The sequence below is a fragment of the Lysinibacillus alkalisoli genome (assembly GCF_014643595.1).
GTDB lineage: Bacteria > Bacillota > Bacilli > Bacillales_A > Planococcaceae > Metalysinibacillus > Metalysinibacillus alkalisoli.
The window spans coordinates 1-56,695 of the sequence record NZ_BMJT01000013.1 but is presented as its reverse complement, the minus strand read 5'-3'; the positions used below and the strand labels follow the sequence as shown (position 1 = coordinate 56,695).

68 protein-coding genes and 1 riboswitch (1 of these 69 cut by a window edge) are annotated in these 56,695 nt (G+C 38.5%); of the genes, 7 read left to right on the top strand and 61 right to left on the bottom strand.

What is annotated here, in order from left to right:
* The 18 genes from IEW44_RS14790 to IEW44_RS16050 all read right to left on the bottom strand — a co-directional run.
* Positions 1-427: the 5' portion of a phage major tail tube protein gene (locus IEW44_RS14790; protein ID WP_188615840.1), read on the bottom strand. It extends 80 nt beyond the left edge of the window; 427 of the gene's 507 nt are visible here — the first part of the coding sequence; its start codon is at positions 425-427; the stop codon falls past the left edge of the window.
* 14 nt (positions 428-441) lie between these two features.
* Positions 442-1,872 (bottom strand): phage tail sheath family protein, encoded by a 1,431-nt coding sequence (locus IEW44_RS14785; protein ID WP_188615839.1) that lies wholly within the window; start codon positions 1,870-1,872, stop codon positions 442-444.
* Positions 1,872-2,204: a hypothetical protein gene (locus tag IEW44_RS14780; protein WP_188615838.1), complete on the bottom strand. Its 333-nt coding sequence runs from the start codon at positions 2,202-2,204 to the stop codon at positions 1,872-1,874. The genes IEW44_RS14785 and IEW44_RS14780 overlap by 1 nt, the downstream gene beginning before the upstream one ends.
* Complete coding sequence (locus tag IEW44_RS14775; RefSeq protein ID WP_188615837.1) at positions 2,185-2,715, bottom strand: hypothetical protein; 531 nt, start codon at positions 2,713-2,715, stop codon at positions 2,185-2,187. Before IEW44_RS14775 ends, IEW44_RS14780 begins: the two co-directional genes overlap by 20 nt.
* Positions 2,715-3,311, bottom strand: a complete 597-nt coding sequence (locus tag IEW44_RS14770; protein WP_188615836.1) for a phage tail protein — start codon at positions 3,309-3,311, stop codon at positions 2,715-2,717. The genes IEW44_RS14775 and IEW44_RS14770 overlap by 1 nt, the downstream gene beginning before the upstream one ends.
* The gene (locus IEW44_RS14765; protein ID WP_188615835.1) at positions 3,312-3,656 is read right to left on the bottom strand and encodes a hypothetical protein; all 345 of its coding nucleotides are present in this window, start codon (positions 3,654-3,656) and stop codon (positions 3,312-3,314) included.
* Positions 3,628-4,008, bottom strand: a complete 381-nt coding sequence (locus tag IEW44_RS14760; protein ID WP_188615834.1) for a hypothetical protein — start codon at positions 4,006-4,008, stop codon at positions 3,628-3,630. Before IEW44_RS14760 ends, IEW44_RS14765 begins: the two co-directional genes overlap by 29 nt.
* 2 nt (positions 4,009-4,010) lie before the next feature.
* A complete protein-coding gene (locus IEW44_RS14755) occupies positions 4,011-5,087 on the bottom strand; it encodes a major capsid protein (protein WP_188615833.1) in 1,077 nt (358 codons plus the stop codon).
* A 2-nt stretch (positions 5,088-5,089) separates the two neighbouring features.
* The gene (locus IEW44_RS14750) at positions 5,090-5,458 is read right to left on the bottom strand and encodes a hypothetical protein (RefSeq protein ID WP_188615832.1); all 369 of its coding nucleotides are present in this window, start codon (positions 5,456-5,458) and stop codon (positions 5,090-5,092) included.
* Positions 5,458-6,603 carry a head maturation protease, ClpP-related gene (locus tag IEW44_RS14745; protein WP_188615831.1) on the bottom strand — a complete coding sequence of 382 codons (1,146 nt, stop codon included), beginning with the start codon at positions 6,601-6,603 and terminating at the stop codon, positions 5,458-5,460. The genes IEW44_RS14750 and IEW44_RS14745 overlap by 1 nt, the downstream gene beginning before the upstream one ends.
* A complete protein-coding gene (locus IEW44_RS14740) occupies positions 6,600-8,195 on the bottom strand; it encodes a phage portal protein (RefSeq protein WP_188615830.1) in 1,596 nt (531 codons plus the stop codon). The genes IEW44_RS14745 and IEW44_RS14740 overlap by 4 nt, the downstream gene beginning before the upstream one ends.
* Before the next feature lie 12 nt (positions 8,196-8,207).
* Positions 8,208-8,441, bottom strand: coding sequence for a DUF6148 family protein (locus IEW44_RS14735; RefSeq protein ID WP_188615829.1), 234 nt, complete (start codon positions 8,439-8,441; stop codon positions 8,208-8,210).
* Positions 8,442-8,444: 3 nt separating this feature from the next.
* Positions 8,445-10,226, bottom strand: a complete 1,782-nt coding sequence (locus tag IEW44_RS14730; RefSeq protein ID WP_188615828.1) for a phage terminase large subunit family protein — start codon at positions 10,224-10,226, stop codon at positions 8,445-8,447.
* On the bottom strand, positions 10,210-10,758 hold the full coding sequence (locus IEW44_RS14725; protein WP_188615827.1) for a hypothetical protein: 549 nt from the start codon (positions 10,756-10,758) through the stop codon (positions 10,210-10,212). Before IEW44_RS14725 ends, IEW44_RS14730 begins: the two co-directional genes overlap by 17 nt.
* Positions 10,759-11,510: 752 nt before the next feature.
* Positions 11,511-12,083 carry a tyrosine-type recombinase/integrase gene (locus tag IEW44_RS14720; RefSeq protein WP_188615826.1) on the bottom strand — a complete coding sequence of 191 codons (573 nt, stop codon included), beginning with the start codon at positions 12,081-12,083 and terminating at the stop codon, positions 11,511-11,513.
* Positions 12,080-12,595 carry a sigma factor-like helix-turn-helix DNA-binding protein gene (locus IEW44_RS14715; RefSeq protein WP_229704264.1) on the bottom strand — a complete coding sequence of 172 codons (516 nt, stop codon included), beginning with the start codon at positions 12,593-12,595 and terminating at the stop codon, positions 12,080-12,082. Before IEW44_RS14715 ends, IEW44_RS14720 begins: the two co-directional genes overlap by 4 nt.
* A 14-nt stretch (positions 12,596-12,609) precedes the next feature.
* A complete protein-coding gene (locus tag IEW44_RS14710) occupies positions 12,610-12,984 on the bottom strand; it encodes a hypothetical protein (protein ID WP_188615824.1) in 375 nt (124 codons plus the stop codon).
* 57 nt (positions 12,985-13,041) lie between these two features.
* A complete protein-coding gene (locus IEW44_RS16050) occupies positions 13,042-13,167 on the bottom strand; it encodes a hypothetical protein (RefSeq protein ID WP_268236391.1) in 126 nt (41 codons plus the stop codon).
* Positions 13,168-13,460: 293 nt separating this feature from the next.
* Here IEW44_RS16050 and IEW44_RS14705 point away from each other — a divergent pair, with 293 nt between their 5' ends.
* Positions 13,461-13,862 (top strand): carboxymuconolactone decarboxylase family protein, encoded by a 402-nt coding sequence (locus tag IEW44_RS14705; RefSeq protein ID WP_188615852.1) that lies wholly within the window; start codon positions 13,461-13,463, stop codon positions 13,860-13,862.
* Here IEW44_RS14705 and IEW44_RS14700 read toward each other — a convergent pair whose 3' ends face one another.
* Genes IEW44_RS14700 through IEW44_RS14695 form a run of 3 tightly spaced genes read right to left on the bottom strand, consistent with a single transcriptional unit; the run spans position 13,863 to position 14,452 of the window.
* The gene (locus IEW44_RS14700) at positions 13,863-14,030 is read right to left on the bottom strand and encodes a hypothetical protein (RefSeq protein WP_188615823.1); all 168 of its coding nucleotides are present in this window, start codon (positions 14,028-14,030) and stop codon (positions 13,863-13,865) included. It abuts the gene before it with no gap.
* Positions 14,031-14,032: 2 nt separating this feature from the next.
* The gene (locus tag IEW44_RS16045; RefSeq protein WP_268236390.1) at positions 14,033-14,167 is read right to left on the bottom strand and encodes a hypothetical protein; all 135 of its coding nucleotides are present in this window, start codon (positions 14,165-14,167) and stop codon (positions 14,033-14,035) included.
* A gap of 27 nt (positions 14,168-14,194) precedes the next feature.
* The gene (locus tag IEW44_RS14695; RefSeq protein ID WP_188615822.1) at positions 14,195-14,452 is read right to left on the bottom strand and encodes a hypothetical protein; all 258 of its coding nucleotides are present in this window, start codon (positions 14,450-14,452) and stop codon (positions 14,195-14,197) included.
* A 117-nt stretch (positions 14,453-14,569) separates the two neighbouring features.
* Here IEW44_RS14695 and IEW44_RS14690 point away from each other — a divergent pair, with 117 nt between their 5' ends.
* Positions 14,570-15,076: a hypothetical protein gene (locus IEW44_RS14690; RefSeq protein ID WP_188615821.1), complete on the top strand. Its 507-nt coding sequence runs from the start codon at positions 14,570-14,572 to the stop codon at positions 15,074-15,076.
* Between the two features lie 59 nt (positions 15,077-15,135).
* Here IEW44_RS14690 and IEW44_RS14685 read toward each other — a convergent pair whose 3' ends face one another.
* The 16 genes from IEW44_RS14685 to IEW44_RS14610 form a co-directional block, all read right to left on the bottom strand.
* Positions 15,136-15,543 carry a hypothetical protein gene (locus IEW44_RS14685; protein ID WP_188615820.1) on the bottom strand — a complete coding sequence of 136 codons (408 nt, stop codon included), beginning with the start codon at positions 15,541-15,543 and terminating at the stop codon, positions 15,136-15,138.
* On the bottom strand, positions 15,533-15,886 hold the full coding sequence (locus tag IEW44_RS14680; protein WP_188615819.1) for a hypothetical protein: 354 nt from the start codon (positions 15,884-15,886) through the stop codon (positions 15,533-15,535). Before IEW44_RS14680 ends, IEW44_RS14685 begins: the two co-directional genes overlap by 11 nt.
* A 20-nt stretch (positions 15,887-15,906) precedes the next feature.
* A complete protein-coding gene (locus tag IEW44_RS14675) occupies positions 15,907-16,167 on the bottom strand; it encodes a hypothetical protein (RefSeq protein WP_188615818.1) in 261 nt (86 codons plus the stop codon).
* A 256-nt stretch (positions 16,168-16,423) separates the two neighbouring features.
* Complete coding sequence (locus IEW44_RS14670; protein WP_188615817.1) at positions 16,424-16,657, bottom strand: DUF2187 family protein; 234 nt, start codon at positions 16,655-16,657, stop codon at positions 16,424-16,426.
* Positions 16,658-16,659: 2 nt separating this feature from the next.
* A complete protein-coding gene (locus tag IEW44_RS14665) occupies positions 16,660-17,190 on the bottom strand; it encodes a Holliday junction resolvase RecU (RefSeq protein ID WP_188615816.1) in 531 nt (176 codons plus the stop codon).
* The gene (locus IEW44_RS14660) at positions 17,187-18,230 is read right to left on the bottom strand and encodes a ParB/RepB/Spo0J family partition protein (protein WP_188615815.1); all 1,044 of its coding nucleotides are present in this window, start codon (positions 18,228-18,230) and stop codon (positions 17,187-17,189) included. The genes IEW44_RS14665 and IEW44_RS14660 overlap by 4 nt, the downstream gene beginning before the upstream one ends.
* A gap of 33 nt (positions 18,231-18,263) precedes the next feature.
* Positions 18,264-19,022 carry a ParA family protein gene (locus IEW44_RS14655; RefSeq protein ID WP_188615814.1) on the bottom strand — a complete coding sequence of 253 codons (759 nt, stop codon included), beginning with the start codon at positions 19,020-19,022 and terminating at the stop codon, positions 18,264-18,266.
* A complete protein-coding gene (locus IEW44_RS14650; protein ID WP_188615813.1) occupies positions 19,019-19,927 on the bottom strand; it encodes a rolling circle replication-associated protein in 909 nt (302 codons plus the stop codon). The genes IEW44_RS14655 and IEW44_RS14650 overlap by 4 nt, the downstream gene beginning before the upstream one ends.
* Before the next feature lie 246 nt (positions 19,928-20,173).
* Positions 20,174-20,428 (bottom strand): AbrB/MazE/SpoVT family DNA-binding domain-containing protein, encoded by a 255-nt coding sequence (locus IEW44_RS14645; RefSeq protein ID WP_188615812.1) that lies wholly within the window; start codon positions 20,426-20,428, stop codon positions 20,174-20,176.
* Positions 20,425-21,036, bottom strand: coding sequence for an HNH endonuclease signature motif containing protein (locus IEW44_RS14640; protein WP_188615851.1), 612 nt, complete (start codon positions 21,034-21,036; stop codon positions 20,425-20,427). The genes IEW44_RS14645 and IEW44_RS14640 overlap by 4 nt, the downstream gene beginning before the upstream one ends.
* The gene (locus IEW44_RS14635) at positions 21,036-21,263 is read right to left on the bottom strand and encodes a hypothetical protein (RefSeq protein ID WP_188615811.1); all 228 of its coding nucleotides are present in this window, start codon (positions 21,261-21,263) and stop codon (positions 21,036-21,038) included. The genes IEW44_RS14640 and IEW44_RS14635 overlap by 1 nt, the downstream gene beginning before the upstream one ends.
* A gap of 17 nt (positions 21,264-21,280) precedes the next feature.
* On the bottom strand, positions 21,281-21,442 hold the full coding sequence (locus tag IEW44_RS14630; protein WP_188615810.1) for a DUF6906 family protein: 162 nt from the start codon (positions 21,440-21,442) through the stop codon (positions 21,281-21,283).
* 170 nt (positions 21,443-21,612) lie between these two features.
* Positions 21,613-21,753 carry a hypothetical protein gene (locus IEW44_RS14625; RefSeq protein WP_188615809.1) on the bottom strand — a complete coding sequence of 47 codons (141 nt, stop codon included), beginning with the start codon at positions 21,751-21,753 and terminating at the stop codon, positions 21,613-21,615.
* A gap of 51 nt (positions 21,754-21,804) precedes the next feature.
* The gene (locus IEW44_RS14620) at positions 21,805-21,975 is read right to left on the bottom strand and encodes a hypothetical protein (RefSeq protein WP_188615808.1); all 171 of its coding nucleotides are present in this window, start codon (positions 21,973-21,975) and stop codon (positions 21,805-21,807) included.
* Between the two features lie 168 nt (positions 21,976-22,143).
* On the bottom strand, positions 22,144-22,311 hold the full coding sequence (locus IEW44_RS14615) for a hypothetical protein (RefSeq protein WP_188615807.1): 168 nt from the start codon (positions 22,309-22,311) through the stop codon (positions 22,144-22,146).
* Between the two features lie 132 nt (positions 22,312-22,443).
* A complete protein-coding gene (locus IEW44_RS14610; RefSeq protein WP_188615806.1) occupies positions 22,444-22,617 on the bottom strand; it encodes a hypothetical protein in 174 nt (57 codons plus the stop codon).
* 137 nt (positions 22,618-22,754) lie between these two features.
* Between IEW44_RS14610 and IEW44_RS14605 the strand changes: the two genes are divergently transcribed.
* From IEW44_RS14605 to IEW44_RS14590, 4 genes are all read left to right on the top strand, one after another.
* A complete protein-coding gene (locus tag IEW44_RS14605; RefSeq protein ID WP_188615805.1) occupies positions 22,755-23,483 on the top strand; it encodes a hypothetical protein in 729 nt (242 codons plus the stop codon).
* Positions 23,484-23,666: 183 nt separating this feature from the next.
* Positions 23,667-24,020 carry a hypothetical protein gene (locus IEW44_RS14600; protein WP_188615804.1) on the top strand — a complete coding sequence of 118 codons (354 nt, stop codon included), beginning with the start codon at positions 23,667-23,669 and terminating at the stop codon, positions 24,018-24,020.
* Positions 24,021-24,295: 275 nt separating this feature from the next.
* Positions 24,296-24,778, top strand: coding sequence for a helix-turn-helix transcriptional regulator (locus tag IEW44_RS14595; RefSeq protein ID WP_188615803.1), 483 nt, complete (start codon positions 24,296-24,298; stop codon positions 24,776-24,778).
* Between the two features lie 214 nt (positions 24,779-24,992).
* Positions 24,993-26,423, top strand: coding sequence for a recombinase family protein (locus IEW44_RS14590; RefSeq protein ID WP_188615802.1), 1,431 nt, complete (start codon positions 24,993-24,995; stop codon positions 26,421-26,423).
* Here IEW44_RS14590 and rlmD read toward each other — a convergent pair.
* On the bottom strand, positions 26,420-27,784 hold the full coding sequence (gene rlmD / locus IEW44_RS14585) for a 23S rRNA (uracil(1939)-C(5))-methyltransferase RlmD (protein WP_188615801.1): 1,365 nt from the start codon (positions 27,782-27,784) through the stop codon (positions 26,420-26,422). The two genes, IEW44_RS14590 and rlmD, sit on opposite strands and share 4 nt — an antisense overlap.
* Before the next feature lie 268 nt (positions 27,785-28,052).
* Between rlmD and IEW44_RS14580 the strand changes: the two genes are divergently transcribed.
* Entirely contained in the window at positions 28,053-30,089 is a 2,037-nt protein-coding gene (locus IEW44_RS14580; protein WP_188615800.1) for a methyl-accepting chemotaxis protein, read from the top strand.
* A 154-nt stretch (positions 30,090-30,243) separates the two neighbouring features.
* On the opposite strand, the gene IEW44_RS14575 is transcribed toward IEW44_RS14580, so the two are convergent.
* From IEW44_RS14575 to IEW44_RS14465, 23 genes are all read right to left on the bottom strand, one after another.
* Positions 30,244-31,185 carry a diacylglycerol kinase gene (locus tag IEW44_RS14575; RefSeq protein ID WP_188615799.1) on the bottom strand — a complete coding sequence of 314 codons (942 nt, stop codon included), beginning with the start codon at positions 31,183-31,185 and terminating at the stop codon, positions 30,244-30,246.
* Positions 31,186-31,208: 23 nt separating this feature from the next.
* Positions 31,209-31,772 carry a thioredoxin family protein gene (locus IEW44_RS14570; RefSeq protein WP_188615798.1) on the bottom strand — a complete coding sequence of 188 codons (564 nt, stop codon included), beginning with the start codon at positions 31,770-31,772 and terminating at the stop codon, positions 31,209-31,211.
* A 185-nt stretch (positions 31,773-31,957) separates the two neighbouring features.
* Positions 31,958-33,385 carry an Asp-tRNA(Asn)/Glu-tRNA(Gln) amidotransferase subunit GatB gene (gene gatB / locus IEW44_RS14565; RefSeq protein WP_188615797.1) on the bottom strand — a complete coding sequence of 476 codons (1,428 nt, stop codon included), beginning with the start codon at positions 33,383-33,385 and terminating at the stop codon, positions 31,958-31,960.
* A 1-nt stretch (position 33,386) separates the two neighbouring features.
* Entirely contained in the window at positions 33,387-34,850 is a 1,464-nt protein-coding gene (gene gatA, locus IEW44_RS14560; RefSeq protein ID WP_188615796.1) for an Asp-tRNA(Asn)/Glu-tRNA(Gln) amidotransferase subunit GatA, read from the bottom strand.
* 21 nt (positions 34,851-34,871) lie between these two features.
* The gene (gene gatC / locus IEW44_RS14555) at positions 34,872-35,162 is read right to left on the bottom strand and encodes an Asp-tRNA(Asn)/Glu-tRNA(Gln) amidotransferase subunit GatC (protein WP_188615795.1); all 291 of its coding nucleotides are present in this window, start codon (positions 35,160-35,162) and stop codon (positions 34,872-34,874) included.
* Between the two features lie 169 nt (positions 35,163-35,331).
* A complete protein-coding gene (locus tag IEW44_RS14550) occupies positions 35,332-36,465 on the bottom strand; it encodes a CamS family sex pheromone protein (RefSeq protein ID WP_188615794.1) in 1,134 nt (377 codons plus the stop codon).
* Positions 36,466-36,483: 18 nt separating this feature from the next.
* On the bottom strand, positions 36,484-38,481 hold the full coding sequence (gene ligA, locus IEW44_RS14545; protein WP_188615793.1) for an NAD-dependent DNA ligase LigA: 1,998 nt from the start codon (positions 38,479-38,481) through the stop codon (positions 36,484-36,486).
* 12 nt (positions 38,482-38,493) lie between these two features.
* Positions 38,494-40,716, bottom strand: a complete 2,223-nt coding sequence (gene pcrA, locus IEW44_RS14540) for a DNA helicase PcrA (protein WP_188615792.1) — start codon at positions 40,714-40,716, stop codon at positions 38,494-38,496.
* Between the two features lie 37 nt (positions 40,717-40,753).
* A complete protein-coding gene (pcrB, locus tag IEW44_RS14535) occupies positions 40,754-41,449 on the bottom strand; it encodes a heptaprenylglyceryl phosphate synthase (RefSeq protein WP_188615791.1) in 696 nt (231 codons plus the stop codon).
* A gap of 170 nt (positions 41,450-41,619) precedes the next feature.
* The gene (locus IEW44_RS14530) at positions 41,620-41,934 is read right to left on the bottom strand and encodes a YerC/YecD family TrpR-related protein (RefSeq protein WP_188615790.1); all 315 of its coding nucleotides are present in this window, start codon (positions 41,932-41,934) and stop codon (positions 41,620-41,622) included.
* A 21-nt stretch (positions 41,935-41,955) separates the two neighbouring features.
* The gene (locus tag IEW44_RS14525) at positions 41,956-42,981 is read right to left on the bottom strand and encodes a DUF3048 domain-containing protein (RefSeq protein WP_188615789.1); all 1,026 of its coding nucleotides are present in this window, start codon (positions 42,979-42,981) and stop codon (positions 41,956-41,958) included.
* A gap of 13 nt (positions 42,982-42,994) precedes the next feature.
* Positions 42,995-44,719 carry an adenine deaminase C-terminal domain-containing protein gene (locus IEW44_RS14520; RefSeq protein WP_188615788.1) on the bottom strand — a complete coding sequence of 575 codons (1,725 nt, stop codon included), beginning with the start codon at positions 44,717-44,719 and terminating at the stop codon, positions 42,995-42,997.
* 371 nt (positions 44,720-45,090) lie between these two features.
* On the bottom strand, positions 45,091-46,347 hold the full coding sequence (gene purD / locus IEW44_RS14515; protein WP_188615787.1) for a phosphoribosylamine--glycine ligase: 1,257 nt from the start codon (positions 46,345-46,347) through the stop codon (positions 45,091-45,093).
* A 62-nt stretch (positions 46,348-46,409) separates the two neighbouring features.
* Positions 46,410-47,945: a bifunctional phosphoribosylaminoimidazolecarboxamide formyltransferase/IMP cyclohydrolase gene (purH, locus tag IEW44_RS14510; RefSeq protein ID WP_188615786.1), complete on the bottom strand. Its 1,536-nt coding sequence runs from the start codon at positions 47,943-47,945 to the stop codon at positions 46,410-46,412.
* Between the two features lie 65 nt (positions 47,946-48,010).
* Positions 48,011-48,577: a phosphoribosylglycinamide formyltransferase gene (purN, locus tag IEW44_RS14505; RefSeq protein ID WP_188615785.1), complete on the bottom strand. Its 567-nt coding sequence runs from the start codon at positions 48,575-48,577 to the stop codon at positions 48,011-48,013.
* A complete protein-coding gene (purM, locus tag IEW44_RS14500) occupies positions 48,577-49,632 on the bottom strand; it encodes a phosphoribosylformylglycinamidine cyclo-ligase (RefSeq protein ID WP_188615784.1) in 1,056 nt (351 codons plus the stop codon). The genes purN and purM overlap by 1 nt, the downstream gene beginning before the upstream one ends.
* A 14-nt stretch (positions 49,633-49,646) precedes the next feature.
* The gene (gene purF, locus IEW44_RS14495) at positions 49,647-51,074 is read right to left on the bottom strand and encodes an amidophosphoribosyltransferase (RefSeq protein WP_188615783.1); all 1,428 of its coding nucleotides are present in this window, start codon (positions 51,072-51,074) and stop codon (positions 49,647-49,649) included.
* Complete coding sequence (purL, locus tag IEW44_RS14490; protein ID WP_188615782.1) at positions 51,059-53,263, bottom strand: phosphoribosylformylglycinamidine synthase subunit PurL; 2,205 nt, start codon at positions 53,261-53,263, stop codon at positions 51,059-51,061. The genes purF and purL overlap by 16 nt, the downstream gene beginning before the upstream one ends.
* Positions 53,263-53,928: a phosphoribosylformylglycinamidine synthase subunit PurQ gene (gene purQ, locus IEW44_RS14485; protein WP_188615781.1), complete on the bottom strand. Its 666-nt coding sequence runs from the start codon at positions 53,926-53,928 to the stop codon at positions 53,263-53,265. The genes purL and purQ overlap by 1 nt, the downstream gene beginning before the upstream one ends.
* A gap of 4 nt (positions 53,929-53,932) precedes the next feature.
* On the bottom strand, positions 53,933-54,172 hold the full coding sequence (gene purS, locus IEW44_RS14480; RefSeq protein ID WP_188615780.1) for a phosphoribosylformylglycinamidine synthase subunit PurS: 240 nt from the start codon (positions 54,170-54,172) through the stop codon (positions 53,933-53,935).
* 56 nt (positions 54,173-54,228) lie between these two features.
* Positions 54,229-55,353 carry a 5-(carboxyamino)imidazole ribonucleotide synthase gene (gene purK, locus IEW44_RS14475; protein ID WP_188615779.1) on the bottom strand — a complete coding sequence of 375 codons (1,125 nt, stop codon included), beginning with the start codon at positions 55,351-55,353 and terminating at the stop codon, positions 54,229-54,231.
* Positions 55,350-55,838: a 5-(carboxyamino)imidazole ribonucleotide mutase gene (gene purE, locus IEW44_RS14470; RefSeq protein ID WP_188615778.1), complete on the bottom strand. Its 489-nt coding sequence runs from the start codon at positions 55,836-55,838 to the stop codon at positions 55,350-55,352. The genes purK and purE overlap by 4 nt, the downstream gene beginning before the upstream one ends.
* A 106-nt stretch (positions 55,839-55,944) precedes the next feature.
* Positions 55,945-56,042: riboswitch (purine riboswitch) on the bottom strand.
* 91 nt (positions 56,043-56,133) lie between these two features.
* On the bottom strand, positions 56,134-56,310 hold the full coding sequence (locus tag IEW44_RS14465; RefSeq protein ID WP_188615777.1) for an NETI motif-containing protein: 177 nt from the start codon (positions 56,308-56,310) through the stop codon (positions 56,134-56,136).
* Positions 56,311-56,695 lie beyond the last annotated feature (385 nt).

The window sequence follows — 56,695 nt, the reverse complement described above, 5'->3', positions numbered from 1 at the left end:
TTGTAATGACTTTACCATTAATCGCAATTTCGATATAGTTAACAGCCATTGTAATGCCACTCTCCATCTTTGCAGCAGCAACCATTTTACCTAAACTATTAGATTTAGGTTCACACAATACCGTTACTCGATAACCAAGTTGTGTGATTTTACTACGTGCAGTTTCTCTCCCTTGCAAACTTGCTCTAAACACAAGTTCGTGCGTTTTAGGTGCAGCTAATTTATGCATAATTTCATTAGCTGTGTGGAAACTGAGCGTCATTTCCATAGCTTCCAAGTGTCCTACAGCAATAGTGTCCACATCACCCAGATAACCCGCTCCTGTCGTGGTATCTGACTTCCACACAAGTTCAGGTAACTCTACTTCTGCTGTCCCTACAAATTTATTGTCATAATACGTTCTGTAATCATTCAGTGTTTCTAACATGTTTTATCCCTCCCTTATGCCGTAAATAAGGCGTCAAAGTAGTTAATATCCAACTCTAATTCAAACGAAATCTCCTCTGCAGGCGTTGGTGGCGTTAAAAATACTGAAAACTTATATTTACCATCAAGTAACGCTGTAGTAGGATTTAACTCTCGCCTAAACTCTACTCGCCCCCCAAGTAACTTACCTTCTGCAGTTAATCCATCAAGCCATGTGTTAACACTACGTACTACCGACTCGATTAATTTAGGATTACCAGGCTCGTCAACTTTATTCCAGTAAGTCAGTACGAGCGTGTTTGTTACATAGTTAAACATGCGACGTAAAGGGATAAAAGCGTCTTTGGCATCTGAGTTAGCTGGATATGCAGCTGTACGGTTACCCCAAAGTTTATGGCCACCAATAAAGTTAACGGTTGTAACAATGCCTTGACCGTTTAAATAGTTGGCCTGGTCTACCCCTAATACAACTGGCGTACCATCTGCTAAAACAGCACTGTCCATCTTTAAGTTTTTATTAGATGGTGATACGTAAGGTACTCCCTCATTATCCGCATCAACAATCCCCATTAAACTAGCTAATTGAGTGCTTAGATGCATAACTTTACCACCTAACGATGCCATTGGCCACGTTGCAAATTGATAAGTCGACGCAATGTTATTGTCATTTTTAGCCTTCGCTACTTTTGTATAGTCGGTCACCTCTTCAGTTGATATGTCCGGGATCGAGATCGCTTGGAATACACCATTGATGTATTGAGATTTCGCTTCCATAACTGCCGCTACTAAAGGATTTGTGCTGTACTTGGGGCAAATAATAGTACCAGGAACAAGCCGGAATAACGGGAATACGTGAGCTACTAACTCTAAACCTTTATAATTACCGTCAACATCTACCCCGCCTACAATATCATCTGCTGTAACCATAGTCGGATCTAATTCATCAAATTGGGCTGATGCTTCAGCGATTGTATCAGGAGCAAAAATATTCAGATGACCTTCATCACTGTACGCTAACTCTGTTTCGATACCATCAACTTCTTGACCATCCTTGTTTTTAAATCCGCTTAACACCAATGTATCTTTAAGTACACCCTCTTTATTAATAGTAGCTTTCCCATCAACAAAAATTAATTCTTGTTGACCTTCTTTTTTGTGTTTGCTTGGATCTAGTACGTTGATAAACACAACAGGCCCGACACCAAACAACGCAAATTGTGAATACATAGACTCACATAATGTGTAGTTTTTAAAGTCGTTGCTAAACCCCAACTTTTGTGTAGCTTCGGCGTAATTAAAACTTAGGACAGGTTCGTTGACCAAGTATTTATCCGTTAAATTTATTGGTGCTGTCCCTACGACAATCGGCAATGATGCATCTGCTGTAACTGGCGCAATCATACTCGTTGGTTTTTCGTTGGTGTAAACTCCGTGTCTAAAAGCCATTATTGATTACCCTCCTTTTTAAAATAAGCCATTATCTTTTCAGCGTGAGCGTGTTCTAATGTGCCTTTTTCTCTTATTTTTTGTTGTGCTGTTGAGTAGTCTTTAATTGCTACCATCAGTTTTTCAATTTCTGGACACTCTTCAATCATTTCTTTAATAAATATGGGATACCCACCGTCATAAACGGTATTAGTCACAAGCCCAGGTTTACCTGGCCCGACATATATCTTTTTTTCGCTCAACACTTCTACCTTTTCTGTTGACTCACTTTTTTTTACAGCAGGCACTTTTCTTGCTGTGCGTACTTCTACCTCACCATTTTCTTTCGTCATCGTCTAAACCTCCTCTATATGTTGTTGTTTCAATCTCAAAGCGCATCTCGATTTGCGCGAAGAAATACGGAAACGTGTTTTCTTCCTCATAAGGTAGCCATTTTATCGGGTATTGCATAACGTATAAATCATTAACGATTGGATTGGCATTAAAATTGTCCATGATGACCTGTACCACCTCGACAACATCAGAAAATCCCCTGTTGTCTCTATCTTTATTTTTTATGCCTATTAAAATAGCAATTGGTTCTATTTGTGATGCGCCATAGCTTTCTTGCTGTCCGCCAGGCAAGTTGACTATAGCAAATGGGTAAACATCCTTGTCTTTTTCATCTTCTTCACGATAATCATCCATGTCGTGAAGCGTTTCTGGTAACGACTGTCTAAAAACTTTAAATGGCGTGATATCGTTATCAGATAACGGGACGGCGCCTTTTGTGTCTAAAGGGAAATTTTCCAACAAAACCCTTAGCCTTTTCATAATTTCATTTTGTAAATCTGATGGCGACATTAACTACCACTCCCTAACAACCTTTGTATCTCGTGCTTCAACCGGTCCTCAAATACCTCTCCGCCACGCCTTCTAGCTGCACTTGCTATTTCTTCGTTCTTTGCCATTTGAGGGACAGATGGTCCAAACTTTCTTTCAATCTTTTCCCGTCGTTTACCTGCATAGTTACCTTTTGTTGCAGTATGCACAACACCAGTTCTTTTCATTACTTTGATGCCATTTACATCAGCATTGAAAGCCCCTGGTATAGTACCACCACCTGTTTTCTTTACAGATATCTTTAGCTGCGAACGTCTTTTAGGATTAACTGTTTTAGGAGATACCTTAAACCTGTTTAACCCTATCGGACTTCCGCTAACTTGTACGCTAGCTGATAGATTAGCAGCAGATGCATTCTTTTTTTTCATAGCTTTTTTAACAGATGCTGCTTCAACTCTATACTCTTTCCGTATACCTTTATTAACGGATGTCGCTATAGCCGTAATAGCTCTATTCATCGACCTTGATATAACAGATGGCGCTTCATTCTGCAACGCGTCCAACTGACTTTTTATTTCTTTAATTCTTTGTTTGTCAACGTGTACACTTACAACCATTTATCTGCCTCCGTATCGCTGTAACGTTATGGTTAGCATCCACATATCATCTTTAACGCTAGTAATTGTGTACTCCTTTTCGTTAAAATTCATTCGCTTTTCTGGTCTCGGGATGCCATTCTTAAAGAATTTTTTTTCACAATAAAAAAGGATGTCGTCTGTGTGTATTTTGCCACTTTTAATAATGGCTAAATTACGCTCATGCAACGCATCCTCATCTATAACCACAGTTGTCTGCATACCATTTATCGTGACTTCTTCACCAAAAAATTTATTGTCAAGAAATACTTTAGTTATATCTGCAGCAATTCTTTTTTTAAAGTCCATTGGCATCGATGTAATCAAAGAAATGATTCTCGTATTCTTCATTCGCTAGAATGATTTCTACCAATGTTTCTAAAGATGCATTTTTCTTAAAATCCGCACCTAGTAATTCGAGTTCTTTGACAGCTACGGAATGAGTAATTTTTTCTAATAACTCCGCGCGCGCTTCTTCTTCAGTCATGTCTCCGCTATCGCTCTTTACTCCGATTGCTGGTTGTTGAACCTCTTTCACTGTTGCATTTGATACCTTTACTACAATCCCTTTCTTTTCTAACTGTGCAATTTCTTGCGCAGTCAATGAAGAAAGGTCTACTTTATCACCTTTGTTTACATAAACACCATTTACCTTTAGATATTGCAAGCATTTATACATTTTTACACCTCATCCATAACAGTAATAACAGCCCACGTATCAGCATCACTTACCATCGGCACAGGTCGCGATGTCAAACGCAATAATTTATTATCGTTGGCAATATCAGTGATGATTTTCGGTACAGACTTTGCTTTATACGACTTAAAGTTTCCGTCGCTCTCCATTTGAGTGACTACGCCATAGCCATAGCCATGTACATTACTAACAGCTACAATCACTTTGTTGCCTGGCACAAAAGGCTTCATAATCGGCTTTGCCAACAGCTTGCCGTCTAGATCATGCGTTTCTTGATATTGTCCATAATATACATATACCTGCATTTGACCAATCTCGCCAACTAATTTAACCGATGGGTCTATAAATTTAGGTTCGATTGTCCCTAAATTCACGCGACGATTATCCAATTTTTTTAAGAATTTTTCATCTTCAAGTGCTGTTTCATAAGCGTCTGCACCCATGATAATAACGTCTGGTACTTTACCTGACTTTGTTGCCACTTGTTGCTCAGCATTGGTAATGTCTTTCATTACATTTGGTTTTACGCCACCCCATTTGTCATCGCCGGTGAGCATAATTTGCAAATCGTGTTCATATCGAATCACTTGTTCAACAAAATTATTTCGTTCGTCGCTTGTGAATCCTCGTACAATCACTTCGCCACCAAGTAATACTTGACTAGACATTAATTCTTTTGCTCGGATATTCATTTTTTCCAAATCCGCATAATCTTGCATTGTTAGTTCGTTTTGTCGCTCTTGTGGTGTTTTTTGGCTCGAAAAATCTTCACCCGCAAAGCGATGGTTAAGGTCTTCGATTTGCATATTACGCTGCGGAGCTAAGCGAGGCGCTACAATTTTCTTTGTTTTATAACCTTCTCGCTCTACCGTGATGCCTTTTGTCATTGGTGCAACAAATGGCGCTACTGTTTCGCCGTCTTTTTTATAATCAATTAACACTTCTTCTGTATCAAAGTATTTTTCAACACCAAAAAAGAGATCTGTTAAAAACGTTGTTGGTGGTTTAACCTTTGTAATCACTTCCAAAAGTGAACGTGTTGTAAAATATTGCACTGGCATACTCACATACCTCCAATTGTATTTTTGATATAAATATTGTTTGCGCGTAAATCTTCTTTGTAGCTGTACACATCTTCGCCTTCAGGTACAATAATACCGTTTGCGTTAACCGCTCCAGCTAATAATACTTCTCCGACAGTTTCTTTTTCGACCATCGTATCCGTTAAACAAATAGATAAATGATCTTTATTATCCGCTCCGGCTAAAACTAATTTCCCTTCTGCGTTTTTAGCTAATAACTGACCTCGCAAAATTAAAGTCGGAGTCGCCTGGTCAGCAAAAACACCAGACCCGACCTGTTGCGGATATGTTGGATCTAAAATTAATTTATCTGGCTGAAAAACGCCGACAGTTTCGTTTAATTCTCGCATTACAATACACCTCCACTTTTAAAGATGTTTTCTAAGCCCGCCACGTTTTTAATCGCTTCTTGCGCCTTCTTGTTTTCCTCGTCGTCAGTAGCCTTATTTTTTACATTTTCTAATGCCATTGCATCTTCTTCTACATTTTTTGTATGATTCTTCCCAATTTCAGCTTGTTTATTTAAGATTTCAATTGCTAATTGACCCGCATCCATTGATTCCTCATACTTCGCTTTGTTCAACAATTCTTCCATTCCAGTACTAGACAAGGAGTCAATACTTTTAATGCGCGCATTTTCTTCTTGTACACCCGCTTTAAACCCTTCGTTTTTGATTTGATTGAAAAGTTCCGGATGATTATTTTTTAATTCTTCGTATGTCATTTCTTTTCCCCCTTCTCCTTCACTGGCGACTGGCGACTTTCTGTCGTCCGAGTTGTTTTCATGCTTTTTTGCAATGTTTCCGTCATCTTCTGTAACGTTTTTGGTGTTTTTGTCAATTCCGCCTGTTTTTGCAACATTTCCTTTTCTCTCTTTTATCGTAATTGCATCCTTTTGCATCTTCTCGATGACGCCGCGCGGCAGAAATTCACTTGTTAAAGCAGATGCGGCGAACTTCACCGCTCCGTCATCAAATAAAACTCGGTTAGCAAATCCTTTATCGACAGCCTCTTGCGCTCCCATGTAAGTTTCGTTGTTCATCATTTGGAGCAATTCCTCTTCTTTTAGGCCTGTTTTTAACATATACGCATTGACGATTGATTTATTTACTTTTTGTAACACATCACTAGTATGTTGCATATCCCTATAATCTCCGCGACTAACAGCAGATGCGTTGTGAACCATAATTTGCGCCAACGGTGAAATGGCGACATCTTTTGCGGCCGTTGCGATATACGATGCGGCAGATGCGGCAATTCCTGCAATTTCTACAGATAATTCATTTGTTTCACTGTACTTTTTAAGCATGTGGTAGATTTCGTTAGCTTCGTAAACAGAACCACCAGGGCTATTGATTATGACCGTCACTTTGCCACTTGCTTCGTTGAGTTCCTTTTCCACTTTTTCTGCTGTTGTGTGCTGCATGCCGAACCAATCGTAAATCCACGCTTCATCAGCGTCTACAATTGGGCCTCTTATCTTGATTGTTGTCATTGTTCTTCACCTCCTTCTTCTGACTCATCCGACTCATCTAAAATCTCTTGCGTTAACTCTTTTGTTAATCCGTCCTGCACGCGCATATTGTGTTCGTCTACTAGTGTTCTATGATTACTTTCAAATTCTGTACCCGTCAATTCCATAGCCTCCTTTTCGCCTGTTGAAAGGCCATTTTCCATCTTCAGCACACTAGCCTTCGTCTCTTTCAACGGGTCGAGTTGCCCTTGTGCAGGGCCATTCCACTCAGCCTTAGAATAAGCTTTGCGAATCAACGGATCCTCAAAGAACCCTGGCGCGTAAATTCTGCCGTTCGCTACCGCTTCAGCTAACCACTCTTCATAAATTGGTTGGCAAAAATCGGTCGCAAAACGTTCCCTTTTCTTACGATACATTTTGTTAGCTTCTAATTGCGCGGCTCTCGATGCGGAATAGGAAGCTGTAAAGTGTTTCAACAGCACTTCATACGGCACTTCCAACGTTGCTCCCATTTGTCTGCATATCGCCGTTATAAACCCCTCGAATGCTGTATTAGGTCGCCCTGGATTTGTTTCGATAGGCTTTTCGCCTTCTCGTAAATAATTAACTGTGCCATTTCCCAATTTCACGTCTGGTGTATCATCATAATCGTAGTCGCTATCATCGTCATCGTAATGCAACGGTGACAAATCACTTTTACTTACTTCCTCTTGGCCACTTGTGATAAAAACGGTGTAAAAAGCATTAATAACGGCTGCCATCAACTCCGCATCCATGTACCTTTCTAGTTGCTTCAACCCTGGCAATATCAGCGATAAGAACGGCACGCCTCTTCGCTGTTCTGGTCTTTCTCTTATCATGATGTGTAGAACGTTATTCCTACCGCTTTTCTTGCCGTACTTTTCAACTCTTACACAGTCTTCTTCGCTAATAAATCCTGATGTAGGGAATTTATTTGCAATATAAAAAGCCACAACTTCGCCTGTTGAATCAACCTCGACTCCATTAATGACTTTATCTTCTGTTAGCATATTTTTTTCGTATGGTGTTACGCACCTGTCCGCTTCAATTAATTTTACACAAGTTTGATATGGCCAATTCACGCGCTTTTTTTGCGGCAACAAGGCAAATGCATCACCTGACATCAAGTGAGATAAAAAAGCCAGTTCTTGTAACTCATAGAAATTGTCTATTCTCTCGGCGTCAGCATTTGTACTTTCTGCCCAAAGCGCAAATTCTCGCTTAGTTTTGGCTTCCCAAGCTTTAGCTTCTTCGCGTGACATGTTAAGAAATTCAGAATCAATATTAAATTTAGGCTTAAGACCAGACCCGATGACACTTGTAACGACTCCTTTAATCGCGCCCGCACCTACTCCACCACCATAATAGATGTCTCGCGATCGCTCCCGTAGCGTCTTAGTATTGTTTTCGATATCCTCTTTAAAGGATCCCGATAACGCATTCCAACCCTTCGTAGCGTTTTTGCTTTTACTTGCTGCATGAGTGGTGAAATTGGAAATCTTCTTTTTATTTATTGAATTCGCTTCTTTTTTCTTGATTTTAATTTGAGGTTTCGATGCTTGCGACTTCTTATTTTTCTTCTTTTTAGCCATGACAACCCCCCCTTACATATCCACTGGCACAATATTAAAAGTTCTACGACTACGTTTACCACGCTGTAATTCACTGATTTTATCTTCCCAATATTTAATTTGGGTCCGTATTTCTTTTAAATTCGGCATCGATAGCATACGTGTTCCGATTTTATAATCTTGCCCTGAAGCTACCGCTTCCATTGCCGCATACCATACCATTAATTGCTCACGTGCATACTCAATAGTGATAACACTTTTACTCATGTTTTACCTCCTTCTCCTGCGTCGTTTCCGCACTCTTGTATGATCTACTTGATATTCTTTTTCTAGGTCTGGATTCAAAATTTCTAATGCTGCCGCATTATATACCCTTAAATCAAAACCTTCATTTCGCGCTCTAATTTGTTTCCACCTTTGCTTAGGTATGCCGCCGATAAACACGGTTTCCAGCCGCTCCGCTGTTAGGGTTCTAAAATATTGAGCGCTGTATCCTTTGCCACGCGGAAAATGACAATAGTTTGGTCCTGGATCTTCTACTTGTAGTGCTGACATAACGTATACTTTACCTTCATTTACGCCTAACTTAACTAATACCGCTTCTATCGGTTTAGGCTTCGAATATCCAGCGATTAACGGCGTGTATTCGCTCATTTGCGACGATTCCCCTTTAATTGCATATACACCTCTGCTGAGCCTTGGTTTTGTAAACTTATAAACTTCTTGTGTAAAATGGCCACCACTATCCATTAACGTGCAAGCTATGCCAAACTTTCGACCGTCTTCTTTTTCAAAGCGTTTAAGTAAAAACTCATCTAACTGCGCCCACGGTCCTGGCGTATTTAAATCCCCGTGAATGACATGATATTGAATGCCCCAACTTTCTTTGTCAACGCCCCATCCAACAACCTCAATTTCAAATCGGTCGTCTTGGACGTCAACAGCAGCAGTCAATATTTTTACTCCCTCAGGCACTTCCGCATCGTAATCTTCTTGGCGTCTAACTAATGTTTCTTCGTCTAGTGCTGTTCCTTCTTCTTCCCACGTTTCGCCAAGAGACGTATTTTTAAATACTTTTAATGCCTCCGTACCTTTTCTTTTCGCTTTTTTAAAATCAGCTATAATTTCTCCCCAGCGACGAAATGGGCTTAATAATTCATTCAGGTGAAAACCACGCATTTTAGATTCTGCTGTAGCCACCCATTTCCCTTGTTGATTTTTCCAATCAAATTCATCACTTAAAAACCCACAATGTTCACAACGATGACATTCACTTTCAAAATCTATTTGTTCCCATCTCAATGGCTGATATTCTCCACATCGAGGACATGGCAAGTTGTAATATTCTTTGGTGCTAAGGTTAAATTCCATTTCTATCCTTGAGGCACCCTTTACTGTTGGTGTTGATACTTTTATTTTTTTGCGGTTGTAAAAGGCTGTTGTACGTTTTTCCGCTAAGTCTAACGGGTCCCCCTCTTCGCCTGCAGATACAGGGAATCTATCAATTTCGTCCGCTAGAACAACTCGAATCGGTCTAGCCGCTAACCCCGCAGGTGCATTCGCTCCCCCTAGGGCTATAAAACCGCCAGGAAACGATTTGAATAATATCGTGTTAGAGCTATCCTTGCTTCTAAATCCTCCAACGCGTTCAGACAAAGCAGGGGAATCCCGAATCATAGGTGCGACACGCTCTTTCGAAAAATCCTTGGCCTTAGCTTCCGTTGGTTGTATGAGTAAAATCGGTGAAGGGTCATAATGAATGTAGTAACCAAGACCATTTAGCACGATTTCAGACTTCCCAACCTGCGCTGAAGCCATTATTACAATATCTTCAACATACGGATCGTTAATAGCATCCATTATTTCACGTTGATACTCAGCGCGTGATGTTCTCCAGCGTCCCGCTTCAGCTGAAGCTTCACTGGATAAGCGTCTATGTTCGTCAGCCCATTCACTGACCGTTAATTTAGGAGATGGCGTTAATGCCTGGCGAGCTATCCTCCTGAATAACTCCTTTGTACGGTCTAAACTTGCGTCATTCAACCCTTTCACCGTCCATAGGCTCATCGGAGGTTATAACATCATCACTTTCCGCATAAAATACATCGGGATCGTAATCTTTTAATTCGTTCATTAAATCCTCAACTTCATCTTTGACAAGCTCCTGTATCTCTACAAGGTCTTTTTTTCCTTGTACTTTTGGCGCCAACCGAGAAGCAAACGAAAGTAATTGCGACCTAAACGACATCATCATCGCATTCATAATACTTTCTACGTCTCCGGCTCGATGCAACTTGCCGGTAATGATACCTAATTCTGCTTCTGTTTTTTTACGTCTAGCCCTCGTCCATAATGTTTCTTCTCTTAATTTATCTAAATCAGGGTCATCAGCAATAACCTTTTCTTTTTCGTATTCCAAGTAAGCTTTAAAGGTCGCAGGCAAATCATACTTGCCATGCGAGGCTCTAACTACCGCTTTTTCGTCTACTAATTGCTGTATTCTCCGCGACGATAAACCCATGATTTCGCAAAGTTCGTTGGTTGATACAAGATAGTCATTTCCCTTCAATCCCTTGCCACTCATGTGCTCACGCCCTCTCTTTATTTTTAAAAATCACTCATCCCACACCGAAAACGAAATGAGCTTTTTGAATTGAAAATTTGAGCCGCCGCGGGCTCGTGAGCGCCCGTACCAAAATCAAAAACCTCAAAGGACCCAATTCTTTTACCAAAAATAAACAAAAATCATTGAGCCTTAGAGCTGTATAGCTTCATAGCGCTTATCCACAAGGCGACTGCTCCTTGCTCTCTCACCCTTAGTCGGCAATCGTCAAGGCTGATGGCTTGAGTTATACGTAATCTAGTAAGAGTGCAACTCGTAAGATCACTGCTGAGCGTTGGTATATCAACGTCTATGCATTTCTTTTAAAATGAGTTGTATATCTAGTCCTAATACGTGCAACTGCTTTATCAATAGCAACCATCACCGTATAACACAAGGTATAACAATCCATTTACTGTTATAAATAACCATGTACTAGCGGCAAACTAAATCAGTAATGTCAACCGTATTCTCTTTACATGCAATACCTGTGTCGCTTTGAGGCAAACCTTCCCCCCTCATTCTCGCGCTACTCATACTTGGCCATGTACTATACATAACTCACCTACCGCACACTGGACTTTCATCAAATGAAAAAGGCATACCCCATTTCGGATACACCTTTTTCATTTTGTATTTTGTGTTTTGTGTTTTAGGTTTGCTGATTCTGTTTTCCCATTTTTACTTTTTACATTTCTACTTTTCGTTTTTGCTTTTAACTTTTTGGATTTGCCTCACACTAATAATCCTTTAGGGTCTTTCATCTTTACAATACCCTGCTCTATCTTCTCGCTCATCACTCCTATATACTTTAACGTTTCATATTGGCTATCATGATTAAATATGATCTGAAGCTCTGCAACATCTTTATATTGTTGGTAATGCCTGAAGCCAAACGTTTTACGTAATGAGTGTGTACCAATTCTCTCGTCATACCCTACAGCTGCTGCTGCCTCTTGTAGTATATATAACGCAGTATGCCTGCTAATAGGTTTCTCTCTTCCTGTCTTGGTACGTTCTCGTGACGGGATAAGCAGTTCTGTTTTCTTTTTGTCAGCAATATATTTATTCAACGCTTTCTTTAGTGTGGGATGTAATATGATTCTCTTTTGTTTTTTCGTTTTCTTTTCAACGAGTACCATATGGCTACCTACTACGTCTGCTACTCTTAACGGAAGGATATCTGATATTCTCAATCCCGTGTATACACCTATCATAAACATAATGTAATTTCGTTCACTTTTCTTCTTGAGATACTCAGCGAACGCTACTACCCATTCATCTTCTCTTATCGGCTCTACCCTCATACCATCATCCATCCTGCTTCTTTAATGTTGCGCTTACCTCTTACAATTGTTTCGTGCACTGCTTGTCTACTAATGCCCAACACTTTAGCTATATTAGATCGTTCTAATCCTTGTGCCACCATTATAAATACATCTTGTTGTGTTGACGTTAAGCATTTCTTTAAGTCTGCTACCAGTTGCTCCTTCATTTCCTCGACTTCACCATCTGGCTTTTCCAACTCATGTATGATAGTGCCTTGCTCTATCATTACATCTAGCCATTTGCTGTCAAAAGGCACCTCTCGTTTGTACGCTGCTTGCCTTTCGATCCCACGCATTGCACCTGGTTGTCTACCAGATGTTAACCACGCAATCGTATACTCTATGTCTGACAACATGCTATTAACGATGCTGATTTCATTATCCAAAGAAGCTGTTTCACTTCTGTTATCTTTCATCGTCTCTCTTTTTTCTTCTAATTGATGTTTTAACTCCTTCGTACGTTTCTTAGTTTCGTGATAACTACTTAGCATGTCTAGCACATCTTTCACCCTTTCCTGCGTGGTATTTGCGTTTTCATTACAATCTCGACGCTTTTTATAGTTGCAGACAACCTCTCGCTTTTACGTCTTGTGAGAATATATTTATTTGTTCTAAGTAACTTATAAATGATTTCATCTATTTCTTGCGATTCTATATTTTTGATTCGCGCCGATCTAAGCAAGAATTGATATTGCCTTTCTACTTCTGGGGACCATATATATCCTTTCTTATAGCAAAATCCTCTTAAATCCATAACATCACCTTCTTTGTCATATCCTTCAGTAAGATAAATTATTTTATCTGCAAGTAGCAAAACATTCACATTTATTTCTTTAATTTTATAAACTACCAATAAAATTATTGTTAACAGCCTATCCATTGTCCCCCTCCTCACTAAAGTGAAGAAACAAGCGAGCATGATACCCGCTTGTTGTTTTTATTTAATAACGCCACGTTGTACAAACCAATTGCGGAAACCTTCTGCAAACCGTTGCTTGTAGAATGTCTTCTGTCTTTTGGCCATCCATCGCCTTTCTTTAGCTCGCCTATGCTTACGTTTCATTTTTCGCCCTCCTGCATGTTATAATAGTGTTGTATAATTTTGCTGAAGGGTTGGCTGATCTAGCTGACTCTTTTTTTATTTAGTGTAAGGAACCACATATCTCACTCCTCCACTTTATAAACTACAATCCCATTTGTATCAGAATGGGGCATTAAACTTTCATACCATCTACCTACTCATGTTAAGCCTCATCATTAGCACCACCATTAGAAATGGCTTATAGTTAATCTATAACTGAAAAGGAGTGAAAAACTTTGAAAAGATTAGACTACTACACTATAGGCTCAGAAGGCATGGATATTATGATGAATATGGAGAAATACACCAAGCAATCTGCCATTAATAGAAAACTAAGAGAACTTATAAAAATAAGGGTTTCTCAAATAAATGGCTGTGCATACTGTTTAAATCTGCATACAACTGATGCTCGTAAAATGGGAGAAACTGAAAAGCGTATTTATTGTTTAAGTACTTGGAGTGAATGTGATTTTTATTCTGCTGAAGAGAAAGTTGCTCTCCAACTTGCCGAACACATTACATTAATCCCTACCAAGAGAGTTTCAGACGACCTCTATCAGCAAGTACGTAAATATTATGACGAGAAACAATATGTTGACCTTGTTCTTATTATTAACCAAATTAATAGCTGGAATAGAATTTCTATCGCAATGGGAAATACCATAACAGAAGAATAGTTAATCAATATGAACATCTTTTGATGTTCTTTTTTCGTCTTCAGCGTATTTTTCAGATGCTGCATTAGCTTCCCATTCCTCAAATCTTTCCATCACCGTTTGATAAAGCACCTCGTCTATACGTTCACCATGTAGTTTGTAATGCGCCAACATTTCTTTTGCTTCCATGTCTACACCTCAAATCTTAATGGTAATTGGCACTCTTCATACATTTTTCGATTAATGTACAACACATCATCCTTACTAACCGCTGCATCTGTCACTACGGCTTTGCTTACCTTATGCCATCCTTGCAATAACTCCATATAGATTCGATTTCATGTAACATCACCTCATAAATACGTACATACAATATTTTTATCATCAGCTGGATGACGATTCATACGTGTAAAATGACTAGGCACTTTCTCTATAACCTCTGTTAACGTTAATGCCTTTACTAACCAACAAGTAGGTGTATCTAGATCAAACAAACGGCCAACAAAATAATGAGGATGATCTAGTGGTTTATCGTAAATTACAATCATAGGCATTCTACAATTAGCGACTTCTTTCGATTCAATAAATGTATCTAATACAATGGATTTCATTATGCATTCATCCTTTCTTTATCTATAAAATCCCACTTTTGTCTCGATTTTTGCTACTCTACAAAATAAGGCTGTTAAATAAGCTATAATTTAGAAAACTTTGTTTGGAGTGTTTTAATGGATATTACTCAAGTTCAAATCATTCAAATTGATTGGGAAGGTCCATACCACCTTGCCGATCTTTCAAAATTAAACAACAGAGCATATGATTTCGGCATCTATCAAATTTATGGCAAACACCCTGTCTACGGAAAAGATGTATTACTGTACATTGGGCAAACGAGTAATCAAACACTAGGCAAACGAATCTCCCAAGAGAATTGGCTTGATACTAATGATTCCAACAACAGTAAAATATATGTGGGCACTTTACATGGCGCACAAATACCATCAAAAGTGCAATGGACTAAAGAAATCGACTTAGCTGAGCGTTTTTTAATTTACGTACATAAGCCAGCCTATAACGCTCGAAGTGTATCTTCATTTCCTGATAAGGAACTCCAAGATATCCATATCTTGAATTGGGGCAACTATAGAGACCTTTTACCTGAGATTTCTGGGTTGCGATATACTAGCAAATTAGATGATTGGGAGTACCATCAATACAGCAGGAGTTGTGAATAACAGCTCCTGCTTTTTATATGCATTGTTCATCTAACACGCATTAATTCTTAAGAACACTCCTAGTGCTTAATATCACTAATTGGCGCTGTTATCAGCGTGTCATCAAAATCTTCGATAGGTGGCATTTTGCCTAACGTTTCCTTAGTGATTTTTTTGTATTTTTTTAATTGTGGTTTCAATTTATCACCTTGTTTTTCTACAAGCCTTACTAGCTTAGGTGCTATCACACCCTCAAAGAATGCTAATGTATCTTCTTTAGTTGACGTAAGCATCAACGTTAATCCGTTCATTGGCACTTCAAAGACTTTTGTACCTGTTGTGACTTCTGAAATATTAAATACTTCACCAATGCCTATAACGCAAAATCTATATTGGCCCACTCTTATCTCATGACCAACTGCTTGCATCCAATTTTGTTCGCCAGCCAACCAAAACATTTTAGGTTGTGCGATGACTTCAACTTTCATCGGCTCTACTCCTTTTATTTGTGATGGCCAAGAATAAAGCTTGATCGCCTTGATCTAAGGCATAGTTAATATTGTTTTGTAATAACGATGCCTGTAAAAACTCATCGAGTCCTTTGATTTCCTCTACCGCTTCTGGTTCATCGTACGGATACATATCAAAGTAACTTCGCACGTATGTGCTATAAAACGTCATGATGGCTATGTCTTGACGGTATAAGGTCACTTCATTGGCCGTTTGCTTGTAGTCCAGCAACTCGCCTTTTGTAACTAACATCGTACGCCCAAAGCTTTTCAATGCTTTAGCTTTGCCATCATATTTGAGGCGCTTTACTTTTCCAATCATGGCTTCATTCTCCTTTCAAATCAAAATGGTAAGTCGCTGTCTAGCATTGGTGCTACAGTTGGCATTTGCTTTACGTTATGTAAGCACCCTTTTGTCATAGCGATTTTCCGCTTCGACATCTCTTTGTTGCACTCTAGGTGTAGGTGGACGTTATGGTGCTTATCATCTTGTTTGGCTGTCACATAAATCACATGGCTCCCCTTTTCAATGCTATCTTCGCATGCATAACAGGTTTGTTCTTTTCGTGTTTTGACGATACGCTTATGTCTTATCTCTAGCATTATTGCTCTCCTCCCATATTTCCTCTGATAGTTGCGTGTTCACAAAGGCATAACACCGTTGTATGTCAGCAATCACCTCTTCATACGCACCTGGCTTACTGACTACGTAAAATCTTTCTGTTCGTAGTATGATAATGTCGGATATAATGTATTCTTGTCCTATGGCTAATTGATACAATTGAAGATACAGTTCATCTTGTGTGCGAATGTGGTAATTACAATCGAAAATTGTTAATTGCTGGCCCATGTCTTCACCTCACAATTTCACCTGTAATGGTTTGCGCTTACGTTGCGGTTTTACGGATTGGTTCCCGCTTCGTTTTGTAACGTTATAGCGCTTATGCGAAACGACTGTAGCTTCATACACTGTCATATCGACTATCACAGAGTTTTCAAGTACTTTACGTACCACACCTACTTTTTTCACTTTATCCTTGGGGCACTCCCAAGCAATTTCATCACCTATAGAGGCATGTTTAGTTTCACTCATTGTCATTGCACCCCCAATGCAGGGAGATAGTTCAAGACAAACCCACTACCTGACGTGACTCGTTGACAATGTTCCTGGAAGAACGCCAGCGGAATTGATTTGCGTCCGCCTGCTGCTTTGGTTTGCCACGCTTGCTCCAAATACCTAAAAGGTAGCATGTACACTTCAGGTTCATTCTTCTCTTTTAGCCAAAATGCGACTAATAAAAAGGCATGTGCGCCTTGCTTGTGCCAAGAGTGTAAGAGCTCATATTGATGTTGTGCGATGTTCGCTAAAGGTAGGTTTTTAATGGTGGTTTCTTTAGCATCAAAAATAATGGCACGCCCTTGATAAACACCGCTATAGTCCACCCATGTCGCCTTTTCTAAACGACCTGTAACGTATTTCCCTTTTGCACTTGTGATTTGTACAGGTGTTGGGATCTTACGTATATCGGCGATACCTGCATTGCGTAATTGATTGTGTGTCATATCCACTAACATTTCTAACTTTGCGCCACGATTAGCGTGGCTACGATTATATGTTTGTCTCAATGTAATCCCTCCTTTAATTTGATGCTCATAATGACGTAGCTTGTAGGGATATCATATTGACCACCCTCTAAAATGAAGGTCACAATCACATCTGCTTTTTGATTGGTGTAACTTTCTTGTATAGGGTTATATTCATTCAATCTCAAAATATCTCCCACTCGGTAATCTCTATCGTTGAAGCGGTATTCAAAGGTTTTAGCCCCACTCACTACCGCACTGAAAGGCTCAGGATGTATGTTTAGTTCATGTATGCGTTCGTCTGTAACTTCCGCTTCTTGAAGTGGTGCTTGTGACGCTATCGGTTTATCTGTTTCTTTTTGAGCTTGAAGCGGTTGTACTATTTCTTTGCGTTTTTCCTTTACTACAGCAGGTGTAATTTCTTTACCTGCCTTTTTCTCTTCCACTACTTCCTGTTGCGCCACTTCGGGTAATCGTGATAGCTCGTATGCGGTTGTGATATTAAGGTTACCCTCGCTAAACTCTTCTTTAAGCTCTGGCGATAACTTTTTATTAATACTCTCCATGCGAGCTACCTGCGACGATGACACACCCATCAACTGCGCTACAATCTCACGTTTACGTCCTGTTATTTTGTGGCCACTATCTTTAAGATTTTGTAACAGTTCCTGCAAACGTTGTGCCTGATATGTTTTTTCATAGTCGGTTAGTTCGCGAGTGGTTGAGTTCGCCAATAAGAGTTGTAACTCCGCTTGCACATCGTCCATTGTGCGCTCAACTTTACATGGCACTTGCGCAAACTGCTCATTACCTTCTGCGTAGAGTGCTTGCATCGCTTTTAAACGTCTGTGACCGCTCAACACTTCATAGCCGTTTCGATTAGGGCGCACTAACAGGTTTTGTTGCAAACCTGTTAGCTCGATACTCGCCTTTAATTCGGTAACATCTTGTACACTATATTGATTCATGATGCTTGGTTGTAACTGTTCGATGGGTAGGAGTTCAATTTTAAATACGACACGTTCCTTACCCACTTCTTTGGATTGAGTATTCATCAAATCATTGAGATTAAACCTCGCCATTTGTGTCCACCACCTTATTTTTTGTGTCCGAAACTAGCACATGTTTAAATACTCGGCGACAAGGTACACATAATCTTGACCAGCTGTAGACTTACGGTAATCTAGTAATGGTTTGCCTGAAAACGTCGTTTCATCTACACGCACCGTTTTGCGTATTTTTGTGTCGAACATGGGATAAGGTGTGGCTTGCGCTAAATATTCAACGCCCTGCACATTGACTCCGGTACGTTGATACATGGTGATGAAGCACCCACGAAATACGAGATTATCGTTAAACTCTCGTACGTCGTCAATTTGCTCCACTAATTGCTCCAAGCCATCAAACGCAAACTTATCTACCTTGATTGGCACTAATACATCATCCGAAGCTACAAGCGAATTAATTACACTCATGTTAATGTCTGGCGCATTATCAATCACACAGTAATCGTAATCATCTTGTATCGCTTGTAAGGCTTTGTTAAGTCGTGTTTGTTGTGGGCGTGATACGTCTAACAAAATCTCTTTATCTGCACGTAGTAAGTTCATATTTGCCGAGATAATGTCTAGCCCCTCATACGCGGTATTTTGAATAACGTCATGTACGCTTAAATCACGGTCTGTTAACAATTCCGCTACACCTGGCACATCATAACTATGCACACCGAAAAACTTTGACGTATTGCCCTGTTTGTCATTATCAATAAGCAGCACTCGCTTACCATGCTCTTTAAGTAGCGTATAGGCGATATTGATTGAGCTAATTGTTTTTGCCACGCCACCCTTTAAATTAATGACAGCTATTGTTTTCATATATCCAATCTCCTTTTCATTTCAATTAAGGTTTCAACTGTGTCTATCTTCATCATTTCAACTTGGATATAAGCGCCACTCACGTAATCTGAAAATGACACCTGCATATCTTTGAATTGATAATGCTTGTACATCTTTTCAAAAATCTCTTGTGCAGCTATTTCTTCTCGTGCAATTTGAGCAGAACGTCTACGAGACAACTTTGTATCAGACACAGTGATTTTAGGCTTCTTGAGATTGCGACTAGGTGTATAGCTCTTGGTTGTTTTATCTCCCTGTTCCTTAAGTAAATATTTTGCTAATGCTTTGAATCCATCCCCTTTATCATCTAACCATTGGGATTCCATTCGACCTTTATTCCATAATGTTTTTGCTTTCTCTTTGTTTGGAAAGTTAGTCACCATGTGATGATGCACACGAATTTGTTTATCCTCACGTGTATGTTCTGTCACATATATATATTTCAAATCAAACTTGGCATATTTCTTTTGTTTCTTTAACCAATGCTTTAAACGACGAATATAATTCTGCATATCTCGTTTAGCTGCGGTATGATCTACAGGCAAATGACAATTCTGATAGGTCAGTGTCAAATATAAATCTTGATTCCTTGTGAAATTTACATTAAGTAAACGCCAAAGATGTTTTTGTTTGTTCTTCTCATTCAACTTCTTTTGTGCCTTACTACTATCCTTATTTTGTTTCACACGTTTCTTTTGAGGGATATGCCAAATGGGATAAGCTTCTATCTCCAACATATTTCCACTCCAAATACTCTTTACGCGATACCCTGCAATGACTTTATCCAAGAGGTTCTCTTTTGCCTTATGTTGTTCGAGTGCTTCTGTTACTTGATACGCTTCTTCATATATCTCAAGCACATGTTTTAATCGCTTCTTTCTCATAGTTGCTCCCCCTTGAATCCATTACTCGGTTTGTCCTGATACACCACATCGTCGTAAATCTAATATGCATTACAAGGACGGTAATTGACTGATACAAAGGGTATTTGCTATACTGGGTATACCTTTTGACACGAGTCAATTTGGTGCCGGGTCGTATCGGCGTAAATGAAAGCCTCTGTGTTTCCACAAAGGCTCATATGTTATTGATTTGCCCTCACATTTGCCTCTAACAAATGCGTGGGTTTTTTATTTGATTAAATTAATCGCACGTTGCAGGATGTCTCGGTCAGGTTCATTCACTTTAGATACGATGGCTTGCAACTCTTCTATCACACTTTGTTTCTCTGCATTTGGCATATACTTTTGTAAGATGATACGTTCACCTTCCACAAATACTTCCACTGGGTCTTTTACGTCAATGCCCAATGCTCTGCGTAATTCAACGGGTAATACAATTCGTCCTAATTCGTCCACTTTTCGTACAATTCCTGTAGATTTCATTTTGTTCGCTCCTTTGCTTTTCCTATTGCTGCATGTACTTTTGCTATGTTAATTCCGACTTTAGTGGCTTCTGGATGATGAGAAAATAAGCCATTTTGATTCATTCGTGCTAACGCTGATTTTGTAATCATCTGAAGGTTACTAAGCCTTACATTTTGTTTATTACCATCTAAAAACACGATAACGTGACCTTTTGGTATAGGGCCATATGCTTCTTCCCAAACTACACGTTGTTTGACTTTCCAACGATCATTCCATGTACCTGTGTCAGCCACTTTGATTAAAATATAGCCATCCTGATCCACACGTTCACTACCAATAGGTTTATAATTCACTGGCTTTTGCCCCTTCTTAAATTGAGTAGCCACACCACCTGTAGTTATGCCTTTCAAGCCTTTATTAAAGGGAACATGTCCTTTTTCAAATCGCCCTGTTCTACCGCTTTTTATTCCATGATTTCTCAATGTTCCTTCTAACTGCTTTTCTGTAATTGTCAGTAGAAACGTAGTATTGAAAGCAGCTAACAATTGTTTTCGCGTCATATTGGGATAATTCATGCGCAAATATGACAATTGTTCTTTAGACCAATTATGCCTAACCAACTTCATCACCCTTCCAACATTCTTGGCTTACCTTCTTTTACACCCCATTCTTTTGCGTACTTATTCGCATTCAATACTAGAGTGCCATTTTGTATGATCTGACTTGATACTTGCGTTACACTTTTTGCCCGCTCTATTTCTTCTTGTAATGCATCACCTTTCAGTTCCTCATCGGAAAGACGCTCTAACTGTGCAAATAAGTGATTATTTAAATCGCCTAATGTATTTTTCATACGTACTTCTCCTTTATTTATTTTTGCGGTGCTGGTATGGTTCTTGGTTTACCTGAATTACGATTGATAATCACCCATGTAGTTGCCATACGTTTGCTAATTAGCCAATTGGCTGGTACTAAACGAAATGTAGCCACATGATTTCGTTCTGCAACCGTCAACTTCTTACCTTGTTTCATTAGATTCACCTCCTTTCAGTATGTGAATCATAATACGTTTAACTCGTTCGTGACGTGTAAGGGCGAGCCATTCTTCCACTTGGATTTTCATTATCTTCACCTCCTACGAATAAACCTGTATAGCATGCTTTCACTTCCTCAATGGTGTCTTGAATACCTGAAATACGTTGTTATAAAAGATGGTACTTCAACTTTTTAACCCAAATATCTGATGCATCGCTTTCCGCTACTAACTGTGCTAAATCACGTAAATCTTCTTGTTCCTGGTTTGCCATGTCTTCTAAATGGTCAATAATCGCTTTCATCTGCATAACCTGCTCCTCCTTATATTTGAGTAAACTGTATGACAATTAACCGTTCTTTTAACGTGAGCTTTGCCCAACGTCTGTGGTTACGTCGCATCTTGTCACCTCCAGCTCAGGATTCAAAACCTTAAAAATACTTTCCACTAATTCCTTTGGCACTTCTACTTTTGATAAGTCAGGGATAAGTTTGCCATTCTTATCCCTATTGATAACTACTCTTTTTGGCAAAAGCTTCTCTCCTTTCTTCTATAATCCTCCTAGAAGGGAGGTGTTTACCATGATGAAATGCGATAACCTATCCGCTTTAAAGATCGCTCTTGAATTAGCAAAAGTTAATCTTGAATCTGCTGAAGAGTGGACTCATCCAGAAGACGTCGAATATTTTATAGAACGCATCTATTCTTTCTTAACTGAAGGGAAAACAGACAATGAATAATGTTTAAGGAATAACTCAGCAACCTTTGGAAGAGCCGCAATCTCTTCTGGGGTTGCTATTCCTTTTTTATCTGTCACTCGAATAATCCACTCTGACAAAGCCGACATTACTTCTTCTTTTTTGTTCATCCCTTTCACCCCTTCCATAATTCCATTAGCGTCGCCACCGCTTCTTTCTACCTGGCTATAAGTCCGAATAATTTATCCTGACGTTGCCACCGTCACTTTCCCTTACAAGGCTATAAAGAACGATAATTTTGATTAAGCCGTTGCATCTTGTTGCTCCCCTGCAAGACGTTTTCCAACTTTAATACCTGCTTGATAACCTCGAAGTAATGTCATAAAATCTTGCTTCTCTTGTTCAGACATCCCTTTTAGCTTCGCCACCATGCTATCGAAAGCCGCTTCTTCTCGAATGTCATAAGTTACATTCATTTCATTCACCCCTTCCACTTGACTCTCTAATCATACAAACGCTCCAAAAACTTCATTTGTGATTTAACTTAACTATAAGTTTTGATATTGTTAAAGATTAATTCTGGTATAATTCACCTATAAAGGAGGTGAATTACATGCGAAAACTACTACGAAAACTATTTGGGAAGAAAAAGAGCAAAAGCGAACCTAAACCAACATCCATCCCAACTAAGCACAAAAGAGATTACGAAGGCACTTTGCGACCTACACCAGGAAAAATTCAACCTAAACTCTCAGGACTAGAGTTCATAGATTTTGATAACTATAGTTTTAAAGATACTAACTTTCAAACGCCTACAGATAGACAATTAGCTTATGCTACAAAGCTAGGTATTCCTATCCCTGATTGGGCGAGTAAGTCTGATGTTTCAGTGTTAATTACTAGATTCGTAGAAGATAAGGATTTCTCTGCACCTAATCCTGATTTAGTTGACTTTGCTAACATGAAACAAATTAGTTTTTCAGGTTGCGCAGGCAAAAAGTATCTTTACAATACCGTGTTTGATAACTTATCAGATTATGACAAAGTCGCGTTCTTCGCATTCTCACTCTATAGATGGCTTTCTGGCAATAGACATGGCAATTTAGAAACTTCACCTTTAAAGGCAACATTTTATGAATTTGCAAACACAGTAATTGAAGATACTTCATTTATGAATTCTTTAAAACGTTACAAAGGATCTGACCTTCGTATTTTTGGGAAAGTCAACACACCATCTGGTCACATTGTAGATGGCGGTAGTACACAAACCATTGCTTACAAAAAAACATCTACTTTTCTTCAAGCTGCTTTTAATACGCCTTTAAAACGCAGTAGTTTTTAATTGATTGACTCCTCCTTAACTAATTTAAAAGGGGGAGTTATTTTCCATTGTCTCTCTCCTCTCAAATTCCTAGCGTTGCCACCGCTTCTTTCTACTATTGGCTACCAAACTAATTTTCACTTTATGCTTATCAACAAATTTTTAATTTGGTATAATCACCACATAAAGGGAGGTGGAATACATATGTCCAAGTCAATCAATTTATTTGAAAGCGTCACAACTCAAGATAGAGCTGTATTTATTACAGCGCTTAAAGAATTTCCTAAAGCAGCTAAACAATATACTCACGACCCATCAGCAGGCGCTCTAAATAAAAGAGTAGCTAAATCGGTTATCAATAAAATTGAAGTAAAAGCTCAACGATTTTCAGCAGATGAAATGCGTATTTTATACCTAGCACTTCTTTTATTTGAAGAAAAAATTACTCCTGTTGAAGAAGATAGCTCGAATGATAATATTGCTAATCAAGTGCAAGAAACTCTTAATAAATTTTTACCGCCGCTTGAAGATTTCGTTAATAACTTACTCGAACAATAGGTTCTTCTACGAACTGGACATTTAATAGTAAGGTTATTTTTTCACCGCTCTTAATTGATTTAATCGAATACTTTGTAATTTCTTGTTGGCTTCGCACCTGTTGTGAAGCCATTTTTTTATTTTCTTCTTTCACTAAGCTCACCCCTTCCAAATACTTTACTGACTCTTTGAAACAAATATAATACTCATTGAGTCTTTTGTCAACACATATAATCAATAAAATGTTGCAAAGAGTCATTACATTGTGTAATACTTACTGCGAGGAGGTGAACTATATGAACAATCGAATCAAGGCATTAAGAAAAAACCTTAATTTAAATCAAGGAGAGTTTGCAGATAAACTCAAACTGTCACGATCGCATATCTCTTCTTTAGAAAATGGCGTTCGGGAGATTACAGAACGTATAGTCTTTGATATTTGTCGAGAGTTTAATGTTAACGAAGAATGGCTACGCACTGGTGAAGGTGAGATGTTTGTACAGTCCAATACATTTTCGTTAGACGAAAAAGCGAAGCAACATAATTTGACGGAGCTTGAAATTGATATTATGAGAGGCTATATGGAGTTGCCTACCGATACAAGAAACAATCTTATGGGATTGTTAGGTGCCATTTACAACAAACATTCTGAAACAGCTATTTCTACTGAAGTTGATCCTACAGAGGTTGAAGTTGAAGCTTTCCGCCAAGAAATTAAGGCAGAGAAAAAAGGGAAAACATTATTAGCTTTAGACGAGCGCGACAGAGAATCAAGTTAAAACGAAATAAGTGAGGTGATATGGTTATGCTTATGCCTGACAATCCAGCGCATACGCCTTACATCATTACTGAGGATAATCCAGCACGAATTATTGGAAAAGCAGTACGTTTTGTACAAGACCTTTAATTTTTTGCGCAAAAAATTAAAATGGCAAAGAGCAGCTAGCCTGCTCTTTGCTTTAACCTGAATGATTTAGAAAGTGAGGGTTTGATGTGGAAAGTAATCAAGACTTACGCGTGTTTTTGTATATTAGGGTGTCCACACAAGAGCAAGTGAAAGAAGGATATTCTATAGGTGCACAAGAAGAAAGGTTACGTGCTTATGCAAAAGCAAGAGGCTATACAATCGTGAAAGTTTACACCGATCCTGGATATTCTGGGGCGAATACAGATCGACCAGCGCTTCAAGAAATGATTAAACAAATTGAGCTTGGTGTTGCTGATTTGGTTTTAGTGTATAAGCTTGACCGATTAAGCAGGTCTCAGAAAGACACACTTTTTCTCATAGAAGAAGTATTTTTAAAACATCAAGTTGATTTTGTGAGTATGAATGAATCATTTGATACCTCAACACCTTTTGGTCGAGCCATGATAGGGATACTTTCAGTATTTGCACAACTCGAACGAGAGCAGATAAGAGAACGTACTATCATGGGGAAAGAAGCTCGTGCAAAGGAAGGAAGATGGCACGGCGGTGGCGGTGAAAAACATTATGCAACAGGCTATGATTATGTAGAGGGTGAGCTTCACATTATTGAATACGAAGCCGAATGTGTAAAGATGATTTTTGACGAGTACAATAAAGGTTTAGGTGTAAACAAAGTTCTCCGCCTCGTCGATAATAAATTCCCAGGCGTCATCACTACTGAAACCACTGTTAGAAAAATTCTATCTAACCCTCTTTATACAGGGAAGATAAGATACAAAGGAAACGTGTATGACGGTTTACACGAACCGATTATCACACAAGCACAATTCGACCAGACGCAAGAGTTTTTACAAAAACGCACAAGTTCTTCTTTACCCTTCAGAAGGTCTTACTTAGCTAGTGGATTGATATACTGTGGGCATTGTGGTGCTCGAATGACAGGGAAATCTGGAGGCAAGCTGAAAAATGGTTCACCTATGCGCTACTACGTTTGCAATTCCCGTACAGGAAAAAGTAGGAACACTACGCAGAACCATGATTGTATAAAAGTGGCTGAAAGAAAAGAGAAAATTGAACAGCACACCATTGACGAAATTAAGAAATTAAACATGCAGTTTGTAGAGGAATTCCGCACTGAAAGTAATACTATTTCGGACAGAACAAATATTATCGAAAAGGAAATCCAAGATATAGACAAGCAAATTTCTAAATTAGTAGACTTATACAGCTTGGACAATATCCCTTTAGATATTATGAGCAAGAAGATGAAAAAGTTAAAAGTGGATCGAGACAAATTAAAAAGGCATTTAGCAGAAATAAAAAGTGAAAGTAAACTTAATACAAAAAATCTTGATGAAATAAAAAAAACAGTCTCCCAGTTGGCCACTTTTAATTGGGACAACGAGGAGACCGACAAGAAACGGTTGATAGTCGCCAAACTAATCAATAAAATCATCGTTTCTAATGATAATATTACCATAGAATGGGCGTTTTAATCGCATTTTAATTCTATGGCGCAAACAACTTCAACATGCGTCGTATGTGGGAACATATCAACGGGTTGGACTTCGATGGTGGTGTAGCCACCATCTTCGAGTATGCGTAGGTCGCGGGCTAATGTGGCAGGATTGCACGAGACATACACGACACGCTGTGGCTGTTGTTCGATAATCGTTTGGAGCAATGCGTCATCACAGCCTTTGCGTGGTGGGTCAACGACTAGGACATCTGCCGTTTTGCCTTCTTTATACCAGCGCGGGATGACAACTTCTGCAGGGCCCGCTTCAAAATGGGTATTGTGTAAGTCGTTAAGTTTTGCATTTGCTTTCGCATCTGCAATGGCTTGTTCCACAATCTCAACACCTAATACCATTTTAGCTTGCTGGGCTAAAAATAAGGAGATAGAGCCTATGCCACAATAGGCATCTATCACATATTCCTCTCCTGTTAATTGGGCATAGTCTAATGCTTGTTGGTACAATACTTCTGTTTGTACAGGGTTCACCTGATAGAAAGAACGTGCAGAAATGTTAAATCGCACATCACCAATCGTATCCTCAATCGTATCTTTGCCCCATAAGGTAATCGTCTCATTGCCAAAAATCACATTGGTTTTTTTAGCATTAATATTTTGCACTATCGATGTCACATGTGCTATTTGTTGTTGAATCGCTGTGACAATCGCTGCTTCATTTGGCAACGCGCGTTTCGTTGTCACTAATACGACCATCACTTCACCCGTTGTACGTGCTTTACGTACAATGACATGGCGTAGTAGGCCTTTATGACTTTTCTCATCGTATGCTGTCACACCGAGATTTTGTAATTCTTTTTTTAGTGCGTACATCACTTGGTCTGCCTCTTCGGTTTGAATTAAGCAATGGGACATATCTACAATGTCGTGTGACTGCGGGCGGTAAAACCCAGCGACAAGTTCTCCATTTTTTGTCGCAAAGGGAATTTGTGACTTATTGCGATAATGCCAAGGCTCTTTCATGCCCTTTGTTGCATGTACAGGCGCATTAATTTTACCAATGCGACGCATAATATTCTCGACCATTTTTTGTTTATATACAAGTTGTCCTTCATATGACAAATGTTGAATTTGGCAGCCACCACATTGTGAGAAATAAACACAAGGTGCTTCTACGCGATGCGGTGAAGGTGTGATGACCTCGATTAGCTTGGCAAATCCATATTTTTTTAATGTTTTTACCACATGGATACGTACCGTTTCCTCAGGTAATGCGCCTTTAATAAATAGCGGATATCCCTCTACTTTAGCTACGCCATTCCCATCATGTGTTAAATCTTCTATTTCAACTGTAAGTTGGTCATTTTTTTTAAGTTGTATCATACTTGCCCCCCATTTCAGCGTATTTATTGTATCATACAATATCATTATTTTAGCTGCCTTTCTTATCATTGCGAACATTCTCAATTACGTTTTTTTTATTACAGATATTCTCTTAAAAAACACAACTTTATACAGGTAAATGCTCTTTTTTTATTAGTCTTTTTAGACTAATCTATTGTTTGGTTGTCCTTTATTATCAATTAGGCTACTATTAATAACAGAGTCTATTTTTGTGATTTTTTTACTATTGAAAAGGAGAGATAACACCATGTCTAAACTACTAAAAAAAAGGCTCTCGATTCAAATGAAATGGAGCTTATTTATTAGCATCGCTATTTTAGCCACGTTATTAGTCACAACGATAATGACGCAGTTTACTACAGGCAAAATCTTAAAAGATGATGCTATCCAAGCGAATAAAGATTATGCCAAAAGCGTATCTAGTCAAATGGATTTAGCTTTGCGTAAATATGAGAGTTCGCTAGAGTCATTTGCAAGTATTGCCAACACGTATATGGCGGAAGAAGATCATTTGCCACAAATCCGAAAAGCATTAGCGGCAACTGCTGAGAAGAATGAGCAAATTGCGGATACTTTTTTTATGGATTTTAAACAAAATCTTGTCATGTTATCTGATGGCAAAGCTACAGATATTGATGTGCGTGACACATTAACATATGAATTAATGAAAAAGGCAGACGACGTCACTTGGCTTGGGGTTAACCAAGATAAAGTAACAGGTGCTATTATGGCATCTATTGCTGCACCATTAACGAAAAATAATAGAGTCGTTGGTGTAGTGGGGTATGATATTGACTTATCTACCATTTCTACAACGCGTCAGCAGTTTGAGGAAGGTGCCCATAATAAGTTAATTATTTTAGACGATAAAGGTACTGTTGTTTCTTCGTTTATACCTGATACAGACGGTACAAATATGCGTACTTCGATGAGTGGTAAATTAACAGCTGTTGAGGACATCCCGAATATTAAAGATTTTGCATGGGTAGATGCGGTTTATGAGGGTAAGAAAACACAAGATGTAACGTGGAATGGTAAGGATTATGATGTTTCCGTTACTGAAATCCCTAAATTAGATTGGCAAGTCCTTTCTTATCATCCTAAGCAAATATTACTCGATAAGATGAATGAATTACGTATTACATCTGCCATTGCAATGGTGATGGGCTTATTTATTGGTTTATTATGTGCTAGTTTATTAGCTCGTCGTTTAACAAAAATTGTCCGTCATTTCCGCAAGGCTTTACACCGCACTGCAGAGGGCGACTTATCGCAACGTATTACAATTGCAACAAACGACGAAATTGGCGACTTAGCTAAAGACTTTAATCATATGGTGGAAAGTGTAGGTACATTAGTTACGGAGGTAAAAGGTAATGTGTATACGGTTGAGCAAGCAACAAAAGGGTTAACTACTATTGCTGCTGACAACAGAGCTGCCATCACAGATGTCACAAAGGCGACTGAGACAATTGCTCACGGTGCACAACATCAATCAACGGAGATTGATCGCGGCGTTATGAGCATGCAAGATTTAAGTAATGAAGTTGGTGTTTTAGGCGAACATGCAACATTCATTGAAACGGATATTGAAAATGTGATGGCTAATGTCCAAAAAGGCACATCACAAGTCCAACATTTAGAAAATTCCTATACAAATTTAGAAGAAGCCTTTAGTCGTGTCACATCTATGATTCAGCATCTTGATGAAAAATCACAATCCATCTCTAGTGTAACAAACACAATCTCACAAATTTCTGAACAAACTAATTTACTATCCTTAAATGCTTCCATTGAAGCGGCTCGTGCAGGCGAGCATGGTAAAGGTTTTGCTGTCGTCGCTAACGAGGTTCGTAGTTTAGCTGAGGAATCTAAAGCATCTTCTAATCAAATTCAGGATATTATTGCAAGTGTAATTGCTGATACTACTCAACTAGTAGATGTTATGGTTGAAACTAATCAAACGAGCATTCAACAAAAAGAAGCTGTACTTTCTGTAAGTGAATCGATTACACAAATGTCTACTTCTTTACATGCCATTTTAGAGCGTGTAGAGAAAGAAACAGCCATTATTCGCGAAATCGAGCAACGTAAAGACCACGTAGTAAGTATGATTGAAGATGTTTCTGCCATCTCACAAGAGACTACTGCCACAGCTGAGGAGATTTCTTCTTCAATGGAAGAACAAACCGCAGCTGCAACTGAAATTGCAAATTATACACATCAATTAGAAGAACTTGTTATCTCATTAGAAAAAGCGATTAGTACATTCAAAGGCGTCTAATCACTAACTAGACTCTAACGTATAAAAAGGTGATAAAAGGAATATTACATTCCCTTTATCACCTTTTTGCTTTGCATCTGTTGTATGATGTTTTTCAAGCACAACCTGTTATCTCTTAGAGGTCTCTTTTGACCATGTTATCTTCACTACTCGCTTATGCTTCCTCGCTAGTTGTCATGTTTTCAATTTCAACTTCTAACATCTTATCAATGGGTACAAACATTTCAATATGTTGTTTTAAATTTTGCAATGTTGCAGGTGCATCGCCACCATACTCTCCGTCCAGATTTAAATGGACTTCGCCTGTTGTAGTAATGGATACACGGCTCGCTTTTTCATAAATGACACGATCATCATTTAAATGCACACCTCGTAACGCCATGGAAGCTAACTTAACAAAGTCTGTAATGCCGCATTTTTTCAAAATGATTAAAGTAAATTTACCATCATTTAAAATCGCATCAGGTGCTAATTTTTCAAAACCACCTACTGAATTTGTTAAGCCACATAAAAACATCATAACCTCGCCTTCAAATACGTTTTCATCGTATTCAATGCGCATTGGTGTAGCTTTAATAGCTGTTGGCATCATTTCAATACCTTTAATATAATAAGCTAAAGGCCCCAATACCGTTTTCATTTTACTTGGTACTTCATACGTTAATTCTGTAATTCGTCCACCAGCTGCAATATTAATAAAGTAACGGTCATCGTTCATAACACCCACATCTACAGGCATGGTGTCACCTTTAATAATAATATCTAGTGCTTCATCAATTGTACGCGGAATATGTACAGCGCGCGCAAAATCATTTGTTGTACCCATAGGAATCAAGCCTACTTTTGGACGCTTCTCAAAAATACTAACACCCGAAACCACTTCATTGAGTGTACCATCGCCACCTACTGCTACGATCATATCAAAGTCACGCTTTACAGCTGCTTTTGCTGCTTCTGTAGCATCACCTGCACACGTTGTAGCATGACATGATGTTTCATATCCTGCTTGCTCTAAACGTGCTAAAACTTCAGGTAAGTGTTTTTTAAAGGCTTCACGACCTGAAGTGGGGTTATAAATAATTCTTGCTCGTTTCATCCTAGTCTCTCCCTAACATTTACTCACTTTGTAAATGCTTTTTCTACTACATGTTTAAAGTCATCATATACATACTGCCATTTTTGTGGCGAGACTACGTTCTCATCACGAATTGCTGTATATAATGCCATTTGTGCTTCTTTAAAGTTGGGTGCGTCTTGTGCTGGTAGTTGTGCACGTTTAGCTACCACCTCTTGCTGTAATTCTGGTGCACGTGGCCCCCACGTTGTCACAACTTCACCTGAGGCATTGAGTAGTAAATATATTGGAATGGCACGACCACCATTTGTTAAATAACGGTCAATTAAATCGGTATCGGCATCTCGCATAACAGCACGCATTGGCGTATTTGTTGCCTCTGCCACTTTACGGATAATTGCATTATTTAACATCGCATCTCCACACCAGTCTTCAGTAATAACGAGAATATGCCAATTTTGGTTGCTCAATGTTGTTAAGAAGTTATCCTCAGTTGGTAATTCAAATTTATGATAAATGGTTTGACTCTCTTCTTTTAATTCTGTCATGTGCTCCATGTAATCAGCAATTGTAATGGCTTCATCATAATATTGTTGTTCAGTTTTCATCGTTCATTCCTCCTTATTGTTATTTATATTTTGCTATGAATGCGTATTTAATACAACTGTAAGCCTTTGTCATTTATACGATGCGGTTATTTTCACATTATATTACTTTGACAATGTAAAGTAAATTTCACCATAAAAAAGATGGCTACTACATGAAGCTAGTAAGCCATCTTTCTGAGTTATAATTAGCGTTTCGCTATTTCTTCTTGCAATAATTTGTTAACCATTGGTGGGTTTGCTTGCCCTTTTGTTGCTTTCATAATTTGCCCTACTAAGAAGCCAATAGCACGATCACGTCCATTTTTAAAGTCTTCAATAGATTGTGGGTTATGATCTAGCACCTCTGTGACTACTTTTAATAAAGCAGCTGGGTCAGAAATTTGTACTAAACCTTTTGCTTTAACGATTTCTTCAGGATTGCCACCATTTTTCACTAATTCTGCAAATACTTTTTTACCAATTTTAGATGAAATCGTACCATCTGCAATTAATTTCACCATACCTGCAAGGTTTTGAGGTGTTAATGCTGTATCTTTTAATTCTTTTTGCTCAGCATTTAAGTAGGCTGATACTTCACCCATCAACCAGTTAGCCGCTAGTTTTGCATCTGCTTTTTCTGCAATCATCGCTTCAAAGAAGTCAGCCATATCTTTAGAGATTACAAGCACACCTGCGTCATATTCTGTTAAGCCAAGTTCACTCACATAACGCGATTTACGTGCATCTGGTAATTCAGGTATAGAAGCGCGCACTTCTTCTAACCATTCATCACTAATAGATAAATGTACCAAGTCTGGCTCTGGGAAGTAACGGTAATCATCCGCACCTTCTTTAATACGCATTAATAATGTTTTGCCTGTTTTTTCATCATAACGGCGTGTCTCTTGCTCAATCTCACCACCGCTTGTTAATACTTCCGCTTGACGTTTCTCTTCAAACTCAATCCCTTTACGAACAAAGTTGAAAGAGTTTAAGTTTTTTAATTCCGTCTTTGTACCAAACTCATCTTGGCCATAAGGACGAATGGAGATGTTAGCATCACAGCGTAGTGAGCCTTCTTCCATACGCACGTCAGACACACCTGTGTATTGAATGATAGACTTTAATTTTTCCAAGTAAGCATATGCTTCATCTGCTGTACGAATATCTGGCTCTGATACAATCTCTACAAGCGGTGTACCTTGACGGTTAAAGTCCACTAATGAGTAACCATCCGCATGAGTTAATTTACCCGCATCTTCTTCCATATGAAGACGAGTAATACCGATGCGTTTTGTTTCACCGTTTACCTCAATATCAATCCATCCATTTTTACCAATTGGTTTATCAAATTGCGAGATTTGATATGCTTTTGGATTATCTGGATAGAAGTAGTTCTTACGGTCAAATTTTGTCTCTTGCTCGATTTCCATGTTTAACGCTAATGCTGCACGCATAGCATAGTTAACAACCTCTTCATTTAACACAGGTAAAACACCTGGGTAACCTAAATCAATAACGGTTGTATTAGTATTTGGCTCCGCACCGAAATGGGCAGGTGCTGGAGAGAAGATTTTTGAGTTTGTTTTTAGCTCAACGTGTACTTCTAAACCAATGACTGTTTCAAAGTTCATGTTAATTGCCCTCCCACATTTGTGGCTTTTGTTTATGGAATGCTGTAGCTTGTTCAAATGCATACGCTGTACGATAAATCGTTTCTTCATCAAAGTGCTTAGCAATAATTTGTAATCCTAAAGGCAGTCCATTTTCAAATCCACATGGAATTGAAATAGCAGGTACACCCGCTAAGTTAATCGGAATTGTTAAAATATCATTCGCATACATCGTTAATGGGTCATCTACATTTTCACCAATTTTAAATGCTGGTGTTGGTGTTGTTGGCCCTACAATCACATCAAAGTTTTCAAATACTTTGTCGTAGTCTTGTTTAATTAATGTACGCACTTGTTGTGCTTTTTTATAATACGCATCATATGAACCTGCTGATAGGGAATACGTACCTAACATAATACGTAATTTCACTTCATCTCCAAATCCTTCTGCACGTGATTTTGTATAAAGCTCAAGTAAATTTTTCGCATTTTCTGTGCGGTAACCATAACGAATCCCATCGAAACGTGAAAGGTTTGATGAAGCTTCTGATGAAGATAAAATATAGTAGGCAGCTAGTGCATATTTAGAATGTGGTAATGATACTTCTTCGACTGTTGCACCTAATGATTTTAACACTTCAATAGCTTCTTCCACAGATTTGCGAGCTGCAGAGCCAACGCCTTCACCTAAAAATTCTTTAGGCACTGCCACTCGTAATCCTTTAACATCACCTGTTAATGCTTTTGTATAATCAGGTACGGCTACGTCTGCTGAAGTAGAGTCTTTTGCATCTAGACCTGCAATCGCTTGTAATAATGCTGCGTTATCTGCCACATTATTTGTAATCGTACCGATTTGGTCTAAAGACGATGCAAATGCAACTAAACCTGAGCGTGACACGCGACCATATGTTGGTTTCATACCTACTACACCACAATAAGCCGCTGGTTGACGAATCGAACCACCTGTATCTGAACCTAGTGTGAATGGTACTTCACCCGCTGCTACTGCTGCTGCAGAGCCACCTGAAGAACCACCTGGTACGTGCGCTGCATGCCAAGGGTTAGTTACTGTTTTGAATGCCGAGTTTTCATTAGAAGAACCCATCGCAAACTCATCCATATTGATTTTACCAATGGTAATCATACCTGCTTCTTTTAACTTATCCATAACCGTCGCATCATAGATTGGTAGGAAACCTTCTAACATTTTAGAAGCACAAGTTGTTTCCAAGCCTTCTGTTACAATGTTATCTTTAATACCGATCGGCAGACCAAATAGCGGCCCGCGTTCGTTCATTGGTACTTGATCCATTTCTTCAGCTTGTTTTAATGCTGCTTCTTTATTTAGCGTTAAGAAAGCTTTAACATCTGCATCCACTTTTTCAATGCGTGCAAAAGCTTCTTTAGTTAATTCTACAATTGTTAGCTCGCCACTATGTATAGCCGCTTGCAGTTCTTGTGCTGAACGTTCAAATAACGTCATGAGCTTGTTGCCTCCTTTAGATTAGTCCATAATTGCTGGAACTTTAACTTGTCCATTTTCTTGTTCTTTTACGTTTAACATCATCTTTTCACGTGGTAAACCTTGGGCTGCCTCATCTTTACGCATTACATTCACTAATGGTAATACATGTGTCGTTGGTTCTACACCTGTTGTATCAAGTTCATTTAACTGCTCCACATATTCTGTAATACGCCCAAGTTGCGCTGTGAATTTTTCAGCCTCTTCATCTGTGATTGCTAAACGTGCTAAAGTAGCAACGTGTTTTACTTCTTCCATTGTTAATTTTGTCAATTTTCACACCTCCGAATTCGAGTAACCATGCCTATTATAATACCATTTTTCCTTATAAAAATCATACTACTACTGAAAAAACACCGAAACTTTCCTCAACTAGTGTAACAAATTATTTGTAAACAAAAAAGTAACTTGTTAAGTCTTAGCTTAACAAGTTACTTCGCTCTTAATTTAACATATGGACAGTCGGTTCTTTTTCATTAGGCTCTCGTACAATAATTGCTTCAATTCCATCAATCGAATTAATATTAACCTCAATCAACACATCTGCTGGGAAGTTTTTAAAAATCTCACCTGCAATGTATTGTGTAAAACCGATTGTTTCTGTTTCACCATAAAACTGAATAGGCAACTCGATACTTAGTTTCTTTAAGGTATCGCCTTGATAAAAGCCACGCCCAATTACATTTGTTGTATTTGAGAAGAACTTATCAATGTTTTGTTTAAAGTTTTGAAAACTTGTATTGATGGCACGATATTTATCCGTAACGTCACTTGTCGGGAAAAGTACGTATTCTTCATCAATACTAGACCACTCACCTAATTGGTCAGCACCACTTTTACCTACACTGTAAGCAAAGTACGTACCTGGTACAACATCATTACGTGCTTTCTGTTTATACAAACCTACTACGATTGGCACATTTTTTAATTCTTCACGCTCACGTAGTCTTTTATACACTTCATCAGCAATTTTCTTACCTTCTTGTTCTAACACACCCATTGGGATCGCTTCTTCGTAATATTCACCATATTGTTCTTTCTGGTAATAGTAGATAGAATTTAAAGCTAAACCAATCGTGACTCCACCAAGTGTCACTTTATCATCGTCTGTACGCTTTAAATAGTTTTGTTCAATAATATGCGCTAAATAAATAGGTGCCTCTGTTGCTCGTTGTTCTGGTGATAGCCCTTCATCTGATGGATTTAATCCGCCTTCTGCTTGGTTACTTCTCGCTAACCAATTGCCTACGGTTTCTTTATCTAAAAATTGCCCTTCTTGAATGAAGAAATCTTTAGTCGAAAACTCATTTTGTGACACACGCATTAAACCGCTTTCTGCTTCTTTAATGTCATACTTTGTAAACACATTAGAGACAATTAAACCCCGACTAGCGCTCTCTTTAACGGGCAGTAATGCTTTGTAATACTCATCGCTCACTTGCATTACAGGAACGGTTGTTTTTTCTACTTTCTTTTCATCTTCTTGTACAACGTCTGTTTCTGGCTTCGCTGCTGGTGTACATGCTGATAATACTACTGCTGTAGCTAAAACAGGTATGAAACGTGTCCATTTCATTTATGAATTACTCCTTTACTATAATTGCTCAAGAAATTGTTGCTCTGTCCAAACAGCAATGCCAAGTTGCTCAGCTTTTGTTAATTTAGACCCCGCATCTTCTCCTACAATTACTAAATCTGTTTTCTTACTCACACTGCCAGTAACAGTGCCTCCTAATGCTTCTATTTTCGCCTTTGCTTCACTGCGTGTCAATTGCGTTAATTTTCCTGTTAATACAATCGTTTTACCAGCGAACAAACTATCTGATTCAATAATTTGTGTTGTTGGGCGACCTTTATATGTCATATTGACGCCAACTGTCTGTAAATGTTCGATAACTTTCTGTGCACCTTCATTAGTAAAATATTGCACAAGAGAAGTAGCCATTTTATCGCCAATTTCAAAAATCGCTGTTAATTCTTCTTCCGTCGCCTCCATAACACGTGCCATACTACCAAACTCAGCTGCAATAATTTGTGCTGCCTTCTCCCCAATATGACGAATACCAAGACCAACTAATAGTTTTTCCAAAGAATTATCTTTTGAAGCTTCAATAGCTGTCACTAATTTTTCAGCAGAGCGCTCACCAAAACGTTCTAACTCAAGTAACTGCTCTCGTTTTAATTCGTATAAATCACTTACATTGGTAATGAGGGAGGCTTTTAAAAGTTGTTCAACTACCTTTTCACCTAAACCGTCAATGTTCATCGCATTGCGTGATACAAAGTGTTTAATACTCTCTGCCACTTGCGCAAAACAACTAGGGTTCACACAACGTAAAGCTACTTCGCCTTCAATACGCACAAGTTGAGTATCACATACGGGGCAATTTTCTGGCATTTCATAAGGGATACTGTCCTCTTTACGCTCTGCTAAAATCACATCCACTACTTGTGGTATAATATCGCCTGCTTTACGAATAATAACACGGTCACCGATACGTATGTCCTTCTCTTTAATTAAATCTTCATTGTGCAAAGAAGCACGCTGTACAGTAGTGCCTGCCACTTGTACAGGTTCTAAAATAGCTGTTGGTGTCACAACTCCGGTTCTTCCCACCGTTAAATCAATATCAAGTAATGTCGTTGACACTTCTTCCGCTGGAAACTTATAAGCAATCGCCCATCGTGGACTTTTAGCTGTGTAACCAAGTTCTTCTTGTTGTGCATAACGGTCTACCTTTATTACAATACCATCAATTTCATAAGCTAAGTCATTACGCTTTGCTGTCCACTCTTCGACAAAGCTCCAAACCTCTTCTATTGTTGCGCATTTTTTGTAGGTTGGGTTGATTGCAAACCCTTGCTTTGTTAAATAGGCAAGCATCTCACTATGTGAATCAATGCCATAACTCTCACCATCGCCACCAATCGCATAAATAAAAGTAGCTAAATGGCGCTTTGCTGCAATTTTAGGGTCTAGTTGACGCAATGAGCCTGCTGCTGCATTACGAGGATTGGCAAATACATCTTCTTCATTTTTACGACGCATCTCATTCAATGCTTCAAAAGATTTTTTAGGCATATAAGCTTCGCCACGTACTTCAATAGAAATAGCATCTTTTAAACGTAAAGGGATACTATGAATCGTGCGTAAGTTTTCTGTGATTTCCTCACCTACTGTGCCATCGCCACGTGTTGCCCCTCTTACAAATAATCCATTCTCATATTTTAATGAGATGGCTAATCCATCAATTTTAAGTTCACATACATAAGAAAATTTATCACCAATTTGCTCTCGGATTTTACGATCAAACTCTTGTAAATCTATTTCATTAAAGGCATTCGATAAACTTAACATAGGTGTGTCATGGGTTACTTTAATAAAGCGTTCCAATACTTGACCACCTACACGTTGAGTAGGTGAGTCTGGATAAATGAGGGATGGATTAGCTTGTTCTAACGCTATAAGCTCTTGCATGAGCTGATCATACACACCATCTGCCACGACTGGTTGGTCTAATACATAATAAGCATGACCATATTCATGTAATAATTGATTGAGTTTTTTAATACGCGCCTCTATTTCATTCATCTTATGTTCCTCCTATGCCTTTTCGATTGGTGCAAATTTAGCAATTAAGCGCTTAATGCCTTCATTAGGAAAAGCAATGTCTAACTCCATCTCATCACCGCTACCTTTGACACTCACAATTGTACCAACACCCCATTTTTTATGACTAGCTTTATCGCCAATACGCCACTCGTGTTGCTCACCACCACTTGCTACGTAGCGAGCACTCTTTCTAATCGTTGCTGTATGCTGTTGTTGGTAAGGCTTGTTGTTCTGTGGTTTTTGGTAAGTGCTACGTAAGGCTGGTTTAGCATGATGTTCAATTAAGTCCTCTGAGATTTCCGCAATAAAGCGTGATGGTGGATTATAATTACTACGCCCAAAAATGGTACGGGATTTTGCACTCGTTAAATATAGTCGCTGCTCTGCTCTTGTGATGCCAACATAAGCTAAACGACGTTCTTCCTCTAACTCATCATCATCACCGTAGGCACGTGAATGCGGGAATATTTTCTCCTCCATGCCAACAATAAAGACTACAGGGAACTCTAACCCTTTAGCCGCATGCATTGTCATCAAAATAATGTTCCCACGTTCCTCATCTTCGACATTATCAATATCAGAAACTAAAGCTAAGTCAGTTAAAAAGGCGATTAATGATTGATCGTCACTACGCTTTTCAAAGGCTTGTGTTACTGTTAAGAACTCATTAATATTTTCTAAACGACTTTCAGCTTCAATCGTTTTTTCATTTTCTAACATTTCCTTATAACCTGTCACTTTTACTATTTCTTCTACTAGTGCAGTTAAAGATAATGTTTCTTGCTTTTGCATTAATGTAGTCATCATTACGTGGAATTGGTCAATAGCATTAGCCGCTCTTGGTGTTAAGCCCATAAATAATGTCTCATTCATCGCATCAAAGATTGGTCGTCCTTGTGAAAATGCATATTGAGCTAGTTTTTCAAAAGTTGTGGCGCCAATGCTACGTTTAGGCTCATTGATAATACGTGCTAACGATAAATCGTCCGCAGGGTTAGCAATTAAACGCAAGTAAGCGAGTAAATCTTTAATTTCTTTACGGTCATAGAACTTAGTGCCACCTACGATTTGATAACTCATATTTGACTTCACAAGCATCTCCTCAACTACACGAGATTGCGCATTTGTGCGATACAAAACAGCAAAATCACGGTAGGCATAACCTTCGTTTTGAATAAGGTTTTGTATCGTTTCTATAATGAATCTGGATTCTTCTTGTTCATTATTTGCTTCATAATACGTAATAGCTTCACCTTTATGGTTATCTGTCCGTAACGCTTTCGGATAGCGGGACGCATTGTTTTGAATTACATCATTCGCTGCTTGTAAAATGTTTTGCGTAGAACGATAGTTTTGCTCTAGTAAAATAACTTTCGCATTAGGATAATCTTTCTCGAAAGATAAAATATTTGTAATATCAGCACCACGCCAACGATAAATAGATTGATCCGAATCCCCTACTACACATATATTTTTAAAGCGTTGTGCCAATAATTGCACAAGTCGATATTGTGAATGGTTCGTATCTTGATACTCATCCACATGGATGTAATGGAAACGATTATGATATTCTGATAAAATATCTTCATTTTTTTCAAATAATTCAATAGTAAGCATAATTAAGTCATCAAAGTCGAGTGATTCGTTTTGACGTAACAACTTTGTATAACCTTCATACACATCGGCTACTACCTTTTCATAAGGATTGTTTGGATTACTGTTTTGTCGAAATGTATCTACTGTTATACATTCATTTTTAGCGGCACTAATGGCATGTAATAAACTGCGTGGCTCATAACGCTTTGTATCAATATTTTGCTGTTTTAAAACGTTTTTTACAGCTGTCAATTGATCCGCAGCATCTAAAATTGTAAAACTTTTTGATAACCCTAATTGATCAATATGACGACGCAAAATTCTCACACACATGGAGTGGAAGGTCGAAACCCACATACTAGCTGTAGTACCTTCACCTAATATATTATCAATACGTTCACGCATCTCGCGTGCCGCTTTATTAGTAAAGGTAATCGCCAGTATTTTTGAAGGATATACTTGTTTTTCAACCATTAAATACGCAATTCGATGGGTTAATACTCTCGTCTTGCCAGAACCTGCACCTGCCATAATAAGTAAAGGTCCTTCTGTCGTGACAACTGCCTCTCGTTGCTCCTTATTCATTCCTTTTAATAAATTTTCTACAATACGTTCCATATTGGGCAACACCTCTTTCTTCAAACGTTTGTTCTCATTATATCGTATTTTTTACAGCTTGTACGGTTGCAAGCGCCTTTTCTATGTTATCGTAAATGACATTTCCTACAACTATAGTATCTGCTACTTGTGCCATCTCTTCAGCTTGTTCTGCAGTAGTAATGCCACCACCGTAAAATAGCTGTGTATGGTTTAATACTTCTTTGGCAGCACGCACGATATCCACATCACCATACATGCCACTATACTCTAAATAAAAAATAGGCAACGTTAAAAAATGTTCTGCCATACGGGCATAAGCTCTCACATCTTCAATATCTAAATCTGTATTAGCCTCTGTTAATTGAGCTACTTTACAATTAGGATTTAAAACGCAATAACCTTCTGCTATTAATTCATCCCATATCATAATATCACCATGTTCTTTAATCGCTGCATGATGTAAATTTTTAAACCACATCGGATTATCGCTATTCAAAATGGTAGGAATTCCGTAAGAATCAAACCCTGGTGTGATCGATTCCAATGTGGAGATCTCCAGTGTAGTAGGTACGGCATAGCGACGTATACGAACTAAAAGCTCTAATACGTTATCAAGTGTAATATTGTCAGAGCCTCCAACTAGAATAGCATCTGTACCTGATTCACAAATTTTCTCCAGTGCCTCCTCCGTAATTTCTTTTGCAGGATCTAATTTAAATACATGACGCCATTTTTTATAATCAAACTCCATTATTGTCACCCTTCTTTTATATAATAAACATGCATATTTCAAGTTAAACATAAAAAAGAGTGAAGGACAAAACCTAGTTTCAGATGTTCTTTCGTCACTACAGAAATCGTAGCTATACATCTTTCGCTAAATTATTGTTTTCACTCTTTCCAACCATATATTACTATTTGTTATTTCGCTTGAAATGGTTTTTCGTCTGGATAGAGACGACCAAGCATTTTATCATATGTGTCATTACCGTAGTCAAAGCAGCGACGCACGCGAGAGATTGTTGCGGTAGAAGCACCTGTCTCTTTTTTTATTGTCTCGTATGTTTTCTTTAATCGCAATAAATGTGCCACTTCAAATCGCTGTGCTAATGATTGAATCTCGCTAATTGTACATAAATCATCAAAAAATTCATAGCATTCTTCCAAGTCCTTTAATTCAAGTACCGCCTTAAATAATTGGTCTGTTTGATGCCCTCTAATTTTTTCGATTTGCATGCTTTATTCCTCCATTAAGCTTTAATAATTCGTTACTGTATTTGTCATGCCAGGTACTGTTGGAATAATGTCAATCCACGTCTTACCTGGCACTAATTTCACAACGTCCCCATTTTCTTCAACAGGGATTGGCAATCCACCTTTAGACTGCCACTTTACCTCTCTCATCTCACCATTTTGATAAATGCGTGCATTACCACCGATTAATAAATCAATCGCTTGGCGATCTTTTTCATCTATCGATTGATGTGGTGCTTCGATAATAATAATATTATGAATTTCTACAGGTTTATTTGTTAATAAATCTGTCGTGTCATATCCATTAGAAGAACGAATATAATTCGAATCCTCATGATTATAGGTAAAGCTGCTATTAAATGGCACACCGCCATTAAAATTTAGCGCAAAGTTTTCAACAGAGATGCCTTCTTTTATTGCTTCATCTTTTTTATAAAAACGATAAGGGCTCGTTGTAGACATTTCTAGACTGGTGTTTGTTAAATCTGCAGCTTCCGTAATAGATGCTTCACTAATATAAGAATTATGTGGTGCTACTCTTTCACTAGAGCGTCTAAATAATGTGCCATCATGGTCCATACCATTAATATTATCTACCACATTTGCCCCTAACAATTGTTTAGCCTCAGGACTATAGCCATGAGCGATATAAAAAGCGTCGTAACCTTTGGCAATGTCAATAAAATACTTTCTTGCGCTACGTATTGGCCCTACTTCTGTTGGCATTTCACTTTGAAACAAAGCAAGTAGCCTAGTCGTATTGCCCTCTGCTAACATTTCATAAATCATATCTGCTGAAGCCAGACCAGTTTGTGGCCTTGCCTCAACTTGATTATTAATCGTAGCAAGTATTGGGCGCATTGACGAGATTTGTTTCATCTCCCCTGTGAAAGGTGTTTGCGCTTCTTTTTGCTGTACTTTCTGTGTTACCTTTTTTGTTGGTTGTTGCTCTGTATCATTATTGGCACAACCTGTGACTAGCAAAGCTGCTCCTAATGCGAGCGTTGCTACTATTTTTCTCTTAGTCAACGCGAAACGCTCCTCATCTCATGACAGCTGGTAATAAAACTTTATCCTTCATCACATCATAAATCCCCTTCTGTGTTACACGCACATAAGGTAAATGTATGGACATAAGGAACAATAAGGAATAGATAGCATCTCCTTTATTATAACCACGTGCTGCCAACGCTTCTTTTAATATTTTTTCTGATGCAATAATTTCTGTAACGGATACTGTTGAAAACGAGCCATCTACATCTAATGCTAATGATGCAATCACTTTATTGTTTTCAACGAGTACATAGCCACCTTTAATACGTTTGAGTTCATTAAATGCATGCATCATGTCCTTTATTGTTTTACCAATGATAATAATATCACCTGTATTGGAATAGGAAGATGCAAAGCCTTTAACTTTATTGGCAAAGCCTTTTAACACTGTATTTACACGCCATTTACCATCTCTGCTCAGTAAAATCAAATAACTCTCATCATGTGTTAAGGATAAGTCTTGGTCTGTCGCAATTTGTACACGATACGGCTTGGTAATTACATCATTCACCATATCAATACCTACTGGTGTAGAAAATTGAAAGTCATCCGTTGTTAAATTAAAAGACAAATTCATTTCACCAAATTCTTGATAAGCAAAGTTACAATCGTATGTTTGCTCGTTGTCTCGTTTTAACCAAACACCTTTAGATAAAACGCTTTCAGGAGTTGGCGAAAACTCATCTGTTAAAATATTTAACGTTGCATAACGTCCAATAGCAATAAGGCCATGTAAATTTGTCATATCATAGTAACGAGCAATATTATAGGAGGCCATTGCATAAGCATCAATTGGTGTGACACCTTCATCTAAGGCAATTTTAATACACGCATCCATAATTCCTTCTTCATAAAAAGCAGGAGTTGAACCGTCTGTTGTCATCATTAAATGGTCAAAAACAGGTAAGTTTTTTTCTATTATGCCACGCAATAAAACAGGTAAATCAGGTCGGATCGAAGAGTAACGCAATGTCACACCATAACCTTGTAATAAACGCGCTTCCACTTCATCTGCTGTCATTGACTCATGATCACCATCTGCACCAAATAGTTTCATCCGTGCTAATGTCCGTGACGAACTGCCTGGTAAATGCGCTTCAATTTTTTTATGCATGCGTTTAGCCATTTGAATGCGTGCCAACATATTATCATCACCACGTACGAGACGTGTCCAGCCTGTTAATTCACCGCCAAGTAACACATCATCTCGAGATAACCAATCAATAAGACGTGTACTCGAAAAAACTTCTTCTTCATTGATTAGCTCTGTTTGTGAATCAAATCTAGTCCACCAATAAAATGAAAATGGCAGTGCTTTTAAACGATCTAAAATGGCAAATGATTCTTCATTTTTCAACCCTAAGAAAAAGGGTAAATTATCGGATAAAAATGTTGTTGTACCCGTTTGTGCTGCAAACATTGCAAAATTAGCTGGACCATAAACCTGAAATGGGTGTACATGCGGTTCGATATAACCTGGTACAATTGTTTTACCCGCACAATCTACAATTTCAACCGCTTGTAGATCTGTAGGCATTTTATCACCAATATAGACAATACGGTCTTCATGCACCCATATGTTACCCTCTAACCATGTTTTTAAGACACTATGTAAATAGCGTGCATTTTTCAACACAAGTGTAGGTGCTATCTTGCCATCCACTACACCAACTTGTTTACGTATTTGTTCAATTTTCCAAGCAGGTGCTACCATGCCTATTCCTCCTCACTAACTTTGTAGCGATTCGCTCTTACTACGATGAATGAAATAGCTCACCTCTATCGTAGCACAACGCTTTCACAATACAAAGTATTAAAGTGTTAAATTACTTCAAGCTCTTATAACTATATTCTATACATTATCGAGCAAATATTGTACTATTAAACAATTTTTTATTTTCTCATTGATGATTATATTTCATGGTATGTCATTCTATACCCTGATTGCTTTATGTTCAATAAACTATACGTTATAAACTTACATGTTGTGTCACGATATAAACAATTGTCATATTTTTTTCATAAAATAATAAGAAAAAAGTAAAGATCAAAGTCAAAACGACCTTGTCTTTACTTTTTTATCTCTTATTGGAATGTTCGCCAACCAATATCTTTGCGATAGAAGAAGTTGTCCCATGTATGTTGTGCAATACCTTGATAAACTTTTTCTTGAGCCGTTTTTAAGTCTTTTGCTTTAGCGGCCACTAGTAACACACGTCCACCATTCCCAACAAATTGTCCGTTAACTTGTTTCGTGCCTGCATGGTAAACTGCATACTCTTGAGATAGGGATGTTAAGTCTGGTAAAACTTTACCGTTCTCTACAGTGTTAGGATAGCCTTCTGAGGCAATTACAACACCTAACATCGCCTCCTCTGACCAAGTCAGATCAAATGGCTCCTCATTCATTAAAGCCATCATAAAGGCCCCAAAATCGGAAGTCATTCGTGGCAGTACCACTTGTGTTTCAGGGTCGCCAAATCGTGCATTGAACTCAATCACTTTAGGCCCCTGCTTTGTTAAAATAAGCCCTGCATATAAAATACCTGTAAATGAAGTATTTTCGTCTTCCATTGCTTGTACAGTTGGTTCTACAACTGTGCGATAGGCTTCGTCTATTACAGCTTGTGAAATTTGTGGCACTGGGGAATAAGCTCCCATACCTCCTGTGTTAGGACCAGTATCACCATCATAAGCACGCTTGTGATCTTGAGCAATTACCATAGGATAAATTTGTCCTTTATGTACAAATGACATAAATGAAAATTCTTCTCCGTCTAAAAATTCTTCAATGACAACACGTGATGAGGAGTCACCAAAACGTTGGTTGCCAATCATGTCTTCTACAGCTGCTATTGCTTCCTCTTCTGTCATGGCTACAATAACACCTTTACCAGCGGCTAAACCATCTGCTTTAATTACAATAGGTGCACCTTGCTGTTTAATATACGCAACAGCCTGAGCTACCTCTGTAAAAGTTTCATAGGCTGCTGTTGGAATATGATATTTCTTCATAATATCTTTTGCAAAAGATTTACTGCCTTCTAATTGTGCCGCTTTTTTATTTGGTCCAAAAATACGTAATCCTGCTTCTTCAAAAGCATCTACAATACCTTCTGTCAAAGGTTGTTCAGGACCCACAAAAGTTAAATCAATTGCATGCTCTTTTGCAAATTGAATTAATGTTATAAAATCGGATGCGGCAATATTTACAAGAGTAGCATCTTGTGCCATACCATCATTGCCTGGTGCCACAAAAACTTGGTTCACTGAAGGTGCTTGAGCAAATTGCTTTGCAATTGCATGCTCACGACCTCCACCACCAATAACAAGTACTTTCATGATTAAACCTCCCACAAATTCTTTATAGTAATGGTTTGAACGTTCCCCTTAATTATCTCTTATTAATGTTTGAAGTGACGTACACCTGTGAATACCATCGCAATATTATACTGATTTGCCATGTCAATGGACTCTTGATCTTTAATTGAACCACCAGGTTGAATGATTGCCGTAATCCCTGCTTTTGCAGCTGCCTCTACGGTATCACTCATTGGGAAGAAGGCATCTGAAGCTAACGTTGCACCCTGCGCTTTTTCACCCGCTTGTTCAAAAGCAATTTTTGCAGCGCCAACTCGGTTCATTTGACCAGCACCAACGCCTAATGTCATACGTGCATCAGAGACAACAATTGCATTAGATTTCACGTGTTTTACAACGGCCCAACCTAACTTTAATGCTTCCCATTCTGCTTCTGTAGGCTCACGGTCTGTAGCTACTTTAATATCAGCCTCAGCAAAACCATAACGATCTGGCTCTTGTACTAATAATCCACCTTCAACTGAGACAACATTAAATGCATCTTGTTTTTCTTGAGCAAATGAAATCGTTAATAAACGAATATTTTTTTTCTTCGTTAAAATAGCTAATGCCTCTTCAGTGAAGGAAGGCGCAATAATAATCTCTAAAAAGATCTCGCTTAATTTTTGTGCAGTTGCTACATCCACCTCTTGATTAAGGGCTATAATACCCCCAAAAATAGAAGTTGGATCCGCCTCATAAGCTTTATCAAATGCTTCCTCAATTGTCATGCCCGTCCCTACACCACAAGGGTTCATATGTTTAACAGCAACGGCTGCTGGCATTTCAAACTCTTTGACAATTTGTAGAGCTGCATTGCCATCTTGAATATTATTATAAGACAATTCTTTACCATGGATTTGATGAGCAGCAGCTAAAGAAAAATCAGAACCTAAACGCTTTTGATAAAATGCCGCTTTTTGGTGAGGATTTTCTCCGTAGCGTAAGTGCTGTTTTAATTCATAAGTGACCGTTAAATTCTCTGGATACATATCACCTGTTGCTTCTGTTAAATAATTTGAGATATAAGAGTCATACGCTGCTGTATGGCGGAAAACTTTAGCCGCTAATTTGCGACGTGTTGCTAAAGTTGTCGTACCCTCAGCCTGTAATTCACTTAGGACAGTTGCATAGTCATTATGATCCACTACTACAGTGACATATTGATGATTTTTAGCTGATGCACGCAGCATAGCTGGACCACCGATGTCAATATTCTCAATCGCATCTTCCATTGTGACTTCTGGCTTTGATATTGTCTCAACAAAGGGATATAAATTAACACATACTACTTGAATAGGCTCAATACCGTGCTCATTCATTTGTGCCACATGATCTGCATCATCATGTTTTGCTAATAATCCACCATGAATCATAGGATTTAATGTTTTGACACGTCCACCTAAAATTTCTGGGAAATTCGTTACTTGGTCTACTGGTGTAACGGCTACACCACTATCTTGTAATAATTGATTTGTACCACCTGTTGATAATACTTCATAACCTAGTGCAACAAGCTCTCTTGCAAATTCCACTACGCCCTCTTTATTTGATACACTGATTAACGCACGTTTCGCCACGTCGTTATTCCTCCTTATAAATACATTTCTGTGATTTGAATAAAAAACCGGCACATTGTCCGGTTTTACATGTTAAAAATACGATTTAATGCTGCTGTATATAATTCGTGCTCCACACGATGAATCGCAAGTTCGGTTGCTTCTTTATCGCCTTCAATAATGTTGACCGCTTGCTGTGCAATAATAGGGCCTGTGTCCATACCTTCATCTACATAATGAACTGTTACGCCCGTTACTTTTACACCATGTTGAAAAGCTTGACCAATAGCATCTTTACCTGGGAAGGATGGCAGTAAGGACGGATGAATATTAATGATTCGCTTAGGATAAGCCTGTAATAATGTTGGGCCAATCAAACGCATATATCCCGCTAAAATCAACCATTCCACACCTAAAGCTTTTAATACCTCTGCGATTTTCTCTTCATAAGCTTCCTTTGTATCAAACGTTTTTGGTGATAATGCCACTACTTTAATATTAGCTTTTTCAGCGCGTTGTACAACGTATGCGTTAGGCTGGTCTGTTATCACCACAGCGATAGTAGCATCTAACCGACCCTCTTTTATTGCTTCATGTAACGCTTGAAAGTTGCTTCCACTACCTGAAGCAAATATTGCGATTTGGGCTGTCATTATTGCAAACTCCCATCATGTTCGCCAATAAAAGCAATTGTCTCACCATCAACAACACGGCCAATGGTATATGCTTTTTCACCATGTTGTTCCGCAATGGCTAACACTTGGTCAGCATCTTTTGCTGGCACCGCAATAACAAAACCAATGCCCATATTAAAGACATTATATAAGTCTTTATCTTGAAGCGCGCCTTTATCTTTTAACAATTCAAAGATCGGTAATACTGGCCATGCACCTAAATTAACCTCTACTGTTAACCCTTCAGGCATCATTCTTGGCAAATTCTCATAAAAACCGCCACCTGTAATATGAGCCATACCATGTACATCTACTTCACGTAAAATAGCTAATACAGGTTTAGCATATAATTTAGTTGGCTCTAGTAAAGCCTCACCAATAGGGCCTAATGTTTCATAACCTTCTATAACTTGGTCGACTTTATAGCCGTTATTATCAAAGATAATTTTTCGTACTAGTGAATAACCATTAGAGTGTACGCCACTTGAAGCAAGACCGATTAAAACATCTCCTGTTTGAATCTTTTCACCTGTTACAATATTTTCTTTTTCTGTAGCACCAACAGCAAAACCAGCTAGATCATATTCATCTTCTTCATATAGCCCTGGCATTTCGGCAGTTTCTCCACCAATTAACGCAGCACCTGATTGCACACAACCATCTGCTACACCTTTAACAATTTGCTCAATTTTAGCAGGTTCTGCTTTACCTAAAGCAACATAGTCTAAAAAGTATAAAGGCTCTGCACCTTGGGCTACGATATCATTGACACACATCGCTACACAGTCAATGCCAATGGTATCGTGTTTATCAACCATGAAAGCTAATTTTAATTTTGTTCCTACACCATCTGTGCCTGAAATTAATACAGGTTCTTTTAAATGCAATTGAGATAAGTCAAACATACCACCAAATCCACCAAACGTACCCATAATTCCTTTACGTGCTGTACGTTCTACATGTGATTTCATACGCTTTACTGCCTCATAACCTGCTTCTATATTTACGCCTGCTTGTTCATATGCCTTTGACACGTAAAACTGCCTCCTTAACGTAACAATTCTTTTTCATGTGGTAAAATCGTATCTGGGAAAATCTCTGTCGGATAGTCTTTTGTAAAGCATGCCATACATAAACCACCATTATCATCCTCATACTCACGACCAATAGAGTCTACCGTACCTTCTACTGATAAAAAAGTTAAGGAGTCTGCCCCAATTTTTTCACGAATTTCTTCCACTGTATTACTTGATGCAATAAGCTCTTCATGTGTAGAAGTATCAATGCCATAATAGCAAGGGTCAGTCATTGGTGGCGAACTAATCACAACATGCACCTCTGCTGCTCCTGCTTCTTTTAACATCGTTACAATTCTACGAGATGTAGTACCACGTACAATTGAATCATCAACCATAACCACACGCTTTCCTTTTACTACTTGCACTACAGGCGATAACTTCATTTTTACGCCACGTTCTCTTAATTCTTGTGTAGGTTGAATAAATGTACGCCCTACATATCGGTTTTTAATTAAACCTAACTCATAGGGGATGCCACTTTCTTCTGCAAAACCAATGGCAGCTGAAATACTAGAATCTGGCACACCAGTTACAACATCTGCTTCAATATGAGCACATTCTCTAGCTAGTCTTTTACCCATACGTTTGCGTGCCATATGCACATTAATGCCATCAATATTAGAGTCTGGACGTGCTAAATAGACGTACTCCATCGTACACATTGCACGTTTTGTCACGTCTGCAAATTTTTCAGAAGTCATACCATTGTTATCAATAACTACTAGCTCTCCTGGCTCGACTTCTCTTATATATTCCGCACCAATAAGGTCAAATGCGCAAGTTTCTGATGCCACAACGTAACTATCACCTAAACGACCTAATGATAAGGGGCGTAAACCATGTGGGTCACGTGCCACTAACATCTCATCTTTAGTTAAAATGAGTAGTGAGTAGGCACCTTTTAATAAGGTTAAAGCATTTTTTACTTTTGCACGAAATGGCGAATGTGTGCTTTTTTTAATTAAGTGCGCCAATACCTCTGCATCAGAGCTTGTATGAAAAATACTACCTTGTCGTTCTAAATATTGTTTTAAATGGCTCGCATTTACGATATTACCATTTTGGGCAATTGATAGGCTACCTGTGGACGAATGAAATAATAAAGGTTGTACCCCTTCAATACCAGATACACCGCCATCTGTTGAATAACGTGCATGTGCAATTGCTCGGTCACCAACGATTGAACGTAACTTCTCTTCATTAAAGACATCATTAACAAGCCCCTCGCCCTTTACAGCGCGAAGATGCTTACCGTCTGAAACAACAATACCTGCACCTTCTTGACCACGATGTTGAAGGGCATGTAAGCCATAATAGCTTAAGTGAGCGGCATTTGGGTTTCCCCAAATACCAAACACTCCACACTCTTCATTTAGGCCTCTTATTTCAGCAAGCATGCAATAGCCCCTTTCCAAGCATCACGGAACTCAGATGTAGTACCTTGAATAAGTACACCATTTTCTCCGTTAATTGTAATCGTACTCTTTGTTACGACACCAACTTTTTTAGCATCTGTTACGATTGCTTCAAATGCTTGTACATTTTCCTCAGCCACAGTTAGTACAAATCGAGATTGTGTTTCACTAAATAAAGCCGTTACTGCTTCACCTGTAAGCGTTACATCTAAACCAAGTTCATTACCAAATACAGCTTCACAAAGTGCTACAGCTAAGCCACCTTCTGATACGTCAGAAGCTGATTGTACTAAGCCTTTACGAATTGCAGCCAATACATCTTGTTGACGTTTAGCCTCTACAGCTAAATCTAATGCTGGCGCTTTACCTGCAATTTTACCTTCTAACATTTGTTGAAGCTCACTACCGCCAAATTCTGTTTGTGCTTCACCTACTACATACACTACATCACCTGCTTGTTTTGCATCCGATGTTACAACATGATTTAAGTCTTGGATTAAACCAACCATACCTAATGTTGGTGTTGGGTAAATAGGTTTACCATTCACTTCATTGGATAGCGATACGTTACCACTAATAATTGGTGCATTCAGTGCTACACATGCTTCTGAGATACCGTCTGCTGATTTTTCTAGTTGCCAAAACACTTCAGGTTTGTCAGGGCTACCAAAGTTTAAGCAGTCTGTAACAGCAATTGGCTCTGCGCCGGAACAAATTAAATTACGAGCTGCTTCTGCTACTGCAATTTTACCGCCTGTTTCTGGGTCAAGGTATACATAACGCGAGTTACAATCTGATGTCATTGCTAAGCCTTTGTTTGTACCTGCTACACGAATGACACCTGCTGATGAACCTGGTGCGACTACTGTATTAGCACGCGCCTGCGTATCAAATTGATTATAAATCCATTCCTTAGAAGCAATCGTAGGGCGTTTAAGTAACGCAACTAATGTTTCTTTATAATCTGTTACTTGTGGTGCTTTATTTTCCATCGCTTGGAACTCAGCAAAGTAGGCTGGCTCTTGTGAAGGCTTGTTGTACACAGGGTTATCTTCTGCTAACGCATCTACCGATACCTCTGCTACTACTTCACCTTTGTGTAGTAAGCGTAATAATTTATCGTCTGTTACATGCCCTACCGCACAAGCTTCAATGCCATATTTATCAAAAATTGCGATGATTTCGTCTTCACTGCCTTTTTGCACAACGATTAACATACGCTCTTGTGATTCAGATAACATCATTTCGTAAGGTGTCATACCTTCCTCACGTTGTGGGATTAAGTCTAAGTTCATTTCAACACCGAAGCCTGCTTTTGCAGCCATCTCTGCTGATGATGAAGTTAAACCTGCTGCGCCCATATCTTGAATACCGATTAATGCATCGTGATGCACTAATTCTAGACAAGCTTCCATTAGGAGTTTCTCTAAATAAGGGTCACCTGCTTGCATAACTGGTAATTCATTGTTTTCTTCTACTGCTACTTCTGCTGAAGACATCGTAGCACCATTAATACCATCACGACCTGTTTTAGCACCTGCATATAATACAGTATTACCTACACCTGAAGCTAATCCTTTTTGCATGTCTTCATGGTTAAGTAACCCTACTGCCATTGCATTAACTAATGGACGCTTTGAGTAGCATTGGTCAAACTGTACCTCACCTGCAATCGTTGGTACACCAATGATGTTACCGTAGCTTGCCATACCTGCTACAGCTTCTTTTAATAAGAAGCGGTCACGTGGCTCTGTTAAATCACCAAGACGTAAGGAGTTAACTAATGCAACAGGACGAGCTCCCATCGAAAACACATCACGCAATACTCCACCTGCACCTGTTGCTGCACCAATAAATGGCTCAATTGCAGAAGGTGAGTTATGTGACTCCATTTTAAATACTGCTGCTTGATTATCACCAATATCTACAATACCTGCACCTTCACCCGGGCCTTGTAAAACACGTTCACCCTTTGTAGGGAAGCGACGTAAAACTGGTGTAGAACTTTTATATGAACAATGCTCAGACCACATGGCAGAGAATAAGCCGATTTCTGTATAGTTGGGAAGGCGACCATGCATTTGCACTGCTAAGTCGTATTCCTCTTCTGTCATACCTAACTGTAGATATAATTTTTCGTCTTTTACTTGTTGCGCTGTTGGTTCAAGCATTATTGTTCACTCCAATTTTTCAAAGTAGATTCAAAGAATGGTAGACCATCAATACCACCGATAATTTCTTCCACTGCACGCTCAGGTAATGGCATTACACCTAACACATTTCCTGCCTCGTTAACCACACCAGCAATGTTAGCTATGCTATTAAATGACTCATCTGTATATGTGAAGACAACTTGATTATTGTCTTGTAATTGTTGGGCTGTTTTTTCATCAATATAATAAGAACCAAATTGATGTGCATAAGGTAAAGCAATCACCACATTTTCGTCATAATGCGATGTAAACTTTGTATTTGTATTTACTTTGACATTCACTTTACCCGTTTCAAACTTTAATGACGGGTTCATTAAAAATGCGCCTGGTAACAAACCTAACTCTACTAACACATGAAACCCACTGCCGACACCTATTACTGGTTTACCTGTTTTTGCAAATGCCACGACTTGGTTAGCTAACGTTGTACTTTTGGCCAATGCACCTGGACGTAAATAATCACCAAATGTTGCGCCTGTAGGAATAATAATCCCATCATAGTTGCTAATATCTGCATCTTTATGCCAAACGATTTCAGATTCACCACCAACTACTGTTGATAATGCATGATGCATATCTACTTCACAACTTGTCCCTGGAAATGTTAAAATTGCGAATTTCATTGTATTACTCCCCCTCGATTTCAAAGCGGTAGTCTTCAATAACTTTGTTGATTAATAGTTCGTCACACATTTTTGTAACGTCTGCTTCAACTGTATTGCTTTCTACTTCTAGTTCGATTAGTTTACCAATACGAACATTTTTCACTGCGTCATGGCCCATTGAGTGAAGTGCCTCTTTTGCTGCGATTCCTTGTGGGTCAACAACACTTTCACGAAGTGTTACATATACATTTACTTTCGTCATTTTAATTTCCTCCTAAGAAATTGGATATGAATTATATTAACTGCGCTAGGCAGGTGTTACTTTGTCCAAATTGTTGATGCTTCTACTTCTTGCAAGGTTTTTTCGATATTTGTTGTCATGATTGTGACATGGCCCATTTTACGATTTTCTTTAGCCTCTGCTTTGCCATAAAAATGCACAGACCATTCAGGATATTTCGCCAATTCATTGCTTAAAGGCATTACATGTTGGCCCAAAACATTTACCATAACAGATGATTGCCATAACTGTGGTTTTCTTAATGGCCATCCACAAATCGCTCTAATATGTTGATGAAATTGCGATATATTACAAGCTTCGATAGAATAGTGGCCTGAATTATGAGGACGTGGTGCTAACTCATTAATTAAAATATCCCCGTCTTCTAATACAAACATTTCAACCGCTAATGTACCTACTAAGTCAATAGCATTAGCAATCTGCATAGCAGCTTGTTCTGCTTTCGCTAACGTACCTTCTGTCACACGAGCAGGTACGATAGTTTCATGTAAAATATGATTCACATGAATATTCTCGCCAACGGGTAAACAGTAACTCTCTCCTACACTGTTACGTTGTACGATTACAGAAATCTCTTTCACAAAAGGGATAAACGCTTCAGCGACACAAGTAGAGTGGGCAAATAAGCTTTCTGCTTTAGCCATGTCTGAGGCTGTTTTTACAATTTGTTGACCCTTGCCATCATAGCCACCTCTAGCCGTCTTTACAACGCAAGGAAAGCCCACATCATGAATATTTGCTACTAGCTCGTTATACGTCATTGCCTCAATATAAGGCGCTACTTTAACACCTGCATCTACCAATGTTCTTTTTTCTATAATACGGTCTTGTGTGATGCGCACAAGTTCTGGCCCTTGAGGCACATATGCCACTTGTGTTAATCGTTTAAGACCTTCATAATCAATATTTTCAAATTCAAATGTAATAACATCGCTAACTTCTGCTAACTCTTCTAGGGCTGTCTCATCATCATAATTCGCAACAATACGAATATCTGCAACTTGACCACATGGCGAATCCATAGTAGGTTCTAATACAGCGATTTTAAAACCACTCTCTTTAGCTGCTAAGGCCATCATTCGACCTAGTTGTCCCCCACCAATAATGCCAATCGTTTGCCCTGGATAAATCATTTTCGTCACAATAAGTCACCTGAGCTTTCTAATACTTGGTTCTTTGTTTTTTCTCGGCGTTGTTCTAAGCGCTCTGTGATATCTTGATCTGTTGTACTTAAAATTTGTGCTGCAAGCAATCCAGCGTTTGTTGCCCCTGCTTTACCAATAGCAACCGTAGCCACTGGCACACCTCCTGGCATTTGTACAATAGACAGTAAAGAATCTAAACCATTCAGAGCACGTGATTGCACAGGAACGCCAATGACAGGTAAAGTCGTTTTAGCAGCAACCATTCCTGGTAAATGAGCAGCCCCTCCTGCTCCAGCAATAATTACTTGAATTCCTCGTTCTCTAGCTTTCTCTGCATATTCAAACATTAAATCTGGTGTACGATGAGCTGAAACAACTTGTTTTTCATAAGGTACTTGCAACTCATCCAATACGTCACAAGCATGTTTCATTGTTTCCCAATCACTAGTACTGCCCATAATGACGCCAATCTTCGGTTTCATGAATAATTCGCTCCTTTGAACAATTAACGATACAATTTAAAAACCCTCAAATAATGAAGTCCATATACTGGAAATCATTACTTGAGGGCTCATACAATCAATAAAACACTCAAAAGATTTCCCGCATAGTCTAGCATTAAGGTGCTAGGTAGAGACTCCAAAGCCAATTCTTTAGATTATATGGGGTTAACTATTACTTCTCATATTTTATCAAGTGAATGTGTCATCGTCAATGAATTAAACGAACATTTTATTTACAGCTTTATAAAACGTTCGTCTTTGTAACAAAATAGTTTTATTTTTCGATTTTACGTACTTTAAATTTGATTTTTTGCTTCAAGACCTTTGGTTGACCGTCTACTAAGTGAAAGACAGGCTCTTCCTTTCTTGCTACTGGTTCATAACCTTCTTTCTCCATTCTTACTAAACATTCCTCTATTGTTTCACCTTCATTTACTTCATACCAGTTCATCGTACACCTCTTCTTAATTTTATTATATTGTCTTCTCTTTATCGGATCTCTTATACTTATTATATTATAGAAAGGTGGTTAAAATCTTGAAACCTACCATTGCTTTTTTTCTGACTACTATAACGTTATACGTATTTGGCACTCTTGTAGATTCAAAATTTTTTAGATTTCATTTAAACTTTGACTCTGCAGGTAACTTTTTTACAGAGATCACTTTCTTACCTATTATTATAGGTGCTCTTGTAGCTACAATTGTAAAAAATAAAACTAAAGTGACGTCATAATCATCTCTTCAAATCAAAAACCCCTGTTACGAAAATCGTAACAGGGGTTTTAACAAGTGCCTAGCAACGTTCTACTCTCGCAGGACCTACGTCCAACTACC

Excerpts from the sequence above, each read along its gene's own strand:
- IEW44_RS14775 (WP_188615837.1), bottom strand. The coding sequence starts at position 2,715 with ATGTCGCCATCAGATTTACAAAATGAAATTATGAAAAGGCTAAGGGTT.
- purN (WP_188615785.1), bottom strand. The coding sequence starts at position 48,577 with ATGACAGCCCAAATCGCAATATTTGCTTCAGGTAGTGGAAGCAACTTT.
- IEW44_RS14700 (WP_188615823.1), bottom strand. The coding sequence starts at position 14,030 with ATGGAAGCAAAAGAAATGTTGGCGCATTACAAACTACATGGTGAACGT.
- IEW44_RS14670 (WP_188615817.1), bottom strand. The coding sequence starts at position 16,657 with ATGAGTGAAACTAAACATGCCTCTATAGGTGATGAAATTGCTTGGGAG.
- gatB (WP_188615797.1), bottom strand. The coding sequence starts at position 33,385 with ATGAACTTTGAAACAGTCATTGGTTTAGAAGTACACGTTGAGCTAAAA.
- IEW44_RS14710 (WP_188615824.1), bottom strand. The coding sequence starts at position 12,984 with ATGGATAGGCTGTTAACAATAATTTTATTGGTAGTTTATAAAATTAAA.
- purL (WP_188615782.1), bottom strand. The coding sequence starts at position 53,263 with ATGCTTGAACCAACAGCGCAACAAGTAAAAGACGAAAAATTATATCTA.
- IEW44_RS14705 (WP_188615852.1), top strand. The coding sequence starts at position 13,461 with ATGGATATTATGATGAATATGGAGAAATACACCAAGCAATCTGCCATT.
- purD (WP_188615787.1), bottom strand. The coding sequence starts at position 46,347 with ATGAAAGTACTTGTTATTGGTGGTGGAGGTCGTGAGCATGCAATTGCA.
- IEW44_RS14580 (WP_188615800.1), top strand. The coding sequence starts at position 28,053 with ATGTCTAAACTACTAAAAAAAAGGCTCTCGATTCAAATGAAATGGAGC.
- IEW44_RS14780 (WP_188615838.1), bottom strand. The coding sequence starts at position 2,204 with ATGACGAAAGAAAATGGTGAGGTAGAAGTACGCACAGCAAGAAAAGTG.
- pcrA (WP_188615792.1), bottom strand. The coding sequence starts at position 40,716 with ATGGAACGTATTGTAGAAAATTTATTAAAAGGAATGAATAAGGAGCAA.
- IEW44_RS14745 (WP_188615831.1), bottom strand. The coding sequence starts at position 6,603 with ATGACAACAATCAAGATAAGAGGCCCAATTGTAGACGCTGATGAAGCG.
- IEW44_RS14760 (WP_188615834.1), bottom strand. The coding sequence starts at position 4,008 with ATGTATAAATGCTTGCAATATCTAAAGGTAAATGGTGTTTATGTAAAC.
- IEW44_RS16050 (WP_268236391.1), bottom strand. The coding sequence starts at position 13,167 with ATGAAACGTAAGCATAGGCGAGCTAAAGAAAGGCGATGGATGGCCAAA.
- IEW44_RS14595 (WP_188615803.1), top strand. The coding sequence starts at position 24,296 with ATGAACAATCGAATCAAGGCATTAAGAAAAAACCTTAATTTAAATCAA.
- purF (WP_188615783.1), bottom strand. The coding sequence starts at position 51,074 with ATGCTTGCTGAAATAAGAGGCCTAAATGAAGAGTGTGGAGTGTTTGGT.
- IEW44_RS14610 (WP_188615806.1), bottom strand. The coding sequence starts at position 22,617 with ATGAATGTAACTTATGACATTCGAGAAGAAGCGGCTTTCGATAGCATG.
- IEW44_RS14685 (WP_188615820.1), bottom strand. The coding sequence starts at position 15,543 with ATGAAAGTTGAAGTCATCGCACAACCTAAAATGTTTTGGTTGGCTGGC.
- IEW44_RS14655 (WP_188615814.1), bottom strand. The coding sequence starts at position 19,022 with ATGAAAACAATAGCTGTCATTAATTTAAAGGGTGGCGTGGCAAAAACA.
- IEW44_RS14550 (WP_188615794.1), bottom strand. The coding sequence starts at position 36,465 with ATGAAATGGACACGTTTCATACCTGTTTTAGCTACAGCAGTAGTATTA.
- IEW44_RS14770 (WP_188615836.1), bottom strand. The coding sequence starts at position 3,311 with ATGGTTGTAAGTGTACACGTTGACAAACAAAGAATTAAAGAAATAAAA.
- gatA (WP_188615796.1), bottom strand. The coding sequence starts at position 34,850 with ATGACGTTATTTGAACGTTCAGCACAAGAACTGCAAGCGGCTATACAT.
- IEW44_RS14690 (WP_188615821.1), top strand. The coding sequence starts at position 14,570 with ATGGATATTACTCAAGTTCAAATCATTCAAATTGATTGGGAAGGTCCA.
- IEW44_RS14650 (WP_188615813.1), bottom strand. The coding sequence starts at position 19,927 with ATGAGAAAGAAGCGATTAAAACATGTGCTTGAGATATATGAAGAAGCG.
- ligA (WP_188615793.1), bottom strand. The coding sequence starts at position 38,481 with ATGAATGAAATAGAGGCGCGTATTAAAAAACTCAATCAATTATTACAT.
- IEW44_RS14575 (WP_188615799.1), bottom strand. The coding sequence starts at position 31,185 with ATGAAACGAGCAAGAATTATTTATAACCCCACTTCAGGTCGTGAAGCC.
- IEW44_RS14715 (WP_229704264.1), bottom strand. The coding sequence starts at position 12,595 with ATGCTAAGTAGTTATCACGAAACTAAGAAACGTACGAAGGAGTTAAAA.
- IEW44_RS14465 (WP_188615777.1), bottom strand. The coding sequence starts at position 56,310 with ATGAACTGGTATGAAGTAAATGAAGGTGAAACAATAGAGGAATGTTTA.
- IEW44_RS14660 (WP_188615815.1), bottom strand. The coding sequence starts at position 18,230 with ATGGCGAGGTTTAATCTCAATGATTTGATGAATACTCAATCCAAAGAA.
- IEW44_RS14570 (WP_188615798.1), bottom strand. The coding sequence starts at position 31,772 with ATGAAAACTGAACAACAATATTATGATGAAGCCATTACAATTGCTGAT.
- IEW44_RS14640 (WP_188615851.1), bottom strand. The coding sequence starts at position 21,036 with ATGAAGTTGGTTAGGCATAATTGGTCTAAAGAACAATTGTCATATTTG.
- IEW44_RS14720 (WP_188615826.1), bottom strand. The coding sequence starts at position 12,083 with ATGAGGGTAGAGCCGATAAGAGAAGATGAATGGGTAGTAGCGTTCGCT.
- IEW44_RS14725 (WP_188615827.1), bottom strand. The coding sequence starts at position 10,758 with ATGAGTGGCAAGGGATTGAAGGGAAATGACTATCTTGTATCAACCAAC.
- purE (WP_188615778.1), bottom strand. The coding sequence starts at position 55,838 with ATGAAACCGAAGATTGGCGTCATTATGGGCAGTACTAGTGATTGGGAA.
- IEW44_RS14615 (WP_188615807.1), bottom strand. The coding sequence starts at position 22,311 with ATGAACAAAAAAGAAGAAGTAATGTCGGCTTTGTCAGAGTGGATTATT.
- IEW44_RS14625 (WP_188615809.1), bottom strand. The coding sequence starts at position 21,753 with ATGCAGATGAAAGCGATTATTGACCATTTAGAAGACATGGCAAACCAG.
- IEW44_RS14750 (WP_188615832.1), bottom strand. The coding sequence starts at position 5,458 with ATGCGAGAATTAAACGAAACTGTCGGCGTTTTTCAGCCAGATAAATTA.
- IEW44_RS14605 (WP_188615805.1), top strand. The coding sequence starts at position 22,755 with ATGCGAAAACTACTACGAAAACTATTTGGGAAGAAAAAGAGCAAAAGC.
- IEW44_RS14785 (WP_188615839.1), bottom strand. The coding sequence starts at position 1,872 with ATGGCTTTTAGACACGGAGTTTACACCAACGAAAAACCAACGAGTATG.
- IEW44_RS14695 (WP_188615822.1), bottom strand. The coding sequence starts at position 14,452 with ATGAAATCCATTGTATTAGATACATTTATTGAATCGAAAGAAGTCGCT.
- IEW44_RS14755 (WP_188615833.1), bottom strand. The coding sequence starts at position 5,087 with ATGCCAGTGCAATATTTTACAACACGTTCACTTTTGGAAGTGATTACA.
- IEW44_RS14635 (WP_188615811.1), bottom strand. The coding sequence starts at position 21,263 with ATGAAAAATACATTAGGCGATTTAAATAATCACTTATTTGCACAGTTA.
- purQ (WP_188615781.1), bottom strand. The coding sequence starts at position 53,928 with ATGAAATTCGCAATTTTAACATTTCCAGGGACAAGTTGTGAAGTAGAT.
- IEW44_RS14735 (WP_188615829.1), bottom strand. The coding sequence starts at position 8,441 with ATGAGTAAAAGTGTTATCACTATTGAGTATGCACGTGAGCAATTAATG.
- IEW44_RS14740 (WP_188615830.1), bottom strand. The coding sequence starts at position 8,195 with ATGGCTAAAAAGAAGAAAAATAAGAAGTCGCAAGCATCGAAACCTCAA.
- IEW44_RS14520 (WP_188615788.1), bottom strand. The coding sequence starts at position 44,719 with ATGGTAGCACCTGCTTGGAAAATTGAACAAATACGTAAACAAGTTGGT.
- IEW44_RS14630 (WP_188615810.1), bottom strand. The coding sequence starts at position 21,442 with ATGAAACAAGGTAAGAAGTTGACGGTTGCAGAACGAAATCATGTGGCT.
- IEW44_RS16045 (WP_268236390.1), bottom strand. The coding sequence starts at position 14,167 with ATGGAGTTATTGCAAGGATGGCATAAGGTAAGCAAAGCCGTAGTGACA.
- pcrB (WP_188615791.1), bottom strand. The coding sequence starts at position 41,449 with ATGGAGTTTGATTATAAAAAATGGCGTCATGTATTTAAATTAGATCCT.
- IEW44_RS14680 (WP_188615819.1), bottom strand. The coding sequence starts at position 15,886 with ATGATTGGAAAAGTAAAGCGCCTCAAATATGATGGCAAAGCTAAAGCA.
- rlmD (WP_188615801.1), bottom strand. The coding sequence starts at position 27,784 with ATGATACAACTTAAAAAAAATGACCAACTTACAGTTGAAATAGAAGAT.
- IEW44_RS14600 (WP_188615804.1), top strand. The coding sequence starts at position 23,667 with ATGTCCAAGTCAATCAATTTATTTGAAAGCGTCACAACTCAAGATAGA.
- IEW44_RS14530 (WP_188615790.1), bottom strand. The coding sequence starts at position 41,934 with ATGCAAATCGAAAAAATTAGAGGGCATCAAACAGACCAATTATTTAAG.
- purS (WP_188615780.1), bottom strand. The coding sequence starts at position 54,172 with ATGACGAAAGTAAATGTATATGTAACACTTCGTGAAAGTGTTGTTGAC.
- IEW44_RS14645 (WP_188615812.1), bottom strand. The coding sequence starts at position 20,428 with ATGAAATCTACAGGAATTGTACGAAAAGTGGACGAATTAGGACGAATT.
- IEW44_RS14675 (WP_188615818.1), bottom strand. The coding sequence starts at position 16,167 with ATGCTAGAGATAAGACATAAGCGTATCGTCAAAACACGAAAAGAACAA.